At 69.2% G+C, this 54836-nt stretch carries 53 protein-coding genes and 1 pseudogene (2 of these 54 only partly in view); 28 read left to right on the top strand and 26 right to left on the bottom strand.

Annotation, left to right across the window (positions count from 1 at the left end; genetic code table 11):
• Positions 1 to 194, bottom strand: the 5' portion of a protein-coding gene (locus tag HLA95_RS11825; protein WP_191061866.1) for a GlsB/YeaQ/YmgE family stress response membrane protein. The gene continues 67 nt to the left of window position 1, outside the view; only the first 194 of its 261 coding nucleotides appear in the window; it begins with the start codon at positions 192 to 194; its stop codon lies beyond the left edge, outside the window.
• A gap of 296 nt (positions 195 to 490) precedes the next feature.
• Between HLA95_RS11825 and HLA95_RS11820 the strand changes: the two genes are divergently transcribed.
• From HLA95_RS11820 to HLA95_RS11805, 4 genes are all read left to right on the top strand, one after another.
• Positions 491 to 3757 (top strand): transglutaminase family protein, encoded by a 3267-nt coding sequence (locus tag HLA95_RS11820; protein ID WP_222183415.1) that lies wholly within the window; start codon positions 491 to 493, stop codon positions 3755 to 3757.
• 10 nt (positions 3758 to 3767) lie between these two features.
• Complete coding sequence (locus HLA95_RS11815) at positions 3768 to 4292, top strand: GNAT family N-acetyltransferase (protein WP_191057669.1); 525 nt, start codon at positions 3768 to 3770, stop codon at positions 4290 to 4292.
• A 93-nt stretch (positions 4293 to 4385) separates the two neighbouring features.
• The gene (locus tag HLA95_RS11810; protein WP_191057668.1) at positions 4386 to 6977 is read left to right on the top strand and encodes a circularly permuted type 2 ATP-grasp protein; all 2592 of its coding nucleotides are present in this window, start codon (positions 4386 to 4388) and stop codon (positions 6975 to 6977) included.
• Complete coding sequence (locus tag HLA95_RS11805) at positions 6974 to 7888, top strand: transglutaminase family protein (RefSeq protein ID WP_191057667.1); 915 nt, start codon at positions 6974 to 6976, stop codon at positions 7886 to 7888. Before HLA95_RS11810 ends, HLA95_RS11805 begins: the two co-directional genes overlap by 4 nt.
• Here the strand turns inward: HLA95_RS11805 and HLA95_RS11800 are convergent.
• A complete protein-coding gene (locus HLA95_RS11800) occupies positions 7849 to 9339 on the bottom strand; it encodes an aldo/keto reductase (protein ID WP_191057666.1) in 1491 nt (496 codons plus the stop codon). The two genes, HLA95_RS11805 and HLA95_RS11800, sit on opposite strands and share 40 nt — an antisense overlap.
• 117 nt (positions 9340 to 9456) lie before the next feature.
• Here HLA95_RS11800 and HLA95_RS11795 point away from each other — a divergent pair, with 117 nt between their 5' ends.
• A complete protein-coding gene (locus HLA95_RS11795; RefSeq protein ID WP_223861342.1) occupies positions 9457 to 10047 on the top strand; it encodes an NUDIX domain-containing protein in 591 nt (196 codons plus the stop codon).
• 48 nt (positions 10048 to 10095) lie between these two features.
• On the opposite strand, the gene HLA95_RS11790 is transcribed toward HLA95_RS11795, so the two are convergent.
• From HLA95_RS11790 to HLA95_RS11775, 4 genes are all read right to left on the bottom strand, one after another.
• Positions 10096 to 11370: an ABC transporter substrate-binding protein gene (locus HLA95_RS11790; protein WP_222183414.1), complete on the bottom strand. Its 1275-nt coding sequence runs from the start codon at positions 11368 to 11370 to the stop codon at positions 10096 to 10098.
• 111 nt (positions 11371 to 11481) lie between these two features.
• Positions 11482 to 12522, bottom strand: coding sequence for an aldo/keto reductase (locus tag HLA95_RS11785; RefSeq protein WP_191057664.1), 1041 nt, complete (start codon positions 12520 to 12522; stop codon positions 11482 to 11484).
• On the bottom strand, positions 12519 to 12866 hold the full coding sequence (locus tag HLA95_RS11780) for a TIGR04076 family protein (protein WP_191057663.1): 348 nt from the start codon (positions 12864 to 12866) through the stop codon (positions 12519 to 12521). Before HLA95_RS11780 ends, HLA95_RS11785 begins: the two co-directional genes overlap by 4 nt.
• A 21-nt stretch (positions 12867 to 12887) precedes the next feature.
• Positions 12888 to 13799, bottom strand: a complete 912-nt coding sequence (locus tag HLA95_RS11775; RefSeq protein ID WP_222183413.1) for a class I SAM-dependent methyltransferase — start codon at positions 13797 to 13799, stop codon at positions 12888 to 12890.
• 89 nt (positions 13800 to 13888) lie between these two features.
• Between HLA95_RS11775 and HLA95_RS11770 the strand changes: the two genes are divergently transcribed.
• From HLA95_RS11770 to HLA95_RS11745, 6 genes are all read left to right on the top strand, one after another.
• Positions 13889 to 14719, top strand: a complete 831-nt coding sequence (locus HLA95_RS11770; protein WP_191057662.1) for an SGNH/GDSL hydrolase family protein — start codon at positions 13889 to 13891, stop codon at positions 14717 to 14719.
• A complete protein-coding gene (locus HLA95_RS11765; protein WP_191057661.1) occupies positions 14716 to 15387 on the top strand; it encodes an acetoacetate decarboxylase family protein in 672 nt (223 codons plus the stop codon). Before HLA95_RS11770 ends, HLA95_RS11765 begins: the two co-directional genes overlap by 4 nt.
• A gap of 160 nt (positions 15388 to 15547) precedes the next feature.
• A complete protein-coding gene (locus HLA95_RS11760) occupies positions 15548 to 16516 on the top strand; it encodes a DctP family TRAP transporter solute-binding subunit (protein WP_191057660.1) in 969 nt (322 codons plus the stop codon).
• A gap of 90 nt (positions 16517 to 16606) precedes the next feature.
• Positions 16607 to 17104, top strand: coding sequence for a TRAP transporter small permease (locus HLA95_RS11755; RefSeq protein ID WP_191057659.1), 498 nt, complete (start codon positions 16607 to 16609; stop codon positions 17102 to 17104).
• Positions 17101 to 18372, top strand: a complete 1272-nt coding sequence (locus HLA95_RS11750; RefSeq protein ID WP_191057658.1) for a TRAP transporter large permease — start codon at positions 17101 to 17103, stop codon at positions 18370 to 18372. Before HLA95_RS11755 ends, HLA95_RS11750 begins: the two co-directional genes overlap by 4 nt.
• Before the next feature lie 81 nt (positions 18373 to 18453).
• Positions 18454 to 19050 carry a glutathione S-transferase family protein gene (locus HLA95_RS11745; RefSeq protein ID WP_191057657.1) on the top strand — a complete coding sequence of 199 codons (597 nt, stop codon included), beginning with the start codon at positions 18454 to 18456 and terminating at the stop codon, positions 19048 to 19050.
• 9 nt (positions 19051 to 19059) lie between these two features.
• On the opposite strand, the gene HLA95_RS11740 is transcribed toward HLA95_RS11745, so the two are convergent.
• Both HLA95_RS11740 and HLA95_RS11735 read right to left on the bottom strand, forming a co-directional pair.
• A complete protein-coding gene (locus tag HLA95_RS11740) occupies positions 19060 to 19389 on the bottom strand; it encodes an L-rhamnose mutarotase (protein WP_191057656.1) in 330 nt (109 codons plus the stop codon).
• Between the two features lie 11 nt (positions 19390 to 19400).
• On the bottom strand, positions 19401 to 20138 hold the full coding sequence (locus HLA95_RS11735; protein WP_191057655.1) for a GntR family transcriptional regulator: 738 nt from the start codon (positions 20136 to 20138) through the stop codon (positions 19401 to 19403).
• Between the two features lie 112 nt (positions 20139 to 20250).
• Here HLA95_RS11735 and HLA95_RS11730 point away from each other — a divergent pair, with 112 nt between their 5' ends.
• From HLA95_RS11730 to HLA95_RS11710, 5 genes are all read left to right on the top strand, one after another.
• Complete coding sequence (locus HLA95_RS11730) at positions 20251 to 21285, top strand: sugar ABC transporter substrate-binding protein (protein ID WP_222183412.1); 1035 nt, start codon at positions 20251 to 20253, stop codon at positions 21283 to 21285.
• Between the two features lie 95 nt (positions 21286 to 21380).
• Positions 21381 to 22391 (top strand): ABC transporter permease, encoded by a 1011-nt coding sequence (locus tag HLA95_RS11725; RefSeq protein ID WP_222183411.1) that lies wholly within the window; start codon positions 21381 to 21383, stop codon positions 22389 to 22391.
• A complete protein-coding gene (locus tag HLA95_RS11720) occupies positions 22391 to 23365 on the top strand; it encodes an ABC transporter permease (RefSeq protein ID WP_191057652.1) in 975 nt (324 codons plus the stop codon). The genes HLA95_RS11725 and HLA95_RS11720 overlap by 1 nt, the downstream gene beginning before the upstream one ends.
• Entirely contained in the window at positions 23362 to 24885 is a 1524-nt protein-coding gene (locus tag HLA95_RS11715; protein ID WP_222183410.1) for a sugar ABC transporter ATP-binding protein, read from the top strand. The genes HLA95_RS11720 and HLA95_RS11715 overlap by 4 nt, the downstream gene beginning before the upstream one ends.
• A 72-nt stretch (positions 24886 to 24957) precedes the next feature.
• A complete protein-coding gene (locus HLA95_RS11710) occupies positions 24958 to 25173 on the top strand; it encodes a dodecin (RefSeq protein ID WP_191059505.1) in 216 nt (71 codons plus the stop codon).
• A 311-nt stretch (positions 25174 to 25484) separates the two neighbouring features.
• Here the strand turns inward: HLA95_RS11710 and HLA95_RS11705 are convergent, their stop codons facing one another.
• The 4 genes from HLA95_RS11705 to HLA95_RS11690 form a co-directional block, all read right to left on the bottom strand.
• Positions 25485 to 26246: a DUF2243 domain-containing protein gene (locus HLA95_RS11705; protein ID WP_191059504.1), complete on the bottom strand. Its 762-nt coding sequence runs from the start codon at positions 26244 to 26246 to the stop codon at positions 25485 to 25487.
• Between the two features lie 124 nt (positions 26247 to 26370).
• Positions 26371 to 27471 (bottom strand): DNA topoisomerase IB, encoded by a 1101-nt coding sequence (locus HLA95_RS11700; RefSeq protein ID WP_191059503.1) that lies wholly within the window; start codon positions 27469 to 27471, stop codon positions 26371 to 26373.
• Positions 27472 to 27480: 9 nt separating this feature from the next.
• Positions 27481 to 29652 carry an amylo-alpha-1,6-glucosidase gene (locus HLA95_RS11695; RefSeq protein WP_191059502.1) on the bottom strand — a complete coding sequence of 724 codons (2172 nt, stop codon included), beginning with the start codon at positions 29650 to 29652 and terminating at the stop codon, positions 27481 to 27483.
• Positions 29653 to 29663: 11 nt separating this feature from the next.
• Entirely contained in the window at positions 29664 to 30779 is a 1116-nt protein-coding gene (locus tag HLA95_RS11690; protein ID WP_191059501.1) for a glycosyltransferase family 4 protein, read from the bottom strand.
• A gap of 262 nt (positions 30780 to 31041) precedes the next feature.
• On the opposite strand from HLA95_RS11690, the gene HLA95_RS11685 reads away from it, so the two are divergent.
• Positions 31042 to 31959 carry a PfkB family carbohydrate kinase gene (locus HLA95_RS11685; protein WP_191059500.1) on the top strand — a complete coding sequence of 306 codons (918 nt, stop codon included), beginning with the start codon at positions 31042 to 31044 and terminating at the stop codon, positions 31957 to 31959.
• 79 nt (positions 31960 to 32038) lie between these two features.
• Here the strand turns inward: HLA95_RS11685 and HLA95_RS11680 are convergent, their stop codons facing one another.
• The 5 genes from HLA95_RS11680 to HLA95_RS28215 all read right to left on the bottom strand — a co-directional run bounded on the left by HLA95_RS11680 (position 32039) and on the right by HLA95_RS28215 (position 36114).
• Positions 32039 to 33067, bottom strand: coding sequence for a hypothetical protein (locus HLA95_RS11680; protein WP_191058828.1), 1029 nt, complete (start codon positions 33065 to 33067; stop codon positions 32039 to 32041).
• Between the two features lie 238 nt (positions 33068 to 33305).
• A complete protein-coding gene (locus tag HLA95_RS11675; RefSeq protein WP_191058827.1) occupies positions 33306 to 34214 on the bottom strand; it encodes a DMT family transporter in 909 nt (302 codons plus the stop codon).
• A gap of 61 nt (positions 34215 to 34275) precedes the next feature.
• Positions 34276 to 34791, bottom strand: a complete 516-nt coding sequence (locus tag HLA95_RS11670; protein ID WP_191058826.1) for a hypothetical protein — start codon at positions 34789 to 34791, stop codon at positions 34276 to 34278.
• On the bottom strand, positions 34788 to 35402 hold the full coding sequence (locus HLA95_RS11665) for a DUF2135 domain-containing protein (protein ID WP_191058825.1): 615 nt from the start codon (positions 35400 to 35402) through the stop codon (positions 34788 to 34790). The genes HLA95_RS11670 and HLA95_RS11665 overlap by 4 nt, the downstream gene beginning before the upstream one ends.
• Complete coding sequence (locus tag HLA95_RS28215; RefSeq protein WP_255591843.1) at positions 35389 to 36114, bottom strand: MotA/TolQ/ExbB proton channel family protein; 726 nt, start codon at positions 36112 to 36114, stop codon at positions 35389 to 35391. Before HLA95_RS28215 ends, HLA95_RS11665 begins: the two co-directional genes overlap by 14 nt.
• A 325-nt stretch (positions 36115 to 36439) precedes the next feature.
• On the opposite strand from HLA95_RS28215, the gene HLA95_RS11655 reads away from it, so the two are divergent.
• From HLA95_RS11655 to HLA95_RS11645, 3 genes are read left to right on the top strand one after another with little or no spacing between them, the layout of a single operon-like run.
• Entirely contained in the window at positions 36440 to 39301 is a 2862-nt protein-coding gene (locus HLA95_RS11655; protein ID WP_191058824.1) for a molybdopterin-dependent oxidoreductase, read from the top strand.
• Entirely contained in the window at positions 39298 to 40029 is a 732-nt protein-coding gene (locus tag HLA95_RS11650) for a 4Fe-4S dicluster domain-containing protein (RefSeq protein ID WP_191058823.1), read from the top strand. The genes HLA95_RS11655 and HLA95_RS11650 overlap by 4 nt, the downstream gene beginning before the upstream one ends.
• A 38-nt stretch (positions 40030 to 40067) precedes the next feature.
• Positions 40068 to 41012: a dimethyl sulfoxide reductase anchor subunit family protein gene (locus HLA95_RS11645; RefSeq protein ID WP_191058822.1), complete on the top strand. Its 945-nt coding sequence runs from the start codon at positions 40068 to 40070 to the stop codon at positions 41010 to 41012.
• Between the two features lie 337 nt (positions 41013 to 41349).
• Here the strand turns inward: HLA95_RS11645 and HLA95_RS11640 are convergent, their stop codons facing one another.
• Positions 41350 to 41997: a MarC family protein gene (locus HLA95_RS11640; protein ID WP_222183408.1), complete on the bottom strand. Its 648-nt coding sequence runs from the start codon at positions 41995 to 41997 to the stop codon at positions 41350 to 41352.
• 18 nt (positions 41998 to 42015) lie between these two features.
• Positions 42016 to 42768, bottom strand: coding sequence for an SDR family NAD(P)-dependent oxidoreductase (locus HLA95_RS11635; protein ID WP_191058821.1), 753 nt, complete (start codon positions 42766 to 42768; stop codon positions 42016 to 42018).
• Between the two features lie 181 nt (positions 42769 to 42949).
• On the opposite strand from HLA95_RS11635, the gene HLA95_RS11630 reads away from it, so the two are divergent.
• On the top strand, positions 42950 to 43330 hold the full coding sequence (locus HLA95_RS11630) for a hypothetical protein (protein ID WP_222183406.1): 381 nt from the start codon (positions 42950 to 42952) through the stop codon (positions 43328 to 43330).
• Between the two features lie 10 nt (positions 43331 to 43340).
• Here the strand turns inward: HLA95_RS11630 and HLA95_RS11625 are convergent, their stop codons facing one another.
• A complete protein-coding gene (locus HLA95_RS11625; RefSeq protein WP_222183404.1) occupies positions 43341 to 43973 on the bottom strand; it encodes a thermonuclease family protein in 633 nt (210 codons plus the stop codon).
• 130 nt (positions 43974 to 44103) lie between these two features.
• Positions 44104 to 44718 carry a pyridoxamine 5'-phosphate oxidase family protein gene (locus tag HLA95_RS11620; RefSeq protein WP_191061395.1) on the bottom strand — a complete coding sequence of 205 codons (615 nt, stop codon included), beginning with the start codon at positions 44716 to 44718 and terminating at the stop codon, positions 44104 to 44106.
• 164 nt (positions 44719 to 44882) lie between these two features.
• On the opposite strand from HLA95_RS11620, the gene HLA95_RS11615 reads away from it, so the two are divergent.
• Positions 44883 to 45320 (top strand): CBS domain-containing protein, encoded by a 438-nt coding sequence (locus HLA95_RS11615; RefSeq protein WP_191061396.1) that lies wholly within the window; start codon positions 44883 to 44885, stop codon positions 45318 to 45320.
• A 46-nt stretch (positions 45321 to 45366) separates the two neighbouring features.
• On the opposite strand, the gene HLA95_RS11610 is transcribed toward HLA95_RS11615, so the two are convergent.
• Positions 45367 to 46035 (bottom strand): YiaD family glycine zipper/OmpA-like lipoprotein, encoded by a 669-nt coding sequence (locus tag HLA95_RS11610; protein WP_223861679.1) that lies wholly within the window; start codon positions 46033 to 46035, stop codon positions 45367 to 45369.
• 163 nt (positions 46036 to 46198) lie between these two features.
• Here HLA95_RS11610 and HLA95_RS11605 point away from each other — a divergent pair, with 163 nt between their 5' ends.
• Positions 46199 to 46711, top strand: a complete 513-nt coding sequence (locus HLA95_RS11605; RefSeq protein WP_191061398.1) for a cupin domain-containing protein — start codon at positions 46199 to 46201, stop codon at positions 46709 to 46711.
• Positions 46712 to 46720: 9 nt separating this feature from the next.
• On the opposite strand, the gene HLA95_RS11600 is transcribed toward HLA95_RS11605, so the two are convergent.
• A complete protein-coding gene (locus tag HLA95_RS11600; RefSeq protein ID WP_191061399.1) occupies positions 46721 to 46870 on the bottom strand; it encodes a hypothetical protein in 150 nt (49 codons plus the stop codon).
• 74 nt (positions 46871 to 46944) lie between these two features.
• Between HLA95_RS11600 and HLA95_RS11595 the strand changes: the two genes are divergently transcribed.
• Positions 46945 to 47802 (top strand): GNAT family N-acetyltransferase, encoded by an 858-nt coding sequence (locus HLA95_RS11595; protein ID WP_222183402.1) that lies wholly within the window; start codon positions 46945 to 46947, stop codon positions 47800 to 47802.
• Positions 47803 to 47919: 117 nt separating this feature from the next.
• Here the strand turns inward: HLA95_RS11595 and groL are convergent, their stop codons facing one another.
• Both groL and groES read right to left on the bottom strand, forming a co-directional pair.
• Entirely contained in the window at positions 47920 to 49557 is a 1638-nt protein-coding gene (gene groL / locus HLA95_RS11590; RefSeq protein ID WP_191060253.1) for a chaperonin GroEL, read from the bottom strand.
• A 45-nt stretch (positions 49558 to 49602) separates the two neighbouring features.
• On the bottom strand, positions 49603 to 49917 hold the full coding sequence (groES, locus tag HLA95_RS11585) for a co-chaperone GroES (RefSeq protein ID WP_191060254.1): 315 nt from the start codon (positions 49915 to 49917) through the stop codon (positions 49603 to 49605).
• A 259-nt stretch (positions 49918 to 50176) separates the two neighbouring features.
• Between groES and HLA95_RS11580 the strand changes: the two genes are divergently transcribed.
• The 4 genes from HLA95_RS11580 to HLA95_RS11565 all read left to right on the top strand — a co-directional run bounded on the left by HLA95_RS11580 (position 50177) and on the right by HLA95_RS11565 (position 54558).
• A complete protein-coding gene (locus HLA95_RS11580; RefSeq protein WP_159714781.1) occupies positions 50177 to 50452 on the top strand; it encodes an usg protein in 276 nt (91 codons plus the stop codon).
• A gap of 313 nt (positions 50453 to 50765) precedes the next feature.
• Positions 50766 to 51752 carry an endonuclease/exonuclease/phosphatase family protein gene (locus tag HLA95_RS11575; protein ID WP_222183400.1) on the top strand — a complete coding sequence of 329 codons (987 nt, stop codon included), beginning with the start codon at positions 50766 to 50768 and terminating at the stop codon, positions 51750 to 51752.
• A gap of 268 nt (positions 51753 to 52020) precedes the next feature.
• Positions 52021 to 53253 carry a calcium-binding protein gene (locus HLA95_RS11570; RefSeq protein ID WP_191060256.1) on the top strand — a complete coding sequence of 411 codons (1233 nt, stop codon included), beginning with the start codon at positions 52021 to 52023 and terminating at the stop codon, positions 53251 to 53253.
• A 438-nt stretch (positions 53254 to 53691) separates the two neighbouring features.
• A complete protein-coding gene (locus tag HLA95_RS11565; RefSeq protein ID WP_222183398.1) occupies positions 53692 to 54558 on the top strand; it encodes an HpcH/HpaI aldolase/citrate lyase family protein in 867 nt (288 codons plus the stop codon).
• Between the two features lie 44 nt (positions 54559 to 54602).
• On the opposite strand, the pseudogene HLA95_RS11560 reads toward HLA95_RS11565, so the two are convergent.
• Positions 54603 to 54836: pseudogene (locus tag HLA95_RS11560) on the bottom strand (homocysteine S-methyltransferase family protein); it runs 717 nt beyond the window's last position.

The raw sequence follows: 54836 nt of genomic DNA, 5'->3' as shown, positions 1-54836 counted from the left end.
GCACCGATGAAGCCCGCCCCTTCGCCGGCCCGGTACCAGCCGATCGCCTGGCCGAGATAGGTGGCGACGAAGGCACCGACGATGCCCAGGATCGTCGTGAGGATGAAGCCGCTCGGCTCCTTGTCGCCCGGCATGATCCACTTGGCGATGAGTCCGGCGACGAAGCCGATGATGATGGTCCAGATGATGCCCATGACAGCCCAATCCCGGTGCGTGGTTCTGGTGGTTCGACGTGCGCTAGGTGCGCAGTGCCTTCCATAAAACTACACAAGCCGCCGACGTTCCGGCCTTCCGTCGCGGCGGCGACTCTTTCTGGGGAAGCAGGGCTGTTCCTGCCGCGGCGGTGCTGTTGCACGTTCCGCCGGCAGCACGCCGTCCGGCTGCCCCGAACACAGGCAATGCGCCTCTTCCGGACGCTTCTGGCTGCCGCCATGGTGCGGCGGCACGCGGCTTGCTGTCGGGCAGGTCGATCCTTGGGAAAGGCTTCACCATGGCGATCCACGTCGCCCTGCACCATCGGACCAGCTACCGCTATGCTCGGCGCGTCGTACTGGGGCCGCAGATCGTGCGCCTGCGGCCGGCCCCGCACACGCGCGGCCGCATCCTGAGCTACTCACTGAAGGTCCAGCCCGAGGAACACTTCATCAACTGGCAGCAGGACCCGTTCGGCAACTGGCAGGCGCGCTTCGTCTTCCCCGAGAAGACCGACCACTTCGTCGTCGAGGTCGACCTCGTCGCCGAGATGGCCGTGTTCAACCCGTTCGAGTTCTTCGTCGAGGACACGGCCGCGCAGTGGCCGTTCGCTTATGCCAACGACCTGAAGAAGGAACTCCTGCCCTATCTCGAGGTGGAGGCGCCGGGGCCGCTGCTCTCCGCCTTCCTCGCCGGGATTTCGCGCGAGATGACCAACACGGTCGACTTCATCGTCGACCTGAACCGGCGGCTGCAGCAGGCGATCGGCTACGTGGTCCGCATGGAGCCCGGCATCCAGACCACCGAGGAAACACTGGGCAAGTGCAGCGGCTCCTGCCGCGACAGCGCCTGGCTGCTGGTCCAGATCATGCGGCAGCTCGGCATCGCCGCCCGCTTCGTGTCCGGCTACCTGATCCAGCTCACCCCCGACGTGAAGCCGCTGGAAGGACCGTCGGGCACGGAGGTGGACTTCACCGACCTCCATGCCTGGTGCGAGGTGTTCATCCCGGGTGCTGGCTGGATCGGCCTGGACCCGACCTCCGGCCTCTTGGCCGGCGAGGGCCACATCCCGCTGGCCGCCACCGCCGCGCCGCAGAGCGCAGCACCCATCAGCGGCGGCGTCGAGCCGGCCGAGGTCGATTTCGGCTTCGAGATGAAGGTGACCCGGATCCGCGAGACGCCGCGGGTCACCAGGCCCTACACGGACGAGCAGTGGCAGGCGATTTTGGCCGAGGGCCACGAGGTCGACCGGCGCCTCGCCAAGGGCGACGTCCGGCTCACCACCGGCGGAGAGCCGACCTTCGTGTCGATCGACGACATGGAAGGTGCGGAGTGGAACACGGCGGCCGTCGGCCCCATCAAGCGGCGCCTGGCCGAGAACCTGATCCGCCGGCTGCGCGACCGGTTCGCCCCGGGCGGGCTGCTCCATTTCGGCCAGGGCAAGTGGTACCCGGGCGAGCAGTTGCCGCGCTGGGCGCTCAGCCTCTACTGGCGCAAGGACGGCGAACTGCTCTGGCACGACCCGGAGCTGATCGCCGAGGCCGGGACGGAGGGCAGTGCCGGTGCTGCCGATGCCAAGCGGTTCATCCACCGCTTATGCGCGAAGCTGGGGCTGGAGGAGGACTATGCGCTTGCGGCCTACGAGGATCCGGCTGTCCATCTCCTGAAGGAGGCGCAGCTCCCGCCCAATGTCGACGTGCTCGACAGCAGGCTGAAGGATCCGGAGGAGCGGGCGCGGATGGCCCGGGTGTTCGACCGCGGGCTCGACACGCCGGTGGGCTACGTCCTGCCGCTCCAGCCCTGGAACAGCCGCCATTTCGGCCGCTGGGCCAGCGAGCGCTGGTCGCTGCGCCGGGACCGGATGTTCCTGATCCCGGGCGATTCGCCGCTGGGCCTGCGCCTGCCGCTCCAGTCGCTGCCCTGGCTCCCCGAGGCCGACTATCCCTACTACATCCCGGCCGACCCGTTCGCCGCCCATGCCGCGCTGCCAGCCGCCGACCCCCGGATGCAGGAGCGCCGGCCGGCCTCGGAGCGGCCGGTGGCTGCCACCCGTCAGCCGGTGCGCACCGCGCTCGCCGTCGAGCCGCGCGGAGGCACGCTGCACGTCTTCATGCCGCCCACCCCTTCCGCGGTGGAATATGTCGAACTGGTGGCGGCCCTGGAGGCGACTGCCCGGGAGATCGGCCAGCCGATCGTGATGGAAGGCTATACGCCGGCGGACGACCCCAGGATCGGCGTGCTCAAGGTGACGCCGGACCCGGGCGTGATCGAGGTGAACGTCCACCCGGCCGCATCCTGGCCGGAGGCGGTGGCGATCACCGAGGGCGTCTACGAGGAGGCCCACCAGAGCCGGCTCGGTACCGACAAGTTCATGATCGACGGCCGCCATACCGGGACGGGCGGCGGCAACCACATCGTGGTGGGCGGCGCCACGCCCTCCGACAGCCCATTCCTGCGCCGGCCGGACCTGCTCGCCAGCCTGATCGGCTGCTGGCAGAACCATCCTTCCCTGTCCTTCCTGTTCAGCGGCCTGTTCATCGGCCCGACCAGCCAGGCGCCGCGCATCGACGAGGCGCGCAACGACCAGCTCTACGAGATGGAGATCGCCCTCGCCCAGGTTCCCCTGCCCGGCCAGGGGGAGGTGCCGCCCTGGCTGGTGGACCGGATCTTCCGCAACCTGCTGATCGACGTCACCGGCAACACCCATCGGGCCGAGATCTGCATCGACAAGCTCTATTCGCCGGACGGGCCGACCGGCCGGCTGGGCCTGGTGGAGTTCCGGGCCTTCGAGATGCCGCCGCATCCCCACATGAGCCTGGCCCAGCAACTCCTCCTGCGCGCCCTGATCTGCCGGTTCTGGGAAAAGCCCTGGCAGGGCCGGCTGGTGCGCTTCGGCACCTCGCTGCACGACCGGTTCATGCTGCCGGCCTTCCTGTGGCAGGACTTTACCGACGTCCTGCGCGATTTGCGCCAGCACGGCTTCGACCTGAAGGACGAGTGGTTCGCGCCGCATCTGGAGTTCCGCTTCCCGGTCTGCGGCGAGGCCGAGTTCGAGGGCGTGCAGTTCGAGCTGCGTCAGGCGCTGGAGCCCTGGCACGTCATGGGCGAGGAAGGGGCGGTCGGCGGCACGGTGCGCTATGTCGACAGCTCGCTGGAGCGCCTGCAGGTCCGCGTCCAGGGCATCACGCCCGGCCGGCACCTGGTCACCTGCAACCGGATCGCCCTGCCGCTGGCACCCACCGGCACGCATGGCGAGCAGGTGGCCGGCGTGCGCTTCCGGGCCTGGCAGCCGGCCGCCAGCCTCCACCCCACGATCGGCGTGCACGCGCCGCTGGTGTTCGACCTCTACGACCAGTGGGCCGGCAGGTCGCTGGGCGGCTGCACCTATCATGTCGCCCATCCGGGCGGGCGCAACTACGAGACCTTCCCGATCAATTCCTACGAGGCCGAGGCGCGCCGGCTCGCCCGCTTCGAGCGGACCGGGCACAGCCAGGGCCCGTTCCGGCCGGGGCCGCCGTCGCCCGACCCGGAGTTCCCGCTCACCCTCGACCTGCGCCGCCACTGAGGAAGGGTTCATGGCCACCATCCGGCAAACCCGCGAGCAGGACCTGGCGGCCTGCCAGGCGATCTATGCCCATTGGGTCGAGACCGGCACCGGCAGCTTCGAGCTGGAGGCGCCCGGTCTCGACGAGATCCGCCGCCGCCACGCCGAGGTGACCGGCCGTGGCATGCCCTGGCTGGTGGCGGTCGACGCGGCGGGAACCGTGCTGGGCTATGCCTATGCCAACTGGTTCCGGCCGCGTCCGGCCTACCGCTATGCGGCCGAGACCTCGATCTATGTCGCGCCGGACTGCCAGGGCAGCGGGGTCGGCCGGGCGCTGCTGGCGGAGCTCCTCCGGCAATGCGAGACGGCCGGCCTGCGGCAGGCGCTGGCGGTGATCGGCGATTCCGCCAATGCCGGCTCGATCAGGGTCCATCGCGCCCTCGGGTTCGAGATGGTCGGCACCATGGCTGCGGTAGGCTGGAAGTTCGGCCGCTGGCTGGACGTGGTGATCATGCAGAAGCCGCTGGGCAGCGGGGCAGACACCGGGCCCGACTGACACTAGGCTGGGCCTTCCGGACTGCAGGTCCAGCGTTAGTAACGTCCAGGGGGCGACGGTGGTTCCCGCGTGAGCGCAGAGCAAGAGCCAGCAATGGAATTGATCGCCGCCACCCTGCCGCCTGCGGCCGAGGGTACCGGCCATGGTCGGCTGTTCGACGGCTATGCGCCCAGGCCCGGCACGTTCGACGAGTTCATGGATGCCGGGGGCCGGGTCAGGCCGGCTTGGCAGTGCCTGGCCAGCCAGCTCGGCGCCATGCGACCGGGCGAGCTCGAGGCGGCCAGGGCCAGTGCGGTGCGGCTGGTGCGCGAGGACGGTGCCGCCTTCAACGTCTATGCCGACCCGGACGACCGTGCCTTCGCCTGGCGGCTGCACACATTGCCCCTGCTGCTGGCCGAGAGCGAGTGGCACCGCATCGAGGCGGCGGTGTGCCAGCGCGCCCGGGTGGTGGCGCGGATCCTGTCCGATCTCTATGGCCCGCGGGACCTGATGCGCCAGGGCCGCATCCCGGCCGACCTGATCCTGGGCGGGGAGCGCTTCATCCATGCAGTGGCCGGCCACCCGGCCATGCCGGAGCGGCCGCTGACCAGCTATGCGGTGGATCTGGCCCGCGATGCCGATGGCAACTGGGTCGTGCTGGCCGACCAGACCGAGGCGCCCTCCGGCATGGGCTACGCCCTGGCCAACCGGCTGGCCATGACCCATGGCTTCACCGACCTGTTCCGCCGCTGCGAGACCCAGCGCCTGGTCGGCTACTTCCAGGGCCTGCGCGACGACCTGGTCGCGGCCGCCGGCCGGGAGGACGGGCGGATCGTGATGCTGGCGCCGGAGCCTGACCATCCCGCCTATTTCGGCCATGCCTATCTCGCCCGCTACCTGGGCTACACCCTGGCCCAGACCGCCGACCTGACGGTGCGCGACGAGCGGCTCTACCTCAAGACGCTGGACGGGCTGCAGCGGGTCGACCTGGTGCTGCGCCAGATCGACGGGTTCGCCTGCGACCCCCTGGAAGTGCCGGGCACCCAGGGCCTGGGCGTAGCCGGCCTCGTCCGGGTGATCCAGGCAGGCGGCGTGCAGTTGCGCAACCTGCCCGGCACCGGGGTGGTGCAGAACCGGGTGCTGGCCCCGTTCATGGCGGCACTCACCCGCCATCTCACGGGCGACGAGCCGCTGATCCCGGATGCGCCGGCACTCTGGCTGGGCGATCCTGCCGCCCGCGCCAAGCTGTTCGCCGAGCCGGAGCGCTGGCGGGTCGAGCTCGCCACGGCGCGCAACGATCCGGGCGAGGCGGCGACGACCATCGACCCTTCCCGGCTCCAGCCTCGGCAGGCGCAGGAGTTGCGCCACCGGCTGGAGCGTCACGGCTACCGCTACATGGCCCTGGCACCGGTGCCGCTCGCCACCTTCCCGGCCTTCGTCACGCAGGACGGCAAGACGCTGGTGCGGCCGGCCCATGGTGCCCTGCGCGTCTATGCCAGCCTCGGCGCCGACGGCGACTGGCGGGTGATGCCGGGCGCGCTGCTGCGCTATGCCGGGGCCAGCGAGACGGTCGGCCTGCCGAACGGTCATGGCGCCGGCGACCTGTGGGTGCTCACCGACCAGGCGGAGGTCGTCCAGGGCAGCATCCTGCAGCCCAGCCTGAGCGTCGTCCATCTGCGCCGGAGCGGCCGCGACCTCCTGAGCCGCACTGCCGACAATCTGTTCTGGCTCGGCCGCTATGCCGAGCGGTCGGAATCGCTGATCCGCGTGCTGCGCGCCGTTCTGGCCCACCGCATCGATGACACGAAGCGGGGCGTGAGCCCGGCCGTGCTGGGCCGGCTCCTCCACCTCCAGGACCAGCGCGGCCGCGTACCGCGCTTCGATGCCCCGGTGGTGCCGGGCGATGAGGGGATCGACGCGGCGCTGGCTGCCCTGATCTTCGACCAAGCACGCCTGCACGGGCTGCGGCAGACGCTGGGTGAGGTCCAACGCACCGCGACGCTGGTGCGCGACCAGATCAGCCACGACGCCTGGCGGCTCCTTGCAGCACTGCATGGCGACCCCGCCTGGCGCACCCGCCCCGCACGGCTGATCGGGTGGCAGACTGCGGAGCTGCTCGATGTCGGCCTGCGCCAGCTCACCGCGTTCGCCGGCACCGAGGCGGAGAACATGACCCGCAACTATGCCTGGCGGTTCATCGAGATGGGCCGGCGCATCGAGCGGGCGTCCAATCTGGTCGACCTGCTGCGCGGCCTGGTGGTGGGCAACGACGCGATCGGCGCCGACGGCATCCTGCCCCTCCTGCTCGAGCTGGGCGACAGCTCGATGACCTATCGCTCGCGCTACCTGACCCGCCCGCTGCTCCTGCCGGTGCTGGACCTCCTGCTGCTGGACGAGACCAACCCCCGCTCGGTCGCGTGGCAGCTCCACCGGGTCGCCGACCATGTCGAGCGCCTGCCCCATGCCGAGGAGGCGGCCCATCGCGGGCCGGACCGGCGCCTGGCCCTGCGCATGGCGAGCCTCGTGCAGATCACCGAGATCGAGGCGCTGGCGAAGGGCGAGCAGCCGCTGCCGGGGCTGGACCGGCTCCTGGAGGAGCTGGAGCACGGCCTGCCCGGCCTGTCCGACCTGATAGGGCGGGCCTACTTCGCCCATACTGAGCGGATCGTCACCACCTCCGCGCGCAGCCGGAGCCGGGTGCCATGATCCTCCAGGTCAGCCACCGCACGATCTACCGATACGGCCTGCCGGTCTCGATCGCCCACCATGTCCTGCACCTCTCGCCGCGCCTGACCTACCGCCAGGACGTGCGCCGCTTCCATCTGGAGATCCGGCCCGTTCCCACGGTGATGCGCGACACGCTCGACTTCTTCGGCAACGCCATGAGCGTGGTGACGCTGGAACAGGAGCACGACAGCTTCACCGTGCTGGCGCGCAGCGAGGTCGAGGTCTGGGCCAGGCAGGGGCTCGACCCGGAGCGCAGCCTGCCGGTGGGCTCGCTCGGCGGGCAAGAAGCCCTGCCCGACCTGGCCGATGCGCTGGACGTGCGGCAGTTCCGCTTCGAGTCGCCGGCGGTGCGCTGCCCGGACGAGCTGCATGCCTGGTCGGCCCCAATGCTGGCGCCGGAGCGGCCGGTGCTGGCCGCCGCGATCGAGCTCGGCCACCGGATCAACCGGGACTTCGCCTACGATTCCAGTGCCACCGCGGTCGGCACCTCGGTCGCGGAGTGCTTCGCGCTGCGGCGCGGGGTCTGCCAGGACTTCGCCCACCTGATGCTGGCGGCCCTGCGCGCCCATGGCGTGCCGGCCCGCTATGTCAGCGGCTACCTCCTGACCCGCCCACCGCCCGGCAAGCCGCGCCTGGTCGGCGCGGATGCGTCCCATGCCTGGGTCCAGGTCTGGGCGCCGCCGTTCGGCTGGGTCGACCTCGACCCCACCAACGACGTGATCCCGGGCGAGGAGCACGTGACGGTGGCGTTCGGCCGCGACTTCACCGATGTCAGCCCGGTGAACGGGGTCATCTTCGGCGGCGGCGCCCATACGGTGGAGGTCGAGGTCGACGTGGCCCCGCAGCCCGGTCAGCCGACCACGGCCTCCGCCTCGATCTCCACGTCGTAGTCGCCGACCAGCCGGCCGACCTCCAGCAGCGTGTTGGCCGGACGGATCTCGCCGAAATAGCGGCCATGCACCCGCGAGACCGCTTCCCACTGCTCGGCGTCGCGCAGGTAGACGCGGGTGCGGACCACGTCGGCCATGCTGCCGCCCAGCGAGCGGATCGAGGCCGCGATCTTGTCCAGGATGTAGACGGTCTGCGCCGCCGGATCGCCCTGACCGATCATCTCGCCGCTGCCATGGGTGGCGGTGGTGCCCGAAACCAGGATGCGGTCGCCGATCCGCACCGCGCGGGCATAGCCGCAGATCGGCTCCCAGACGCTGCCGCTGTCGATGCGCAGGCGGCCGGGCCGGCCATCCACCGGCACGGCTTGGTAGACCGGCGGCAGGCTGTCCAGGTGGTGCGACAGGTCGCCGGACGCGGTCAAAAAGGGCGGGCGGCGATATTCGTCGCCGCAGTCGCCCGGGATCGGCCGGCTGCCGGCCAGTGCGGCGTCGATCCGTTGGAGATCGGTCTCGTCCAGGCTGAAGCCGAACAGGCGGCGGTTGTCGTTGCGATGCTCGCTCTCGCCGAGCCTCGCACCGACGATCACCGCACCCACCGCCTCCTGCTGCATCACCCAGCGGGTCGCGACGTTGCTGATCGAGACCCCGTGCCGCTTCGCCACCTCGGCGCAGGCCTGCAGGATCGCCTGCAGCACGTCCCAGCCGCCGGCCGCGTCGATGAAGCGCCGGTACTTCATCTTGCTCCAGTCGCCGATCTCGGCCGGTTCCGGCCGGCCCAGCCAGCGCTCCGACAAAAAGCCGCCGGCGAGCGTGCCATAGGCGAGCAGCCGGATGCCGTGCGCTCGGCAGAACCCGGCCATGGGGCCAGTGGCCCGGCGGTCCAGCAGGGAGACACAGACCTGGTTGGTGACGACGGGGATGCCTTCGGCGGCCAGGACGCGCAGATGGTCGGTATCGGTATTGGTCAGGCCCAGATGGAGGATGCGACCCTCCTCCTTGAGCCTCGCCAGCTCGCGCATCGCATCCAGCCAGCCCGGATGCTCGAACAGCCACCAGTGGAACTGCAGGAGGTCGATCCGCTCGGTGGCGAGGCGGCGGCAGGCCAGGTCCACCGCCCGGCGTACCACCTCCGCCGTCATCGGGCCGGGCTCGGGGCACCATTTGGTGAAGGTGGCGAGCTTGGCACCGGGCGGTGCGGCCACGCTCCCCTCGGCCAGTGCGGTACGCAGGCGGCCGGCGATGACCTCGGCGCTGCCATAGTGATCGGCCATGTCGAAGCTGTCGAAGCCGTCGGCCAGATAGGTATGCAGCGCCCGGGCCCCCTCGTCCGGGTCGATCGTCCCGGAAACGCGCTCGATGTCGGCCACCTGCCACAGCCCGGTCACCACGCGGGCGACCTCCAGGCCGGGAGCTAGTTCGATCCTCTCGACGGCGGGAAGCGGCGCTGGCATGGCTGGCTGACCTCGGCAGGAATGGGCCGGCCCCGGTTAGCAGGTTGGCGCGCGGACGTTGAGGCCATCCTTCCTGCCAGGCCGGGCTGCGGCCGAACGATGGACGGGAGAAACCGCTTGGCCGACGTCGCTACCGACCGGGTCCGGATCCAGGAAGTCCAGATCCTGAGCCAGGACCACTATGTCCTGCGCAAGTACCGGTTCGACTATCGCGGCCGCGACGGTACCTGGCGGCCGGTCGTGCGCCAGGTCTATGACCGCGGCAACGGGGCGGTGATCCTCCTGTTCGACCGGCAGCGACGAACCGTGGTGCTGGTCCGCCAGTTCCGCCTGCCGGCCCTGGTCAACGGCCATCCGGACGGCTTCCTGCTGGAAGCACCCGCCGGCCTCCTGGACGAGCGCGAGCCGGCCGAGGCGATCCGGCGCGAGGCCATGGAGGAGACCGGCTTTCGGGTCGTGCGGGTCGAGCCCCTGTTCGCTCCCTATATGAGCCCGGGCTCGGTGTCCGAGCGCCTCCATTTCTTCATGGCCGAGATCGACACCGCCATGCGCGACGGTGCTGGCGGCGGGCTGGCGGAGGAGAACGAGGACATCGAGGTGGTGGAGCTGCCGTTCGACGAGGCGCTGGCGATGATCGGCCGGGGCGAGATCGCGGACGCCAAGACGATCATGCTCCTCTACCACGCCCGGATCGCCGGGCTGCTCTGAGGCTCATGCCGGGGCCGGGATCTTCCCCCGGCCCCTGGCGCGCGGCCCCTACTGGTCCGCCTCGGCCTTGAGCCGGCCGACCTCCTCGGCCCCCATCTCGCCGATCGTGGTCACCTCGCCGTTCTGGATCCGCCACAGGCGGAACGGCCCGGTGATGTCGCCGTACTGGTCGAACTGCACTGGCCCCGTCACGCCCTCGTAGCGGATGGGCTTGCCTTCCCCGATCAGCGCCAGCGCCTTCTTGAAGCCATCCGGCCCGGCATGGACCGTCTCGCCCGCGGGATCGACCGCCTTGGGGATCGCCGCCTTGATCAGCTCCTTGTCGGGCTTCCCGGCGATCGCCACCGCGAGGCCCACGATCGCCGCGGCGTCATAGGCCCGGTCGGCCGCGGGGGCCTGGCAGTCGAACTCCTTGGCGAAGCCGTTATAGGCCTTGCAGAAATACTCGGTGGACGGGGTGGCGGTGGTGCCGGACGAGGTGCCGAACGCGTCGTCCAGGTACTGGGGGCCGACGTCCTGGATGAAGTCGGCGGAGTTCATGCCGTCGTTCAGCAGGAACTTCGCCGGCCCGCCCTGGGCGATCCAGGTCCGGGCGATGGTGGTGCCGTCGCCCGGATAGGCCACCAGGTAGAGGGCCTCCGGATCGCCGTCGAGCGCTGCGGTGACTTCCGGCTGATAGGAGGCCTGGTTCTGGTTGTAGGGCGTGACCGAGGTGACCGTGCCGCCCAGCCCGGCGAACACCTTCTGGAACTCGGCCACCATGTTGACGCCGAAATCATTGTTCACATGGACGATGGCGAGCTTCTTCAGCCCCTGGTCGATGGCGTACTTGGCGGCAGCCGTGCCCTGCAGCGCGTCGGAGGTGATGGTGCGGAAGAAGATCCCGCCGGTCTTGCCTTCCTTGGCCAGCGTAGTGAGGGTCGGCGAGGTCGAGACCGGCGAGACCTGGACCACGCCGGCCGGGGCGGTCACCGCGGTCACGATCGGGATCGAGACCGAGGAGATGTCGCCGCCGATGATCACCGGGACCTTCTGCAGGTCGACCAGTTGCCGCGCGGCGTCGACCGCGACGGTGCCCTGGCTCTGCGCATCGCGCACGTCCGCCACGATCCTGCAGCCGGCCGCACCGCCTGCCTCGTTCAGGTCCTGGAAGGCCAGCTCGACCGACTTGGCCGCGGCCTGGCCGAACCGCCCGGCCGGCCCGGTGAGGGACAGGACGGAGCCGACCGTGATCGTGCAGTCCTGGGCAGCGGCCGGCGCCAGGGGCTGCAGGGCGGTGGCGGACAGGGCGGCGAGCGCCAGGACGGCTGGACGAAGCTTCACGGAATGATCCCCCCGGATACGGCCATGGGCGAGCTGGTCGCCCGTGGCGCGAGAGGCGGAATGGAGGCTGGCCAGGCACCGGCCGTCAAGCGTCGGCACAGGAACCGCCGGTCAGGCCGGCGCATCGCCCAGGTCGTATTTCATGATCCGGCCGTGCCGCCCGGTCCGGTCGCGCTCCAGGTCGAAGCAGTCGCCTTCCAGCGGGCGGCGCTGCGCCAGGACCGCGTCGATCGCACCCCGGTCCGCCTCGTCCAGCGCGAAGCCGAACGTGGCGAGGTTGGCGGGCAGGTGGTCGGCATAGCGCGCACCCACGATCACGCCGGCCACCTGCGGGCGGTCCAGCACCCAGCGGGTGGCGACATTGCCGATGCCCACGCCATGCTTGTCGGCGACCCGCTTCAGGCAGGCGAGCAGGGCCTGGAACAGGTCCCAGCCGCCGATGTCGTCGATGATCAGCTTGTACTTGACCAGCGAGCGGTTCTCCAGCCGGTCCGGCTCCGGCCGGCCCAGCCAGCGCTCCGCCAAAAAGCCGCCGGCCAGAGTCCCGTAGCAGAACAGCTTGGTGCCGTGCTCGGCGCAGAGCGGTACCAGGCCCTGCTCTGGCCGCGCGTCGAGCAGGGAATACTGGCTCTGCATCGAGACCAGCGGGTAGCCGGCCGAGATCAGTGCCCGGCTGTGCCTCGTATCGAAATTGGTGCCGCCCAGGAGATGGATCTTGCCAGCCTGCTGCAGGTCGACCAGATGGCCGGCCGCCTCCTGCCAGCCCGGCACGGCATAGTCCCACCAGTGGAACTGGACGAGGTCCAGCCGCTCGGTCCGAAGCCGGGCGAGCGAGCGGTCGATGACGCGCGTGACATAGGCGCGGTCGACCTGGTGGAGCTGGCCCAGGTCGGGCACGAACTTGGTGTGGACCTTGAGCCGGGCGCGCTGCTCACTGGAGGCGCTGGCACGGAACCGGCCGATCAGCTCCTCGGCACCGGTATAGATGTCGGCGCAGTCGAAGGTGGTGATGCCGGCATCGACGAAGGCCGCCATCTCCGCCACGGCACGGTCCTGGTCGACCGGCCCGTGACCGCCGGCGAGCTGCCACGCACCCCGCAGCATCCGGGACACGAGATAGCCCGGCACCAGCTCGAAGGTCTCGACACTCATCGCGGCACCTCCGCACGCAGCGGCACCCGGGTCGTCTCGCCATGGCGAAAGGCCGTGCGTCCGGTGCGACGGATCAGGAAGCGGCCGCCGCAATGCGGGTCCGGGCAGGCGATGACGGCGTCGCTGGTCATCCAGTCGTTCGCGTGGGTGTCGCGCTGCTTGGCCGGCAGGAGCGGCAGCAGGGCCGCCAGCGGGTAGATCGGGAAGCTCTGCCCCGGCGGCATCGACAGGTTCTCGCCGGACAGGAACAGCCGGTCGCCGACCTTGTGGTTGCAGACCATCGGCTGGTCCGAGCCGATCACCTCGATCTCGAGGTCGAAGAGTTCGAAGACGTCGTCGGGCAAATCGCGATTCCGCTGCTGGGCTTAAGACTGGGCCGACGCCTGGCCGGGTTTGGTGAAGTGCCAGACGATCACGCCCGGCAGCCCCACCCAGGCAGCCGCATTGGCGTCCGGCAACGGCTCGCGGGCGACGGTCATGGCAGATTCGGGCGTGAGCGGCGATTCGTAAAGGCCACCAAGCCGGAGGCCGGCGTCCAGCGCCGCCGCGGCATAGTCCGCCGCGAAGTGCCGGTTCAGGCGCATGAAGCCGGCCCCGCCCTCGGCCGTACGGAACTGGGCCTGCCAGCCGAGCTGGACCAGGACCGGGTGGACGTCGCTGATCACGATTTGCCCGCCAGGCTGCACCACCCGGGCGAGTTCCCGCAGTGCCGGCCGGAGGTCGGCCACATGCACGAGAGCCAGGGCGCACAAGGCCGCGTCGACCGACGCATCGGGCAACGGCAGGGCGGCGAGGTCGCCCTGCACGAAGCGACTGCCCGGCAGCTTCGCCGCCGCCCTGGCCAGCATCGCGGCCGAACCGTCCACGCCCACCACCTGATGGCCCTGCGCCGCCAGCCAAGCGGCATGGCGGCCGGTACCGCAGGCGGCATCCAGGACCCGCCCCACCGGCAGGGCCGCCAGCAGGCGGTGGACGATCGGCTCCTCGACCGGGAAGAGGCGCAGGGGCTGGTCGTAGGTCTGCGACCAGAGGCCATAGCCCTGGTCGAGGTCATATTCCGGCGCTGCCAGGGGTGCGGCCAGATCCGGCTCCCCGTGGCGCTCGACCAGGCTGCGGATCTCGGCGACCCGGGCCTCGCGCGCGGCGGCGTCGCCCGAGAACGCCAGCCGCAGGAGCGCCAGCCCCTCCGTACCCAGGAGGAGCTGGCCGAGCGTCGGCACCGTCACCGCTGGTCCCTCAAACGTGTCTCCGCTCATGTGCCGCAGCAACTTCAGCATGCAGCCCGCTCGCCGCCATCACCCCGACGAACCATATGAGCCGATGGCTTGTCGAGGCCCAGGCGGCCGCTCTCGGAGATAGTGTGCCCATGCGGATCCTGCGCGGCTTCCTGGCGGGAGGAATGATGGCGATCGTCATGTCGGCAACAGCGGCCATCGCCGCCTCGCCACCGGCCTTCGACCGAATGGTGGTGTTCGGCGACAGCCTGTCCGACACCGGCAATGCCGGGCGGTTCTCGAACGGGCCGGTCTGGGTCGAGATGCTGGCCGACCGGCTGGGCGTGAACCTGCGCGCGGCACAGGCAGGCGGCTCGAACTTCGCGGTGGGCGGCGCCCGGCTCGATCCGGCTGCCGGCCCCTATGGCCTGCGGGCCCAGGTCGACCGGTTCCTCGACCTGCGCGGATCCACCGGCCGGACCCTCCATGTCGTCTATGGCGGCGGCAACGACCTGCTCGCCGCGCTGAGCGGGGCCGGCCCGGCGCAGGTCGATGCCGCCATTGCCGCCTTGCGGACCATCCTCACCGATCTCGTGGCGGCCGGTGCGACCGACCTCCTGGTCCCGAACCTGCCGGATGTCGGCATCACCCCGGCGGTCAGGGGCTACGGGGCAGAAGCCGCCGGGCAGGCGCGGCGGCTGACGGCGGTGTTCAATGCGCAGGCTGATGCAGTGCTGCGCGAGCTCGCGGCCACAGCACCGGGCGAACTCCGGCTCTACCGCCTGGACGTCTTCGCCATGGCCGAGCGGGTGCGCGCCGACCCGGCCGCCTTCGGCTTCACCGACATCACGACACCCTGCGGCGGCTCGACCCGCTGCGAGGGGCACCTGTTCTGGGACCAGGTCCATCCCACCACCTACGCCCATGGCCGCCTGGCGGAAGCGGCGTTGCGCGAGCTGGCGGGGCAGGATCCGCCGCCGTGAACGCGGGCAGGCCGCACCACGGCGGGACGCTGGACGATGCGGAGGAGCGGCAGGCCCCCTGCTACCCGCCGGAGCCCTGGCATCTCGAGGGCGATGTCCATGCCTCGCTCTGGGCGGTGCCGGTGGATGCGGTGGCAAAGGACCTGCCGCAGGCCGTGCGCCCGGTCGCGTGCCGGGGCCGGACCCTTCTGGCCACCGCCTGGGCCGCCTATGGCCCTGGCGGCACCCTCTCCTACCACGAGTTCCTGGCGGCGGTTCCGGTGGTGGCCGGCCGCGCGCTCACCGTGAGCGTCATCCGGATCTGGGTGGACGACCCTGCCGCTGCTCTGGGCGGCAGGGAGATGTGGGGCGTGCCCAAGCAGATGGGCGACCTCCGGTTCGAGCGTGACCGGGTGTTCCAGGCCAGTCTGGCCGAAGGCGGCAGGGAGATCGCAACCTGCCGTTTCGTACCCCGCCTGCCGCTGCCCGGCCGCTGGCCGCTGGCCCTGCGCACGGCACAGATGCTCGAGGCCACCCTGAAGCTCACCCGGGCGCGGGTGGCCGGCCGGGCCGTACTGGGACGTGCCGACTGGCAGTTCGCCGCAGACGGGCCGCTCGGTTTCCTCAACGGATCCAGCTCGCTCGCCAGCTTCCGCCTGGAGCACACGGCGCTGCACTTTGGCACTTGAGCGGCTGACCGGGACGGGCCGGCTCCCAGCCTGCAGCCAAGTTGACCATGGCTGACATCATCCTTTAGACCTGTCATACCATCGCATCAGGCCGCAGCGTCCAGCCCGGCCGAGCCAAGAACAGCCGGGCCTCCGGCAGTCACGTCAGGGAGAAGAGCAGATGAAGCGGGCGCTTCTGACTGCCGCCGCCTTCGCGCTAACCTTGTCGCCGCTGGTGGCCAGCGCGCAGACCACCATCCGCGCCGCCTTCGGCTCGATGCCGGCCCATCCGAGCTATGTCGGCCTGCAGTGCTTCGAGAAGCTCGCCGAGGAGCGCAGCGGCGGGTCGCTCGCGATCGAGCTCTATCCCGACCGCCAGCTCGGCGAGGAGCGGGAGACCGTGGAGGGCCTGCAGCTCGGCACGGTGGACATGACGGTGGTCTCGACCGGGCCGCTCGGCGCGTTCGTGCCGGAGGTCGGCGTTCTCGACCTGCCGTTCATCTTCAAGGACAGCGCCCATGTCTACGAGGTGCTGGACGGCGAGGTCGGCAAGGAGATCCTGGCGAAGTTCGACGACCAGAGCATCGTCGGGCTGGCCTGGTGGGAGAATGGCTGGCGCCACCTGACCGCCAAGAAGGCGATCGAGGCCCCGGCCGACCTGCAGGGCGTCAAGCTGCGCACCATGCAGAACCCGGTGCACATCGCCGCCTTCCAGAAGCTGGGCGCGGCACCGATCCCGATGGTCTGGGGCGAGGTGTTCACCAGCCTGGGCCAGGGTATCATCGACGCCCAGGAGAACCCGATCACCATCGTCTACCTGAACTCGCTCTGGGAGGTGCAGAGCCACCTGATCCTCACCGGCCACGTCTACGGGCCGCATGCGGTGCTGTTCTCCAAGCCGATCTTCGAGACCCTGTCCGAGGACGAGCAGAAGATCATCCGCGAGGCCGTGACCGAATGCACGACGGTGGCGCGCGAGACCTCGGCCAAGCTGGATGAGGAGTATCGCGGGCTGATCACGGAGAAGGGCATGGTGATCGAGGAGGTCGACACCGCACCGTTCCGCGAGATGACCAAGGACATCGCCTCCACCGTGGAGGGTCTCGATCCCGCCATGATCGAGAAGATCCAGGCGGCCGGCGCGAACTGACCATTCCCTTGGGCCAGCCGGGGAGGAAGCCTCCCGGCCGGCCCATCGCCCGCGCCCGCCGCCTGTCCCTGCCGAAGGCAATTTCCGCCGATGATCACCCGCCTCTGGGGCGCGGTCGAGTGGATGACCGAGGTCCTGCTGATCCTCTGCATCGCCGCGATGACCGTCATGTGCTCGGCCCAGGTGGCATGGCGCTACCTGCTCAACGACCCGCTGGTCTGGTCGGAGGAAGCCGCGCGCTACCTGTTCGTGTGGGTCACCTATCTGTCGGCCTGGCTTGCCTGGAAGCACCGCGCCCATATCGCCGTGGACCTGGTGCACTATGTGGGCAACCCGCGCCTCGAGCGGCTGTCGGCCCGCGTGGTCGAGGCCATCGTGCTGGCCTTCTGCCTCTATACCTTCGTCACCAATTTCGGCCTCCTGCGGCTGACGATGCGCCAGTCCTCCGCCACGCTCGGCCTGCCGATGGTCTGGGTCTATGCCGGCTACAGCGTGATGGCGTTCATGATCGCCGGTGACATCCTGGTCCGCTGGATCACCGGCCGCCGCCCCCCGCCCGACCCGGTCGAAGAGGTCCAGCCGTCATGACCCTGGTGCTGCTGGCGGGCTTCGTCGTCCTCCTGCTGATCAATCTGCCCGTCTCGTTCGCGCTGGCGATCGCCTCGTTCCTGGCGGTGACCTATGGCGGCATCCCGCCGACGCTGGTGGCGCAGCGCATGACCGCGGCGATCGACTCCTTCATCCTCCTGGCGGTGCCCTTCTTCCTCCTGGCCGGGCACCTGATGGCGCGCAGCGGGATCGCGCGCGACATCATCGACTTCGCCAATGCCGCGATCGGCTGGGCGCGCGGCGGGCTGGCTCATGCCGGCATCGGCGCCGGCACGCTGATGGGCGGGATGACCGGCTCGGCGGTGGCCGAGGCCTCGTCCGCCGGCGGCATCATGATCCCGCCCATGAAGGAGAAGGGCTATGACGGCGCGTTCTGTGCCGCCGTCACCGCCGCCGCCTCGACCATCTCGGTGGTGATCCCGCCCTCCATCCCGATGATCATCTTCTGCGTGGTCACCGGCACCTCGGTCAGCAAGCTGTTCATTGCCGGCATCATCCCAGGCGTGCTGATCGCGATCCTCCTGATGACCACCGCCTGGGTCATCTCGGTCCGGCGCGGCTATCCCAAGGGCCCGCGCGGCTCGGTGCGGGGCTTTCTGCGAGCGACCCGTGCCAGCGTCTGGGGCCTGATGATGCCGCTCGTGATCATCGGCTCGATCCGCTACGGCATCGCCACGCCGACCGAGGCGTCGGTGGTGGCCGTGCTCTACGGCCTGATCGTCGGCATGTTCGTCTACCGCACCATCCGATTGGCCGACCTGCCCCGCATCGTGCTGGAAACCTGCGTCACCACCGGCGTGGTCATGCTGATGATCGCCGCGGCCTCGCTCTACGGCCTGATCATCACCCGCGAGCAGATCCCGCAGGGTGCTGCCCAGTTGATCCTGGGCCTGACCAGCGACCCGACCCTGGTGCTGCTCCTGTTCTTCTGCGTCTACCTGTTCGCCGGCATGATCCTGGATCTCGGCGCCAGCATCATCATCCTGGTACCGGTGCTCTGGCCGGTCACCCAGACACTCGGGATCGACCCGATCCAGTTCGGCGTCGTCACCGTGGTAGGGCTGGCGATCGGCCTGGTGACGCCGCCGGTCGGCGCCAGCCTGTTCGTCACCTGCGGCATCGCCCGCTGCAACCTCGTCCAGGGCAGCACGGCGGTCCTGCCGTTCGTGGTGGCCCTGATCCTGTTGGTGATCGCGATCATCTTCTTCCCGGGCATCGCGACCTGGCTGCCTTCACGCATGGACTGAGGCTGCCCCCTCGGGCCTTGCCGAACCGGCCGCATGGCGGCATCACCTTCGTCCAGGGAGAGGCTCCAGGACCATCGGACGATGCAGCTCTACTGGGCACCGAAGACGCGCTCCATCCGGATCCTCTGGCTGCTGGAGGAGATCGGCCGACCCTATGAGCGGGTCACGCTCGACATCCGCAACGGGCCGCAGACCGACCCGGACTTCCTGCGGCTCAACCCGATGGGCAAGGTGCCGGTGCTGGTCGACGGCGAGGCGGTGGTCTCGGAATCCGGCGCGATCGTAGCCTATCTGGCCGACCGGTTCCCCGAGGCCCGGCTGGCGCCGCCCCTGGGTGACCCGCGGCGCGGCCAGTACCTGAAATGGCTGTTCTTCTCCGGCAACTGCATCGAGGGTGCGTTTGCCGAGAAGTTCGGCAACCTGAAGCTGCCGGAATCGGCGGCCGGCTGGGGCAGCTTCGAGCGGGTGGTCGACGTGCTGGAGCGGGCCGTGGCGGACGGGTCCTGGTTGCAGGGCGAAACGTTCACCGCCGCGGACGTCATGATCGGCGCCGACCTGCATTTCGGCATGGTCGCCTTCCGGATCATCGAGCCCCGCCCGGCACTGACCGCCTATGTGGAGCGCTGCCAAGCGCGTCCCGCCTGGACCCGCGCCATGGCCATCGACGAGGCCGGATGAGGCCGCCGCTCAGTCGGTGTGGAACACCTCGTCCATCTGCGCCCACCACTCGCCCTCCTTGCGGGTCGGGAACGGCTCCTGCATCGGGTCGGTGATCTTCCACCAGCGCTGTGTCTCGGGATCGGCCGCCATCTTCGCCATGTCGGCGGCGAAGTCGCTGCCATGATACTCGAAATAGGCGAACAGGATATTCTCCGGCCGCTTCAGGAAGATCGAGTAGTTCTTGATGTTGCAGGTGGCGATGGTGGCCAGCACCGACGGCCATACCTCGGCGTGGATGCGCTCGTATTCCTCGATCGCTTCGGGGCGCAGGCGGATGCACGAGCCGTAGCGCTTCATGGATGGCCCTCCTAGTCGGCGAAGTAGCCGGGATGCTGGCGGCGCAGCTCGTCCAGCATCCCGATGATGACGTCCAGGTGCTCGATGAGCCGCCGGCGGGCCAGCGGGAGGTCGCCCGCCTCGAATGCCTGGAGGATCGCGCGATGCTCCGCGGCCACCGCCTTCCTCCGGTCGTTCTGCGGGAAGCCCAGGCGGTGCAGCCGGTCCAGATGCGCCTTGGCATGCTGGATCGGCCGCCAGACCCCCTCCATCCCGGCAGCGCGGGCAAAGCACTGGTGGAACGTCACGTCGAGACGGATGAAGTCCTGCACGTCGCCATGGGTGCCCAGCGCCTCATGCTCGGCCAGCACCGCATGGGCCTCGGCCGAGGCGGAAGCGGTCCAGGTACCGGCCGCCTTCTCCAGGATGGCGACCTCGAGCGCCTTGCGGATGAAGTGGCCGTCCTGGACCTTGCCGAGCTTGATCGGCGCCACGTAGGTGCCCTGCTGCGGGAAGACGTCGAGCAGTTCCTCCTCGACCAGCCGGACGATCGCGTTGCGCACCGGCGTGCGCGAGACGCCTGCCTCCCGGCAGACCATGTTCTCACTGACGAGCGTGCGTGGCGGCAGGCGCAGTTCCAGGATCGCGTCGCGCAGGGCCTGGCAGACCTGGTCGGCCACGTTGCGCCGCCGGTCGATGGCGAGGCCAAGCCAGGGCTCGCCGGCTGGGCCGGCCGGGCCCGGTCGGATCATCGTGATGCTCGTTGCCATCCCTGTTCCGTCTGCGTTCTTGCGCGCTGGACACTTGTATCCTAGCGTCCGACGCATGCGCCGCAACCCGCCTGGGGTGCGGCGCGATGATTTGGATCAGGGAAGCACCGCCGTGACGAAGACCGCTCACGCATTCCGCCTGCTCGCAGCCGGCCTCCTTCTGAGTGCGGCCACCACTGCCGCCCATGCCGCCGAGGATACGCTCGTGGCGTTGGTGCCGGCCGGGCCGCACCCCTATTTCTCCGCCTGGGAGCAGGCCGGCAAGGACGCCGCCAAGGACTTCGGGCTGGAGGGCGGCGACTACCGTGTTCCGCCCAAGTGGGAACTGTCCCAGCAGAACCAGCTGCTGGAGAGCCTGGTCACGCAGGGCTATAACGGCTTCCTGGTGTTCCCCGGCGACCCGGTCGGCGGCAATGGCGTGGTCAGCGAGCTGGTCGAGCAGGGCGCGCCCGTGATCGCTGGCGGCGGCTGCCTGAAGGAGCCGTCGGACGCCGCGTTCTGCCTCGGCACCGATACCGGCAACTCCGCCTATATCGGCACCCAGGAGCTGATCAAGCGGATGGGCGGCAAGGGCAAGATCGCCCACTTCGCCGGCTTCCTCGTCGACCCGAACACGCAGCTGCGCATCGACGCGGTAAACAAGGCGGCGGCCGAGACCAATGGTGCCGTGGAGGTGGTCCAGGTGATCGCCGACATCGACGCGCCGGAGCCGGCCGAGGAGAAGATCAACGCCTACCTGGCCGCACACGGCAACGAGGTCGACGGCATCGTCACCACCGCCTGGATCCCGGCGGTCGTGTCCGCCAATGCCCTGCGCAAGATGGGCGACAAGCGGATCAAGATGGTCGGCATCGACCATGACGAGGTCGTGCTGCAGGCCATCAAGGATGGATTCGTCGACGGCACCATGCTGCAGAACCCCTACGGCCAGGGCTATATCGGCACCTTCGCGCTCGACCGGCTGCGCAGCGGCTGCACGGTCAAGGAGGACGCGCCGTTTGCCTCGACGGCGCTGACCGACCGGTTCATCGACAGCGGCACCACCTTCGTGGATGCCTCGGGAGTCGACAACTATGTCGGCGCCATGCAGGCGATCACCAAGGAGATCATGGCCGACTTCGAGACCAACTATCTCACCTGCGAGTGATCCCCTCGCCCCGGCGGCCTCGTCCCGGCCGCCGGGGTGATTCCTTCTGACAACTTCCGGCCAGGACCTCGATGCAACCGGCAAGCTCGCTTCCCTTGGGCCAGCCCCGATCGGCCGGCAGCCCGTCCTTCGTGCGGGCGGGCTTTCTCGGCGGCAACGAGTTCGGCCTGATCGTGCTGATCGTGGTGTTCGCCACGCTGTTCACGCTGGCGACCAAGGGCTTCGCCTCGCCCTTCAACCTGTTCACGCTCGGCCGGACCATGGGGATCGACATCCTCATCGGCTTCTCGATGATGGTGGTGATCGTGTCCGGCGGGCTGAACCTGGCGGTCGGCGCCATCGGGGTCTGCGCCGTGATGGCGGCGGGCTGGGCCATGGAGACGTTCGGCCTGCCCTGGCCGCTGGGCCTGGCGGTCTGCCTGCTGGTGGGTGCCGCGCTCGGTGCGGTGAACGGCGAGGCGATCGTGCGTTCGGGCGTGCACAGCTTCATCATCACGCTGGCCACCATGAGCATCTTCTTTGGCGGGATGGTGTTCCTGAGCCGGGCCGAGGCGTTCCGCGAGCTGCCCCCGGCGATCGCCGCGTTCGGCAAGCTCCGCCTGATGGGCTTCCTGTCGCCCCTGCTCCTGGTCGCGGTCGCGACCGCGCTCGTACTGGGCTGGCTCTACCGCTTCACCTCGCTGGGCCGCCGGATGCTGGCGGCCGGCGCGAGCCCCAAGGCCGCGGAAGTGTCCGGCATCCGGGTCGACCGCACGATCGTCGGCTGCCACATCCTTTCGGGCGTCCTGGCCGCCCTCGCGGGCGCCATGCTCACCGCGCGCCACGGCGCCGCCATCCCGTCCATGGCGGGGCATCTGGGCCAGGACTGGCTGCTGCCGGCCTTCCTGGCACCAGTGCTGGGCGGCACGCTGCTCACCGGCGGCAAGGTCTCGGTGCTCGGCACGCTGTTGGGCGCCATGCTGGTCAGCATGCTGACCAACGGCCTGCTCCTCCTCCGGGTCGGCGAGTTCTGGGTCCAGGCATTCCTGGGCCTGCTGCTGCTCACCGCCGTGCTTCTCGACCTCGGGCGGCGCCGCCTGCTCGCCCGCCACCGGATCGCCGTCTGATGCAGAGCATGCTGGGCAAGGCCGCCAACACCGACTGGTTCGGGCCGCTCGTGGTCGTGATCGCCGCCGTCGTGGTGATCGGCGCGATCGAGCCGACCTTCCTGTCCGCCTTCAACATCCAGGTCCTCCTGTCCGCGATCGCGGTGAACCTGGTGATCGCGCTGGCGCAGATGATCATCATCGCGATCGGCCAGATGAACCTGTCCGTGGGTGCCATCGGCGGCCTGGTCGCCATCGCCTTTGCGGGCATGATGGAGGTCTGGGGAATTCCCGCTCCGCTGGCCCTGGTCCTGGCGCTCGCGATCGGCTTGGCCGGGGGTCTCGCCAACGGCTTCATCGTGGCAAAGACCGGCATCAGCGCCTTCATCATCACGCTGGCCAGCCTCAGCTTCTTCAAGGGCCTGAACCTCGGCATCACCGAGGCGCAGCCCTTCTACGGCGTGCCGGACGCGGTCAAGGCGTTCGGCAACACCAACATGATCGGCCCGATCCCCTGGCTGGTGCTGCCGGCCGCCATCGCCGGCCTCGGCATCTGGTACCTGCTGGCGAAGCTCAGGATCGGCCGGCAGATCCTGGCGGTCGGCGGCAATCCCCATGCCGCGGAACTGTCCGGCATCTCGATCTTCCAGACCACCGTCTGGGCGCATGGCCTGTCGGGCCTGCTGGCGGCACTGGGCGGTGTGATGGTCGTCGCACGGCTGCAGATCGGCCAGCCCTCCATCGGCGACGACTGGCTGATCCTGTCGTTTGCCGCCCCGGTGATCGGCGGTGCCGTGCTGGCGGGCGGCCATGTCTCGGTAGCCGGCACCGCGCTGGGCGTGGTGGTGGTCGCGATCATCACCCAGTCGCTGGTGCTGTTCCACATCGACCCGTTCGTGGTCCAGGTGGTGCTGGGTGCTTTGATCCTGTGGGCGGTCGGCATCAACCGCTGGCGCGAGGTCCGGGTCGAGCGCCGGCTGCGGGGTGCGTCATGAGCGAGGTGGTCCTCCAGGCCCGGGCGATCGGCAAGTCCTTCCCGGGTGTGCGCGCCCTGGACAAGGTCGACCTGACGCTCGCCAAGGGCTCGATCCATGCCCTGCTCGGCGAGAACGGGGCCGGCAAGTCGACGCTGATCAAGCTGCTCACCGGCGTGCACCGGCTGGAAGAGGGTGAGCTACTCCTGGACGGCAAGTCGGTGCAGTTCGACGACCCGCATGCCGCGATCGCCGCCGGCATCGGCGTGGTCCACCAGGAGCGCAACCTGATCCCGCGCTTCTCGGTAGCCGAGAACATCATGCTGGAGCGGCTGGGCCCCTCCGTGCTCTCGCGCGTCGACCAGGCGACGCTGCGGGCCGAGGCCAAGCGCTGGCTGGACCTCCTGGAGCTGGACGTCAACCCGGCGACACCGGTGATGCGCCTCTCGGCCGCCAAGATGCAGCTCGTCGAGATCGCCAAGGCCCTGTCCCTGCGCTCGCGCGTCCTGCTGATGGACGAGCCCACCGCCTCGCTCACCCCGCACGAGACCGAGCACCTGTTCACCCTGCTCCAGCGCCTCAAGCGTGACGGCGTGACGATCGTGTTCGTCAGCCACAAGCTGGAGGAGGTGCTGCAGATCTGCGATTCGGTCACTGTGCTCCGCGACGGGCGCAATGCTTGCCAGAGCCAGCCGATGACCGGCATGGGCCGCCAGGACCTGGTGCGCCTCATGATCGGCCGTGCCGAGCAGATCCCCGCCTGGGAAACGCGCGACCGGACGACTGCACCGGTGGCGCTGCAGCTCGACAAGGTGTCGACCTCGCTCGGCCACCAGGACATCGACCTCACCCTGCACCGGGGCGAGATCCTGGGCCTGTACGGGCTGGTGGGCGCCGGGCGCAGCGAGCTCGCGAAATGCCTGATCGGCCTGTTCCCGCTTACCGGCGGCAAGGTCACGATCGACGGCCAGCCCGCCGCCATCGGCAGCGTGGCCGAGGCCTTGAACCGCTTCGGCCTCGGCTATGTCAGCGAGGACCGCAAGCAGGAAGGCCTGGTGCTGGCCCATTCGGTGCTGGACAATGCCGGCATCGCGGTCTGGTCCAAGCTGGCGGGCTTCCTGGGCTTTCTGAAGAACGGGCAGATCCGCGAGCGGGTCCTGCCGGCCATTGAGCGGCTGGAGGTGAAGACTCCGTCGCTCGCCCAGCAGGTCGGGCTCCTCTCCGGCGGCAACCAGCAGAAGGTGTCGGTCGCGAAATGGCTGGCGGCCGGGGTGCGCATCCTGATTATCGACGAGCCCTCGGTCGGGATCGACATCAAGACCAAGGCCTATCTGCACGAGCTGATCCGGGCGCTGGCCGATGACGGCACCAGCGTCCTGCTGATCACCTCCGACATGCCGGAGATGATCACGCTCGCCGACCGGATCGCGGTGATGGACGGCTATCGGCTGACCGGCACGCTGGTGAACGATCGGGATTATCCGCGGATGTCGCAGGGGATCATGAACCTGATCCACGGCGAGGAGCAGGACGCCGCCTGAGCCGGCTCCAGGCGGAACCCTGCCTTCCGAATGTCCGTTCCATCCCTGTCCAATGGGCAGGAGGAAAAAGGCATGTCGGACCATACCTATCGCGTCATCGAGGTCGTCGGGTCCTCGGCCAGCAGCATCGAGGACGCGATCAAGGGTGCGGTCGCGGATGCGGCGAAGACGCTGCGGCACATCCGCTGGTTTGAGGTCGTCGAGACCCGCGGCCATGTCGAGAACGATCAGGTGCAGCATTTCCAGGTCACCCTGAAGCTGGGCTTCACGCTGGACGACCGCGGCTGAGCGGCCGGTGCCGCTCCGAATCTGCCGGCACGCATACGCGAACTGGCTAGGCTGCCGGATGAGGCGCTTGTGGCCGAGACGGCGCGGTGATGGAACTGGCCGAGCGCTCGATCGGCCTTCGCGGCTTCATGTGCCCTGTCACATGCCTGCGTCAGCCGGTCCCGGACCAAGCCTTGGCCGACGCGGCCAGCTTCGTGCTCGGCCGGCGGCTTCTTCGGGTTTTTGGGTGGTGCACTGACAGCTTCGGAGCACTCATAGCCGGCCGGCGGTAAGCCCGGAGCTTCGCCCTTCGCTGCCGGGGTGCCGCCGCCTCACACCGTGCTCCATGCAAAGCAGCCTGCGGGGACGCCTGAACCGCTGACCAGCAGGGCCCCGTGCTGGTAGAGCCTCCATCGCCGCTCGGGCTGCACATCCACGACAACCACGCTCATCATCGGATCGCTCCAGACGAGGCGAGCATCCAGGGATGAAAGGGCAGCGAAGATCTGGTCGGTGCCGTAGTCCGGCCGGAACACGACCGTGGTGAACGGCTGGTCAGGAGGAGGGCGCAGCGCCCAGGCTCCCGCTCCAGCGGTCGCAAAGGTCAGCAGCAGCATCACCAGGGCCGAGTGCTGCAACTTGGTCGGGCCTGCGCCACCGCCACGAGCAAGAGCCCATCCGGCCACCAGGGGCACCACACCGAAGGCAACCAACCAGATCAGGTCCCACAGCAGCGGGCTCTCGCTGTCGAGCTTGATCCGATGGATCCCCAGCAGCCAGTGCGACAGCACCGCATCCGCTACATGCCACAGGCCGAAGCCCACCAGCAGTGCGCTGAGGAGCGGACGGCCCCGCCCGCCCTCGACGCTCCGGTGCGCGCGCCACAAGCCCCACAGACCGACGATGGCGATGACATACATCAGGGCGTGGAAGTAGCCGTCCCACAGCACCTGCGCCCGCAGATCGGCCACACCAGGGACAAGGCTCAGGAGGTGATGCCATTGGAGGATCTGGTGCAGGAGGATGCCGTCGAAAAAGCCGCCGAGCGAGAAGCCCAGTATTGCGCCGTACCGGGTCCAGGGTAATGACCACATGGACGATGCTCCTTTCAACTGGAGCGAACGGCACAGGAAGCCGAATGTTCCGGTCCGATGACTTCTGTGCACGAATCAGGAATTGTTCACCAGAAGGACCAACCGTCACCGGGGATCGCCGACATCAGGAGGCGACCAATGTTCCCGCACAGGCTTGATCGGCGTTGTCCATTGCCCTGTTCAATCGCCGACTCAGGTAGTCGAGCACGGCCGTCTCGTAGGGCTCCAGGCTCACATATTCCTCGAGGTCGGCCATTGCCTGCTCGATCTTGAGCACCTGGAAGAGCTCGCCGGCCAGATAGTCCTCGACCAGTCCCGGGTGGATGTAGCTCTTGCGGCAGATCGTGGGCGTGTGGCCCAGGCGGCGTGCCACCCGCTCGATCGCCTGCTTGAGGTTGCGCTTGGCGGCAGCCTGGGTCTCGAACGCTTCCGTGGCGCTGAGCGCGAAGGCGCACAGCACGGTGGCCGCCCAGGTGCGGAAGTCCTTGGCGGTGAAGTTGCTGCCGGAGATCTCGCGCAGATAGGCGTTCACGTCGGCGGAATCGACCGGCTGCCGGGTGCCGTCCTCATCCAGGTACTGGAACAGATGCTGGCCGGGCAGATCCTGCAGCTTGCCGACCAGGCGCGCCAGCCGGCGGTCGCGCAGGGTGATCTGGTGCTCCTTGCCGCTCTTGCCCTTGAAGCGGAAGCGCAGCGTGGTGCCGTTGATCTTGAGGTGGCGGTCCTTCAGCGTGGTCAGGCCGTAGCTCTTGTTGGCCTTGGCATATTCCTCGTTGCCGACCCGGACATGGGTGACCTCGAGGAGCTGGACGACCACCGCAAGGACCCGCCGCTTGTGCAGGCCCGGCCTGGCGAGGTCGGCCTGCACGGCGCTGCGGATGGTCGGCAGGGTCCGGCCGAACTCCAGCATCCGCTCGAACTTGGTGGCATCCTGCGCCGCCCGCCATTCGGGATGGTAGCGGTACTGCATCCGTCCGCGGTCGTCGCGCCCCACCGCCAGCAGGTGCGCGTCGCGGAAAGGCGCGATCCACACCTCGGTCCAGGCCGGCGGGATCGCCAGCGAGCGGATCCAGGCGAGCGTGTCCTTGCCCCTGATCGTCCGCCCCTCGGGATCGCGGTAGGCGAACCCCTTGCCGGAGCGACGGCGGCTGATGCCGGGCATGTCGTGGTTGACGTAGCGCAGGAACGTTCCTGGCGGCATCGTCACAGGGGCAGCATTCGCCATGAGGCTCCGTTACAGCACAAGGATGGCGTGGCCAGCGCCGGTGCGGCCGGTCACGGCGACGGATATGTCACGTCCCCTGCCCCGGATTTCCACGTCGAGCTTGGCTCCACCCAGGTCCAGGCCACGGATCGTGATGCTCTGGAAATGGGACGGCAGGTAGGGTTCGACAAAACGTACCCGCTGCGCGTCGGGGTCAAACGACATGCCGAGGCAGGCGCGCAGGAAAGCCAGCGGAGCTGCTGCCGCCCAGGCCTGTGGGGCGCAGGCGACCGGATAGAGAGTGGGACCGCGCCGTTCCCGGCGCCGAAAACCGCAGAACAGCTCCGGGAGGCGGTTCAGCTCCATCCAGCAGGCTGCTCCGAACATCGCGTCGACGATCCGCACCACCTCTGACTTCAGGCCGTAATGGGCGAAGCCCAGGGCGATGATCGCGTTATCGTGCGGCCAGACCGATCCATTATGGTAGGACATCGGATTGAAGCGCGCCTCGCCCTGCGCAATCGTCCGCACGCCCCAGCCCGAGAACGAGGCGTTGTCGAGCAGCACCCGCGCCACCGAACGCGCACGATCGACCGAGGCGATGCCACCGAACAGGACATGACCGGCATTGGAGCTGATCACCTCGCAACGCCGCTTGTCGCCATCCAGCGCCAGCGCATAGGTGCCGAGCCTCTCGCACCAGAACGCTTCCTCGAAGCGGACGCGCAGCCTTTCCGCCTCGTTGCGCAGGCGCTGCGCGATGTCCGGCTCGTCCAGTGCGGCCGCGACCTTGGCCATCGCCAGCTTGGCGGCGAAGACATAGGCCTGGACCTCGACCAGCGCGATCGGACCCTTTGCGAGCCGGCCATCGGCATGGAAGATCGAATCGTGCGAGTCCTTCCAGCCCTGATTGTCCAGGCCGGCCTCGGTGGCACGCTGGTACTCGACGAACCCGTCGCCATCGGGATCGCCCGGGCCATCGATCCAGGCCAGCGCCGCCTGGAAGTTCGGCCATAGCCGGCGCATCGTGTCGATGTCGCCGGTCCGCTCGAAATAGAGCCCGGCCAGCATCAGGAAGAGCGGGGTCGAGTCGACGCTGCCGTAGTAGAGGCGGAACGGTACCTCGCCCAGCGCCGCCATCTCGCCGCCGCGCATCTCGTGGAGGATCTTGCCTGCCTCGGCGTCGGCCTTCGGGTCATGGCTGGTCGCCTGCAACGCAGCGAGGCAGCAGAGCACGCCCTTGCCGATCATCGGATCCGCCCAGAGCGCCTCGATGGCGGTGAGGATGCCGTCGCGCCCGAAGGTGGTCGAGTACCAGGGAATGCCGGCATAGGGATAGGGTCCCTGCGGCGTGTCGGTGGAAAGCATGCACAGGTCGGCCAGCGAGCGGTCGAACACCTGGTTGATCCGCTCGTTGGCGATTTGGATCTTGGATGCGCGCTGCCGCGTCCGCTGGGCGACGCGCCGCGCCCGCTTGATGTTGCCGAGGAAGGCGAGTTCGTCGGCCGCCGGCTGCTGATTGCAGCCGATGGTGATGAAGCGCGAGCAGCGCCCCCGGGGCTCCAGGGTGATGTCGAACCGGATCATCCGCCGGTCGAGCGCGGACGGAGCCGGACGGAACTGCAGACGGGTGTGGCGCTCGACCTTATCCAGCCCGAGATAGGCCAGCGTGACCCCGTTCGGTTCGACCGAAGGATCTCGCCGTATGCCCCGGACGGGGCGATGCAGGCCCCGCACCTCGAACAGGTCGGCGAAGTCCGCATCGAACCGGTAGGTCAAGGTGAAGCGGACCGGCTCCAGCCCATGGTTGTGGATCGAGCAGCGCTCGTGCAGCGCACCCTCCCACAGGAAGAAGAAGCGGCTGAAATAGACCGTGTCCTTGGCCAGGTAGAGCCTGCCGTCCCGGATCATGTCCGGGTTGGTCAGCTCGATCACCAGCCCGGCATTGTCCTCGGTGATCTCCGAGCCCAGCACCAGCGGTGCTGCCCCGTCGATCTCGAAGGACAGGCGGGAAAGGTGCCGGGTGCCGTCGTGGAACACCCCGTCCGGGCCACCTGCGGAGATGCCGATCTCGCCGTGCGAATCGATCACCGCGAAGGTGTCGCCCTGCTTGAGGGTGTGGCGGGGCCGGGAGCTGGGGCCGATGGCCGCGATGTAGAAGGGCGTCTGACCTGCGGCTGACGTTGGATCGACGGGCAGCATGGCTGCGTCCCTCAGCTCAGGGCCTGCATCCTGGTCTTGGCAGGCCTAGCCATCGCGATGAGGCTGTCGTCAGGCCGCTCCTGCACCTTGCAGACCAGCGGCCTCTCGGTCGCGGCGCGGAACAGGTCCAGGTACTGGGATGCCATCCGCTCCGCGGAGAACCGCCGGACGAAGGTGTGGCGCACCTCTCTGCGGTCCAGCTGCAGCACCCGCGGAAGCTGGGCCACCGCCTCGTCCATGGAATCGACGATCACCCCGTTCACCCCGGTCCGGATGATCTCCGGAACGGAGCCGCACCTGAACGCCAGCACCGGCGTGCCGCACGCCATGGCTTCCGTCAGAACGAGCCCGAACGGCTCCGGCCAGTCGACGGGGAACAGGAGTGCCCGGGCGTCGCCGAGGAAGTGGGTCTTCTGGCGCTCGTCGATCTCGCCGATGAAGGTAACGTTCGGCCGGTCGAGCATGGGCTGGACCACCTCGCGGAAGTAGCGCTCGTCGGCGGCATCGACCTTTGCCGCGATCTTGAGCGGCATGTTCACCCGCGTCGCGATCTCGATCGCGCGGTCCAGGCCCTTTTCCGGCGAGACCCGCCCGAGGAAGGCCAGGTAGTCGCCTCCAGGCTCGAGGGTCGGCTGGTGCAGGTCCAGCGGCAGGCCATGATGGATGGTGGCGACGAAGTTCGCATCCGGCACCGGCAGGCGCTGATGGTCGGAAATGGAGATCAGCGGATACTCGGGGAACCGGCGATAGAAGCTGCGCAGGGCCGGCAAGTCCTGGCGGCCATGCAGCGTGGTGAAGACACGCGATGCATGCTTGCGGAACAGAGGGAAGTGGAAGCCGTCGATGTGGAAGTGCAGGACATCGAACTCGTCCACACGCCTGGCGACCTCGTCCATCATCACGAGGTAGGACAGGACCTGGTCATCATGGGTACCACCCAGGCGCAGGGCGCGCTCAACGCACGGCACCAGTTCCGCCTTGGTGAGCGAATCACCAGAAGCGAAGAGGGTCACCTCGTGGCCCATGTCGACGAGCTGGTCGGTCAGCCAGGACACGACCCGCTCGGTGCCGCCGTACAGACGAGGTGGAACGCTTTCAATCAGGGGGGCAATCTGCGCGATCTTCATGCTTCAGCCTTGCGACAGCAGCCTGCGTCAGAACCTCTGGTCAGAGATGAAGTTCCTACAGCCTGCCCGGAGGCGTCGGCGCGGGCCCGTGAGCCAGCAAGGCTTCGGCCGGAGCGTCCCCTGCCTCTGCGCCAGTGGCGTTCCGGCGAGGCGGCGGGCATGCTGCGGAAAAGCGAGCATGATCTAGGGAGCGTATTCACATGCATCAAGTGCGCCAAAATGGCGCCGGTCGCGACGGCTTGCGCAGCGTGGCGGGCGCCTGATGGCGGCGGCACGCGGCCCGGTCATCTGCCTTGGGGCAGCCGTCGTGGATCTCGTCTTCCAGCTCGACGTCATCCCGCGGGAGCCCAACAAGATCCTCGCGAAGAGCCGGACGCGCCGCAATGGCGGCCCGGCCGGGACCGGCGCGGTCGCCTGCAGCCGGCTCGGGATCCGAGCGGCCTTCTGGGGCAATGTCGGCAATGACGCGGATGGGATTCAGACCCGCGAGGCACTGGCCCGGCATGGGGTCGATGTCAGCGGCCTCGCCATGGTGGAGGACGCGCAGACCGTTCTCGCGGTCGTGATGGTCGACCGCCTGGGCGAGCGCCTGATCGTGGCCCATGGCGCCGACCTGTTCGAGCGCCCGGCCGGCAAGCTGCCGCTCGACCGGCTCCAGGGCGCTGGCGCCGTGCTGGCCGATTCCGCCTGGATCGAGGGCTCCCTCGCGATCCTGGAGGCGGCCCGGGGCCTGGGCGTGCCGAGCGTGTTCGACGGCGAGGACAGCCGCGGCGGCGACCGGCTGCTGCAGCTCTCCCAACTCGCCACCTACCCGATCCTGTCCGAGGGTGCGTTCGCCAAGCTGGCCGGTGGCGCAGCGCCGGACCGGACCAGTCTGGAGGGCCTGAGCACCCGGATCGGGCGCGACCTCGGCGTGACCCTGGGCGAGAAGGGCTCGGTCTGGTGGATCGGCGGGGAGTTCCTCTACGTGCCGGCCATCCAGGTGACCTGCCGCGACACTACCGGAGCCGGCGATGTCTTCCATGGCGCGTTCGCCGGCGGCTTGACGGAAGGCATGCCGATCGAGCGGACGATCCGCTTCGCCACGGCGGCAGCCGGGCTCAAGTGTCAGGCCGGCAACGGCTGGGACGGGATGCCGGACCGCCAGGCGGTCGAGCAGGCCATGCGCCTGATCGGCTGACCGGTCCCTGGAACGGCGAAGGGCCGCCCGGTTGCCGGGCGGCCCTCCTGGTTCCGCTGGATGCAGTCCCTTGGCGGGATCACATCTTCAGGACGGCCTCGGTGATCTCCATGTCGGCGGACAGGTCGCGGATCGGGCGGATGCCGGCCGTCTCCAGCTCGCCGTGATAGGCCTTCACCGCCTCGGCCGGGGTGGTCTCGCCATCCACAACCGCCTTCATCAGCTTCACGATCGCCAGCGGGTGCTCGGCCAGGTTGATCTTGCGGCCGAACAGGACCAGGCGGGCGCCGTATTTCTGCGAGGCGGCCAGGAGCTCGAATGTGTCGCGGGTGGTGCCGGCACCGCCGCCCAGGATGCCCACGATCAGGCGCGGGTCATACTCGGCCAGCTCGGTCAGCGCCTTCGGGCCGTTGAACGGCATCTTCAGGAACTGCGGCTGCGAGATCCGCGGCACGCCGGCGATGGTGTGGAGGATGCTGTCGTTGACGAAGTCGCCGATCTCTTCGATCGAGTTGTTCTCGAACCCGACGTTCGGGTTGAACACCTCGAGGAAGTGCTTGAAGCCCCACTCCTCGGCCTCGGCGCGGAAGTCGCGGTAGTGGTTCAGCGCCTCGCGGTCCTGCTCGGCGTCGCCCACGAAGGTGACGGAGTAGAGGCCGAGGTCGGTGAGCGTCGGCGGCGTGCCGGGCTCCGCGTCGAGCCGGCCATACATGGCATGCGGGATCTCGGCGGTGCGGAACGGCAGCGACGCGGTCTTGCGGTACTGGCTGTTGCGCGGGCCCTTGATCTCGGTGGTGTCGTTGGCGCGGATCGCGGTGCCGACCCGGCTGCCCTCGAACAGACCCTCTTCCTTCAGGATCTCGAGCGTGGAGACCGAGACCAGCATCAGGTCGACGATGTCCTGGCGGACGATGTCGCGGATCTGCTGGAGATGCGCCTCGCGGGTCTTCCACTTGCCGGTGGGCTTGCCGTCCGCGCCGCGCACCGGGCCCGGCATCGGGATGCCGCCGCCCATGTCGCCGTCCTTCGCGTCGCAGATCGCGAAGTCCTTCACGGTCGAATCCTTGCGGATCCGCTCCAGCTTCTCCTCTAGCCTGTTGCTAGCCACGATGATCTCCAAGCTGTGTTGAACGTGCGGTGGGGTCGTGCGGTGGCGCGGGCATGCTGCCCGGCCTGCGTCCCTGTTGTCCGGTGAGCACCGAAGGCATTCGCGCACGCCGACCCCGGACGCGCATCCGCCTGCCTGCTCCGCGGGCACTCCTGCCACAGGTTCGATGACAGCGCGAGTACAGCTTCGGGGTTTTGCCGCAACTTCCGGCAAAAAGCCGCATGCAGGGGTTGCGCGCCTAGCTCGCCAGCGCTTCCTTCGGCGCGGTCGTCGCCAGGCGGATCGCGGTGAAGATCATCGCTGCGGCCACCAGGTGCTGCGGCCCGATCGCCTCGCCCAGGAACAGCCAGGCCAGCAGTGCCGCCAGGATCGGGGTGAGGTTGGCCAGCACCACCGCGACCTGCGCACCGGCGGCCGCCACGCCCCGGTCCCAGCACAGATAGGCCAGGATCGAGGGGAAGATCGCGACATAGAGGAGGCTCGCCGCCACTTGGCCGTCCAGCCGCATCACCGGCTGGAACACCAGCCATTCCACCAGAAAGGCCGGCACGAGCAGGGCGGCACCAACACCGATCTGCACGAGCAGCAAGGGTGCCATGGGCATCGGCGGGCGGGCGCGCTTGAGCACCAGCGTGTAGGCGGCCCAGACCAGGGTGGCCACGATCATCACCAGGTCACCTTCGGCGAACTGGAGGTGGGCCAGGTTGGCGAGGCTGCCGCCCGTGCCGACCGCGAGCACGCCGCCGATCGACAGGAGTGTCGCCAGCACGGCGCGCCAGTCGGGCAGGCGCCTGGCCAGCGCCGCTTCCGCCAGCAGCACGAAGCTGGGTGCGGTCGCCCCGATCAGCAGGACGTTGACCGGCTGCGAGGTGATCAGTGCGGTGTAGAGCAGGGAATTGTAGAGCCCCACCCCCAGGAGGGACAGAGCGAGCATGGCCCGCCAGTGTTGGCGCAGCACGCTGCCTTGGCCCCGCATGGCCCCGAGCGCGAAGGGCAGCAGGAACAGGAACGCCAGCGACCAGCGGCCGAGCGACAGGGCGATCGGCGGGAAATGCCCGGCCAGCGCCCGGCCGACCACCGTGTTGATCGCCCAGAACAAAGGCGGGAACAGGAGCAGCCAGCCGTCGCGAGGAAAGGCGCCATTCATGGCGGCTGCCGGTAGCGCGGCGGCGCGCCATCGGCAATGGGCCAGGGCCCGGCGGCAGCGGTCAGGCGTCCTCGCCGGGCGGCTCGACCCGCAGCGCCTGCTCGCTCTGGTGGTCCTTCGACGGGAGCTGGGGCTGCGGCAGCGCGTAGAACTTGGGCTCGCGCGCGTCCAGGGTCGCCTCGAACGGCAGCTTCATGCGCACCCCGGTGCCGTTCTTCTGCGCCTCCTCCCAGGCCGTCTGGAGCTGCTCGGCGAGCTTGCCGTCCCAGGGCAGGACATAGGCGCGGGGCTCGGGATCGGCAGAGAACTGCAGCCAGAGGAACAGGCCCTCGCCCTCGCGCAGCTGCTGGCCGATCACCGTGGCCTCCTCGGCATTGCGGTGCCACCACTCCAGCCCCACCGGCTTTGGCCGGCTGAGCAGGTCCGCATAGGCGGCATAGCCGATCGGCAGGAAGCAGAGCAGGCCCGCGAGCGCGCCGAGCTTCACCGTGGTCCGGTGGCGCGACCACAGCACCGCCGATGCCAGCCCGGCAGCCAGCAGCACCGAAACGACGAACAGGAGGGTGAGGGTGGTCATGTCTTGGTCCCTGAGCGCAGCGACCGGAACAGCGTCGTCACGCTGTCCTGGACGAGTCCCCCCTCGTCATCGAGCCGGAAGCGGAACACGGTCTTCTCCTGGCCCTCGCGGTCCAGCTGGGTGTCGCTCACCAGGATCTGCCTGGAGACCTCGTTGGCGTCCTTCTTGACGCTGGCGACGACCTTGACCGGGACCGACTGCAGGGTGGAGCGGTTGCGGTAGAGATGGAGGTTGACCGTGTACTCGCCCGGCAGGAGGCCGCGCGTATAGCTGACCTCGTAGTTCTGGCCGGACAGGTCCATCTGCTTGCCGAGGTCGTCGCGTAGCAGGTTGAACAGGCCGCCGCCCTTGTTGGAGTAGCCTACCGGCACGTCGCCCGGCCCCTGTACCCACAGGTCGACATCGGTATCGAGGTCGCCCGCCCAGTGCGCCTCGATCATGACGTTGCCCGGCATGGTCGCCGCTTCGGCCGTGGCGGAAGCCTGAGCCTCGGGCCGGATGTGCGCGAGCATGATGATCACCACCGTGACGAAACCCGCCAGCGCCAGCATGATCGTGTCACGGAAGACGGTGTCGGCCGCGTCGTCCTCGGAATCGTCAAGCGCGTGCATGGGCTTCTCCCTGCTCCACCAGCCGCGCCAGCAGGTGGACGCTGCCCGCTTCCAGGAGGCGGTAGTTGAGCATCAGCCAGATGTTCAGGGCGGAGCCGACCAGGGTCGTGAAGAGTGCGGTGGCCATGCCCTCGAGCAGCCTGGAGACCATGCCGGGGATCGCCGCGACGTCGCCCACCGTGTCCGGCTGAACGCCGGACAGCGCCTGGATGAAGCCGACCACCGTGCCGATCAGGCCCAGCAGCACGAGCGTGCCGGCCAGATGGCGGACCGAGGCGATCCGATGCGCGATCTTGAGCCTGAAGGCGGCGGCGAGGTTGGCCCGCATGGCGGCGTCGCTGCCCCGGATGGCTCGCAGCCATTGTCCCACCCGGCTGTCCCCGGCCGGGTTCGCCTGGTCCAGGGCATTGAGCTCGCGGGCGAGCATCAGGGCGCGTTGCGCCGACCAGACCAGCCCCACCACGAACACCGCGACGATCAGCTTCACCAGATGGGTGCTGTCCGTGGCGAGGACCGGGTCGAGGATGCCCGCGATCCAGGCGGCACCGACCAGGGCCAGGCCCACCATGTTGATGAGCAGGAAGCGGAACGCGATCATCCAGCGCCAGGTGGCCCTGGACGCAGCGTCGGACGGTGAGGGTCGGTCCTGGAAGGCGGCGGCAGAGATCATGGCGATCCGTCTCCAGCCGGCAGCGGCGGAACGACCGCGCATGCGATCTTTCCGTTGCCGGCCTGCGGGTCAGGGGCGACGTCGAGCCATGGTCATGATGTCGGCAACCCAACCAGACTCGGGCGATTGCTGAAATGCATAAAACCGCGCAGGTCATACGCATGTGACCCAGGCAACTTTCCTGTGCTGCCTTGGTTCCATGCGCAGCGGTGATCCTCCTGGCCCCGGCCAGTGCTGCTTCCGGGCCCCGCACCTCCCGGATAGCGTGCTCGCCAAGGGCGGCTTCGCCGCCTAACCTTCCGTCGATGGTGGCCGAGGGGCGTTCAGGACGCGCCTCCAGAGGGGTGATGGAGTGGCGGCTGGACGCATGGCGGACGTGACGCGGGACGGGCAACGGGTCGCCGCGGACGAGATCAGGACCACGACCTGCTACATGTGCGCCTGCCGCTGCGGCATCCGGGTGCATCTGCAGGACGGCGAGCTGCGCTTCATCGACGGCAATCCAGATCATCCGGTCAATCGCGGCGTGCTGTGCGCCAAGGGCTCGGCCGGCATCATGCAGCAGCACTCGCCGGCCAAGCTCCGGCAGCCGCTCCTGCGCAACGGCCCGCGCGGCAGCGGCCAGTTCCGGCCGATCGGCTGGGACGAGGCGCTGGAGATCGCGACCGGCTGGCTGTCGCGCGTGCGCTACGACGATCCCAGGAAGCTCGCTTTCTTCACCGGCCGCGACCAGTCCCAGGCACTCACCGGCTTCTTCGCCAAGGAGTTCGGCACGCCCAATTTCGCGGCGCATGGCGGGTTTTGCTCGGTGAACATGGCAACCGCCGGCATGTACACCCATGGCGGCTCGTTCTGGGAGTTCGGCGAGCCCGACTATGAGCGCGCCCACTACTTTTTGATGTTCGGCGTGGCCGAGGACCATGACAGCAACCCGATCAAGCTGGGCCTGGCCCGGCTGAAGGATCGGGGTGCGAAGTTCGTCTCGGTCAACCCGGTCCGCACCGGCTATTCGGCGATCGCCGATGAATGGCTGCCGATCACGCCGGGCACGGACGGCCTGTTCGTGATCGCCCTGATCCACGAGCTGCTCCGCGCCGGCAAGGTCGACATCCCCTATCTGCAGCGCTTCACCAATTCCGGCTGGCTGGTGGTGGAGGCCGCAGGCACCGACGGCGACGGCCTGTTCGCCCGCGACGAGCAGGGCCGCCCGCTCTGCATGGACCTCGCGACCCGCACGCTGCAGCCGGCGGAAGGGGCGGACGTCGACCCGATGCTGGCAGGCCTGGTGGAGCTGCCGGACGGCCGCCAGGCGCGGCCGGTGTTCGAGCTGATGGCACGCCGCTACGGCCAGCCGGACTTCGCGCCCGACCAGGTGGCGGAGCGCTGCGGAATTCCGGCCGCCACCATCCGGCGGATCGCCGCGGAACTGGCCGACGCCGCGTTCGGACAGCCGGTGGTGGTCGAGACGCCCTGGACCGACGTGTGGGGCAAGCGCCACGAGCGGTTCGTCGGCCGGCCGGTGGCGATGCATGCGATGCGCGGGATCAGCGCGCACAGCAACGGCTTCCATACCTGCCGCTCGCTCCATCTGCTCCAGGCCCTGCTGGGTGCGCTCGACACGCCGGGTAGTCATCGCTTCGAGACGCCCTACCCGAAGACCATCCCGCCCGGCCCCAAGCCCGCGGGCAAGCCGGAGCACATCCATCCCGGCCGCCCGCTGCCGGGCATGCCGCTGGGCTATCCGCTGGGCCCGGAGGACCTGCTGGTCGACGATGCCGGCGAGCCGGTGCGGATCGACAAGGCCTATTCCTGGGAGGCGCCGCTCTCCGCCCACGGGCTGATGCAGCTCGTGATCGGCAATGCCAAGCGGGGCGACCCGTACCGGATCGACACGCTGTTCATGTACATGGCGAACATGGCCTGGAACTCGGCCATGAACACCAAGGAGACGATCGACTGGCTGACCGAGATCGATCCGGCGACCGGCGAATATGTCATCCCGCGGATCATCTACTCGGATGCCTTCTATTCCGAGACGGTCGCCTATGCCGACCTGATCCTGCCCGACACGACCTATCTGGAGCGGCACGACTGCATCTCGCTCCTGGACCGGCCGATCGGCTCCGCCGATGCCATCCAGGACTCGATCCGCCAGCCAGTGCTCGCCCCCGACCGCGACGTGCGCCCGTTCCAGGACGTGCTGATCGAGCTCGGCTGGCGCCTGGGCCTGGGCGCCTTCACCGATGGCGACGGCAACCCGCGCTACCGGTCCTATGCGGACTACATGGTCCGCCACGAGCGCACCCCCGGCATCGGGCCGCTCGCCGGCTGGCGCGGCGAGGACGGGTCGCTCACCGGCAAGGGGCCACCCAACCCGGACCAGCTCCAGCGCTATGTCGAAAATGGCTGCTTCTTCCAGGAGGAGCTGCCGCCCTCCGCCCGGTTCATGAAGCATTTCAACAAGGACTATCAGGACCTCGCGGTCCGCACCGGCATGATGCCGGCCGTGGGCCCGCTCACCGTGCAACTCTACAGCGAGCCCTTGCAGAAGTTCCGGCTGGCCGGCCAGGGTCACGGCAAGGTGCTGCCGCCCGAGCGGCACCGTACCAGGGTCGCCACCTATTTCGACCCGCTGCCATTCTGGTACCCGCCGTTCGACGCGGCGGCCAACCGCGACCGCTTTCCCCTCCATGCGATCACCCAGCGGCCGATGGCCATGTACCATGCCTGGCATTCGCAGAATGTCTGGCTCCGCCAGATCCTGGCCGAGAACCGGCTCTACATCCCGGCAGCGGAGGCGGCACGGCATGGGCTGGCGGACGATGACTGGGTGCTGCTGGAAAGCCGGCACGGGGCCATCCAGGTCCAGGTTCGGGTGATGGAAGGGGTGAACGGGCAGACAGTGTGGACCTGGAACGCGATCGGCAAGCGCGCCGGCACCTGGGGACTCGACAAGGATACCAATGAAGCCCGGCGCGGCTTCCTGTTGAACCACCTGATCGACGATCTCCTGCCGGCAAGGGAGGACGGCCAGCGTTATCCGAACGCCGATCCGGTCACCGGCCAGGCCGCCTGGTATGACCTGACCGTGCGGATCGAGAAGGTCGTCCGCCCGGACGAGCGGGTCCATCCGGTCTTCCCGCCGATCGCCCGCCCGCCCGGCCAGCCGCCGGCACCCGATCAGGTCGCCTATGGCAGCCAGTTCCGCCCCTGGAGGCCCAGCCGATGACGATGCTGCCGGCAGCACCCTCGCCCCGGCGCCTGGGCCTGGTGATCGACCTCGACACCTGCGTGGGCTGCCAGGCCTGCGTGGTCGCGTGCAAGGAATGGAACACGGGCGGCTATGGGGCCCCGCTCGCGGACGAGCAGGCCTATGGCGCTGGGCCGTCCGGCACCTGGCTCAACCGCGTGCACGGCTTCGAGGCCGGCTCGGGCGCGGACGGCCGGATGGTCCACTTCCCCAAGTCCTGCCTGCATTGCGAGAACGCCCATTGCGTGACGGTTTGCCCGACCGGCGCCTCGTTCAAGCGGGCGTCCGACGGCATCGTCCTGGTGGACGAGGACAAGTGCATCGGCTGCGGCCTGTGCGCCTGGGCCTGCCCCTATGGCGCCCGCGAGCTGGATGGGCAGGCGGGGGTGATGAAGAAGTGCACGCTCTGCGTGGACCGGATCGGGGCTGCCGACCTGCCCGAGTCGGAGCGCGAGCCCGCCTGCGTGCGCACCTGCCCCACCACGGCGCGCCATTTCGGCGACCTCGCCGATCCGGACAGCAAGGTGAGCCGGCTGGTGGCCGAGCGTGGCGGCTTCGACCTGATGGCCGAGCTCGGCTACCGGCCGACCAACAAGTACCTGCCGCCGCGGCCGGGCCGGCGCAGCGAGGGCCGGGCGGACTCGGAGCTGGAGGATGCCTCGCCGAACGGCGGATTCCTCGGCTGGCTGGACAAGGTCCTTTCCTGATGGTGCCGGCAGCCCCTCCGGCCGGAATGCGCTGAAAGATGCAGCCGGCTCCGTCCCTCCTGCTGTTCTCCACCCTGTCCGGGGCGGGCTACGGGCTTCTGTTCGTCCTGGCGCTGACCGTGCTGCTGGGGATCGTGCCGCCGGCGCCGCTCGCGGGCCTGCTGGGCCTGGGCACGGCACTCGTCATGATCACGGCGGGCCTCCTGACCTCGCTCGGCCATCTGCGCCGCAAGGAGCGGGCCTGGCGGGCGATCAGCCAGTGGCGCTCGTCCTGGCTGTCCCGCGAAGGTGTCGCCGCGCTGCTGACCTTCCTGCCGGCGGGCCTGCTCGCCCTGTTCTGGGTGCTCGATGGCCGGGCGCCGTGGCCGCTGGCGCTGCTGACGGCAGCGGGCGCGGCCGCGACCGTGTTCTGCACCGGGATGATCTACCAGTCGCTGCCGCCGATCCCGCGCTGGCACCAGCCGACCACCACGCCCGTCTATCTCTGCCTGGCACTGGCGACCGGGTCGGTGCTGGCGGCACTGCTGGCCGGACCATGGGTGGAGCCGGCGCTCCCGGCCTTCCATCTCCTGGCCCTGCTCACCCTGCCGCTCGCCTGGGCGGTCAAGTGGTGGGGGTGGCGCTCGGGTGACGCCGCCGCACCGGTCGCCACGATCGGCAGCGCCACCGGGCTCGCCGGGTTCGGCAAGGTCCGGCTCCTGGAGCCGCCGCATACCAGCTCCAACTACCTGATGAAGGAGATGGGCTTCCGCGTCGCGCGCAAGCACGCCGCCAAGCTGCGGCATATAGCACTGGTGCTGGGGCTGGCAGTGCCGTGGCTGCTGATCCTGGTGGCGACCTGGGCGCCCAGCCCGTGGTTCGCCGTGCTGCTCACCGCCCTTGCCGCCGCGGCGACCCTGACCGGCACGCTCGTCGAGCGCTGGCTGTTCTTCGCCGAGGCGAAGCACACGATGAGCCTGTATTACGGCGAGCAGGCCGCCTGAAGACGCAAAGGCGGCAGCTCGACCGTGCCTGGGGGAAGAGAAACGTACGGGTGGCCTCCAATCAGGCTCGACTGAAAATGCGGGCGATGCGTCTCGCCACCCGTACGTCCGATCAACCTATGCCGAGCTATCACCTGAACATGCCTGCGCCCCTTCGGGCGTACGACCATCTGCCGGGGCCACTTGGCGCCCCTCGGAACATGCTCTGCGAGAATGACGCATCGCCATTGTCCATGGACGGATAGTCGCAGCAGCATTAACGAAAAGCAATATTGAATCATGAATCAGGCATGCCGGCGTCCATACAGTGATGCAGCACTGCAACGCTTGCCCTGGGTCACATGCCGAAGGCGCGCTTGATCCCGTCGATGATGAACTGCACCGCCAGCGCCGAGAGCAGCAGCCCGAGCAGGCGGGAGAATACGCTGATCAGGGTCGGGCCGAGGAACCGGCCGAGCCGGCTGGCCAGGAACAACGAGATCGCCACGACCAGGAGCGTGACGAGCAAAGCCGCCATTACTGCCGTCTGGTGCGGCCAGGAGCCCGCCCGGCTGCCCATGTGCAGGATCACCGTGGTGATGGCGCCGGGCCCGGCCAGCAACGGCACCGCCATCGGGAACACGGAGATGTCGGCGACCGGCTGCCCCTCGGTGCGCTCGTCCGCGAGATGGTCGGCGGTGTTCTCGCGGCGCTGGGTACGTCGCTCGAACACCATCTCGAGTGCCACGAGCAGCAGCAGGATGCCGCCGGCGATGCGGAAGGCGGGGATGCCGATCCCGATCGAGCGCAGGAGGTTCTCGCCGACCAGCGCGAAGGCGACCAGCACGCAGGCGGCGACCACGACCGCCTTGAGCGCCATCCGCTGGCGCTGCTCCCGGTCGGCGTTGCGGGTCAGGGCGATGAAGATCGGCACCAGCCCGAGCGGGTCGATGATCACCAGAAAGGCGACCAGCGCCGTGGCGAAGGTCGCGAGCAGCTCGGGCATGGCGGCCGTGCGGCCGGGTCAGTAGGTGGTGCGGCCGCCGGACAGGTCGAACGTGGCGCCCGTGGTGAAGCTGTTCTCCGCCGAGACCAGCCAGGCGATCATCGCCGCGGCCTCGGCCGTCTCGACGAACCGGCCACGCGGCACCTTGGCCAGCATGTACTTCACCTGCTCCTCGGTGATCTGGTCGAGGATCCGGGTCTTGGCCGGCGAGGGGGTGAGCGCGTTGACGGCGATGTCGTAGCCGGCCAGCTCCTTGCCCAGCGACTTGGTGAGCGCGATCACCCCGGCCTTGGCGGCGCTGTACGGTGCCGCGTTCGGATTGCCCTCCTTGCCGGCCACCGAGGCGACGTTCACGATCCGACCGTAGTTCTGCCCGATCATCAGCGGCACCACGCAGCGGCAGCACCAGAACACGCCGGTCAGGTCGACATCGATCACCTGGCGCAGCGCGTCGACCGGATACTCCCAGAGCGGTGCCGCCGGCCCGGCGATCCCGGCATTGTTGACCAGGATGTCGATCCCGCCCAGCGCCTCGACGCTGGCCTTGGTCGCGGCCTCGACCGATTCCAGCGAAGTCTGGTCGATGCAGGCGCCATGCACCTTGCCGCGCCCGTGGAGGTCATGGATGGTGAGCTGCAAGGCATTGTCGTCGCGGTCCCAGATCGAGACGGCAGCACCACTGTCCAGCAGGCGCTCGACCACCGCGCGGCCGATGCCCTGGGCACCGCCGGTGACGACGGCACGGCGGCCAGCGAGGTCGATCCGGTTCATCGAGCGCTACTCCTTGCAAATGAGCTTCGGCCATCTTTTAGGGAGTGGCCGCATTGCCGCAAGCGTCGCCATCGCCTCCCGCCCTCCCGACGGCGGCCCGCCGGTCGAGGAGGCAGCCATCTTGTCGCGGCATGCCCGCCTCCTCTAACTGGGCCGGATGCAGCGGTCCGGGCAGGTGGGCATGGTCAGCGCGGTTCCTCTCCTGATCCTGGTGGTCGGGGCCTACAACTTCATGGCGCTCACCGGCGCCGGGGTCGAGTGGGACCTGTTCCGGCTCTACCTGCCGTCCGGCGCGCTCCTGGCGCTGCGGTTCGGTGACCTGCTGGTCATGGTCGGCATCGTCCTGCTCTATCTGGAGATCTGGAAGAGCCTGCGGATCGACCGCCCGTTCTTCGACCGCGCCTTGTCGATGGGCCTGCTCGCCATCGTCCTGGTCGAGTTCCTCCTGTTCGACCGGTTCGGCACCGGCACCTATGCGCTGATCCTGATCCTGTGCGTGGTCGACGTGATCGCCGGGTTCACGGTCCCCGCTGCCGCGCGCCGCGACGCCCGCCTGCACTAGCCGCCCCGGCTCAGCCCGTCGGGCGGCACATCGCCTCGCAGGGCACGCCGTCGCCGTCCCCATCCAGGCGGCCGGGGCCGCAGCGGCCGACCCAGGCCATGGCTTCCGCGCAGGACACGAAGGCGGCACAGCGCGGGGCGGGTCTGCACGCGTCGCGGCTGGCGGGGCTGGCGGTCACCGGCTGGTCCTTGGCGCGCCAGCGCCAGGGCGGCAGCGGATCCGGATCCGCCCACACGCCCAGGCGCTCCCGGCGGGCCTGCTGCTGGGCCTCGCGCAGCACCGGACCGTCATCGTAGCGGGTGAACTGCCAGGCGTGGCCGGCGCGGACCAGGATGGTGCCGACGTCGCGGCCGGCCAGTTCCACCCGCGCCACGACCCGGCCGTAGCGATCCCGCCCCTCGGGCACCACCTCGACGCTCCGCCCCGCCACCAGCTCCGCCAGCGCCTGGCCGGCCTGGATACCGCCCGGCTGGCCGCGCTCCGGCGCGTCGATGCCGGACAGGCGCACGGTGAGGGTGCGGCGATCCGCGCGGACCTGGATGGTGTCGCCGTCGACGACGCGCTCCACCAGGGCAGGCCACGCCCATGCCGGCATGGCGACCAGGCACAGGAGCAGCGCCGGCAGGATGGTGCGCAGCTGCATGTTCGGCTCGAGGCGTTGTTCGTTTCCGCTCGAACCTTACCGCAGGCTCATGGCAGCGCCAGCCGGCCCAGCCCTACGGGATTATGACTTTCTTTACTTTCGGCTTCGATTCCCGGCGACCGGTGCCGGCTCAGTAGAGTTCGGTACGGTAGTTCTCGTCGATCGCGACATCGGCTGCGGCCGCATCCACCCCGGCCACCTGATCGGCGATGATCCGGCCGAGCGAGGGGAACTCGCGGCGGTTCTGCTGCGCGTCGGGCTTCCACAGCCGGGAGCGGATGAACGCCTTGGCGCAGTGCATGAACACTTCCTCGACCTCGACCACCAGGGCGGACAAGGCCGGCTTGCCGTCCACCGCCAGGCTGGCCAGCAGCGCCGGGTCCCGGCTGATCCGGGCATGGCCATTGACCCGCAGCGTGTCGTCGAAGCCCGGGACGATGAACAAGAGGGCCACGTTGGGCTGGCTCGCCACGTTGGCCAGCGAATCGATGCGGCGGTTGCCGGGCCGGTCCGGCAGTGCCAGCGTCCGCTCGTCCAGCACCCGCACGAAGCCCGGCGGGTCGCCGCGCGGACTGACGTCCTGGCGGCCTTGCACATCCGCCGTGCCGAGCACGACGAAGGGCGACCGGGCGATGAACGCCCGCGCATGCCCGTCCAGCCGCGTCATGACCTTGTCGCGCGCCAGAACCGACGGCTTGCCATAGCAGTCCCGGACATCCTCCGGGGTCAGTGCGTCCTCGCTCATGATAACCCCCCAGCCACTCAAAAATATCTCGCCATGGAGCCGGCCGGCTGCGCAAGCAGGAACGCTGCGGTCCGGCCGGATGACCGGCAAATCACTTGTCGCCGGACGGCAGCCAAGATCAAACTGCTCCGCAGCCAGATCAGAAGCCGAGAAAGGACCGCCCTATGAACGTCGACTCGATCCTGGCAGGCAAGGGACGCGAGGTCCGCACGATCCGTCCGGCCGCCACGGTGGCCGATGCCATCCAGCGCATGCACAAGGAGCGGGTCGGCGCGCTGGTGGTCTCGGAGGATGGGCGCCGCATCGACGGGATCATCTCCGATCGCGGCATCATGGACGCGATCGCCGTCCGCGGCCTCAGCGTCGTGGAGGTGGCGATCACCGAGGTGATGGCCAAGGAGGTGTTCACCTGCGTGCCCCAGGACGAGGTCAGCTCGATCATGGCGGTGATGACCAACCGGCGGATCCGTCACCTGCCGGTGGTCGACGAGCAGGGCCGGCTGGCCGGCATCATCAGCATCGGCGACGTGGTCAAGCACCGGATCGACGAGATCCAGTTCGAGGCCGAGGCGATGCGCGAATATATCGTGGGCGGGCGCTGAGCCTCCGGGCGGCAGCCTCCTCGCCCTTGCCCTGGAGGGGCGGCGGCTAGCTGCCGCCCTGCACCAGGATCTCGACGCGGCGGTTCATCTGCCGGCCGGCGGCGGTCGCGTTGTCGCCGATCGGGTCGGCCTTGCCGCGCCCCTCCGCGACGAGCCGGCCCGCCGCCACGCCGTCATTGATCAGCGCGGTGCGCACCGCTTCCGCCCGCCGCTTGGACAGGTCGAGATTGTAGCTCTCCGACCCGGTGCTGTCGGTGTAGCCGGTGATGGTCGCCGTGGATTCGGGGTAGCCGTTCAGCACGTCGGCGATCTTGCGCAGCGTCGCCTGGTAGCCCGGCTGGAGCACGGCGCTGTCGAACGGGAACATCACCTCGGACGGCATCACCAGCTTCAGCGCGTCCTGGCGGACCCGCTGGATCTCGATCTGGCGGGACTGGGTTTCCCGGGCGAGCTCCTTGCGGAACTCCTGCTCCTGGCTGTCGAACATGTAGCCGATGCCGCCGCCGACCACGGCACCGATGGCGGCACCGATCGCCGTGCCCTCGCCCCTGACGCCCTTGTGGCCCAGGATGTTGCCGAGCACGCCGCCCACCACCGCGCCGGCCACGGCACCGGTCGCGGTCTTGCCCCCCGGCTGTGCCGGCCCGTCCGGCCCGCTCGCACATCCGGTCAGCGCGATCGTCGTTGCGATTGCTCCGAGCGCCAGGATCCGCACCCTCAAGCCTCCGTATCTCGCCGGCTGTCAGCGCCGTCGCACCCGGGTTTCGTCCCGCCGACGCATCTGCGCGCTACTAGCCGTTCTGGCGGAAAACAGCCAGAGGAACCGGAACCGCCCCCAGCGGCTTTGCCTCGATGTCCTGATCGAAGGAGCTGCGAACATGGTCCAGCACCACAGCCAGGCCCTCAGGTTCGAGGATGCCGGCAGCGTGCCGAACAATCCGCACCTGCCGCTGATCTGGTGGCAGGGCGCGCTCGAGCCCGACGCTGGTCCGGAAGCGTTCGAGGCACGGTTCGCGCAGAACGGCTGGGGCCGGTCCTGGCGCAACGGGATCTTCGACTACCCGCACTTCCACACCAACAATCACGAGGTGCTGGGCATCGCGCGCGGCCGGGTCCGGGTACGCCTGGGCGGCGACACCGGCACGGAGGTCGAGCTCGCCGCCGGCGACGTCGTGCTCATCCCCGCCGGCGTGGGCCATCAGAACCTGGGCGCATCCGATGACCTGCTGGTGGTGGGCGCCTATCCGCCGGGCGAGGAGGTGGACCTGGTGCGGGATGCCAGCGGCGACGAGGCGGCGCGGGCGCGGATCGCGGCGGTGCCGCTGCCGGCGACCGATCCCCTGGACGGCCCGGATGGCGAGCTCATGCGCGAATGGCGGGCCCGGCCCTGAGCAGGCTGCTCAACGCCATGCCAGCCAGACCAGGAGATCCAGGCAGAGGCCGATCAGGACGACCGGCAGCCCGGCATAGAGCATGATCGTCACCACCCCGAACCAAGTCAGGCGCGGGGCGGGGTGGCGGCGGTCGAGGGCAGGCTTGCGCTGGGGCATGGCGCGGCCTTATCAACCTTTGCGTGAACATTCTATCAGCATCATCGCGTTCAAGTGAAGAAGGCGCCTGGGACGTGCTGGTGCGCCCGTGCGGCCGCGTGCCGCTGCCGCAGTCATTCGCCTATGGCGAGGCACTGGCCGGGCTCGGCCGTCGGGTGGCACGCCTCGTGGGGCTGGATGGCGCCGTGGTCGCCCAGGCCGCTTCCCGCCGGATCGGCGCTGTTCCGCTGGTCCTGGTCAGCCGCGGCCCGCTCTCGATTCCCGGGCAGGATGCCGCCGCGGCGGCGTGGGACTTGGCCCGTGCGGTGCGGGAGCAGTTCGGGCGCGGCCTGCTGCTGTGGAGCCCGCCCCGGCCGCCCCGGCCCTGCCGCCTGCCCGTGGTGACGGGCCACGCGACCTGCTGGGTCGATCTGGCGCGACCGCCTGCCGTCCTGCGCGCGGCCCTGGACGGCAAGTGGCGCAACCAGCTCCTGCGGGCCGAGGCGCAGCGCCTGGTCGTCCGGGAGCGGCATCACGGGCCCGAACCGGCCTGGCTGGCCGCCCGGCACCGGCAGCATCGGCGCGAGGTCGGCTTCCGGGCGCTCCCCTTGTCCTTCCTCGAACGCATTGCCGCGCACAGCCCGGGCTGCCGGGACCGGCTGGTGCTGGTGGCGGTGGCGGGCGGGCAGCCGGTGGCGGGGATCTGGCTGCAGATCCACCACGGCTCCGCCACCTATTTGATCGGCTATGCCGACCGGCAAGGCCGCCGGCTGGATGCCATGCGCCTCCTGCTCTGGCGGGGCATGCTGGCGCTGCAGGAGCGCGGGGTCGGTTGGTTGGACCTGGGCGGGATCGCCACCGACCGGGCTCCCGGCCTGACCCGGTTCAAGCTCGGCATGGGCGGCAGCGTGTCGGTGGAGGCCGGGACCTATTTCCGCCCGCTGCTCCGCTGAGGGAGCACGAAGACGCGGCCTGCAAAGCGAAAGGGCCCGCGGCATGGCCGCGGGCCCTTTCTTTTCGGCACCACCGGACAGGCCGGTGGTGCCGCGAACTCGACCGGCGGAGACCGATCAGAAGTCCATGTCGCCCATGCCGCCCGGGCCGCCCGCCGGCATCGGGGCGTCCTTCTTGGGCTTCTCGGCGATCATCGCCTCGGTGGTGATGAGCAGGCCGGCGACCGAGGCCGCATCCTGCAGTGCATGACGCACCACCTTCACCGGGTCGATGATGCCCTTCGACACGAGATTGCCGTACTCGTGGCTCTGGGCGTCGAAGCCGAAGTTGGCGTCGCTGCTCTCGGCGATCTTGCCGATCACGATCGAGCCGTCGACACCGGCGTTCTCGGCGATCTGGCGGGCCGGGGCCTGCAGCGCCTTGCGCACGATCTCCACGCCGACCTTCTGGTCGCTGTTGGAGGGGTTCAGCGAGTCCAGCGCCTTGATGGCGTAGAGCAGTGCGGTGCCGCCACCGGCGACCACGCCCTCCTCGACCGCAGCGCGGGTCGCATTCATCGCATCATCGACGCGATCCTTGCGCTCCTTAACCTCGACCTCGGTGGCACCACCGACGCGGATCACGGCCACGCCGCCCGCCAGCTTCGCCAGACGCTCCTGGAGCTTCTCGCGGTCGTAGTCCGAGCTGGTCTCTTCGATCTGCGCCTTGATCTGGCTGATGCGGCCCTGGATCTCGTCCTTGTTGCCCGCACCGTCGACGATCGTGGTGTCTTCCTTGTTGATCACCACGCGCTTGGCCTTGCCGAGCATCTCGAGGGTGACGTTCTCGAGCTTGATGCCCAGATCCTCGGACACGACCTGACCGGCAGTCAGGATCGCGATGTCCTCGAGCATGGCCTTGCGGCGATCACCGAAGCCCGGCGCCTTGACGGCGGCGATCTTCAGGCCACCACGCAGCTTGTTCACGACCAGGGTCGCGAGCGCCTCGCCCTCGACGTCCTCGGCGATGATCAGCAGCGGACGACCAGACTGCACGACGGCCTCGAGGACCGGGAGCAGCGGCTGCAGGGTCGACAGCTTCTTCTCGTGGATGAGGATGTAGGGCTCCTCGAGGGTGGCCCGCATCTTCTCGCTGTCGGTGATGAAGTACGGCGAGAGGTAGCCGCGGTCGAACTGCATGCCCTCGACGACGTCGAGCTCGGTGTCGAGGCTCTTGGCCTCCTCGACCGTGATCACGCCCTCGTTGCCGACCTTCTGCATGGCCTCGGCCAGCATCTTGCCGATCTCGGTGTCGCCGTTGGCCGAGATGGTGCCGACCTGCGCGATCTCCTCGCTGGTGGTCACCTTCTTCGCGCGGGTCTTCAGGTCCGCAACGACCGCCTCGACTGCGAGGTCGATGCCGCGCTTCAGGTCCATCGGGTTCATGCCGGCGGCAACCGACTTCGCACCCTCGCGGACGATGGCAGCAGCCAGGACCGTGGCGGTCGTGGTGCCGTCACCGGCCATGTCGTTGGTCTTCGAGGCCACTTCGCGCACCATCTGCGCGCCCATGTTCTCGAACTTGTCGGAGAGCTCGATCTCCTTCGCGACCGTCACACCGTCCTTAGTGATGCGGGGCGCGCCGAAGCTCTTCTCGATGACGACGTTGCGGCCCTTGGGGCCGAGGGTGACCTTCACCGCGTTGGCGAGGATCTCGACGCCGCGCAGCATCTTGTTGCGCGCGTCAGTCGAGAACTTGACGTCTTTGGCTGCCATGTTTGTCTTACCAGTAATAGGTGAATGGGATCAGGAAGAAGCGGCTCAGGCGGCCTGCTTCAGCGAGCCGGCATCGTCGAGAATGCCCAGAATGTCGCTTTCCTTCATGATCAGCAGATCGTCGCCGTCGATCTTGACCTCGGTGCCCGACCACTTGCCGAACAGCACCTTGTCGCCGACCTTGACGTCGAGGGCGTTCACCTTGCCGCTCTCGTCACGAGCACCTGGGCCAACCGCCACGATCTCGCCCTGCTGGGGCTTCTCCTTGGCGGTGTCCGGGATGATGATCCCGCCCTTGCTCTTCTCTTCACCCTCAAGACGACGAACGACCACCCGGTCGTGCAGCGGACGAAAGCCCATGCCATCGATCTCCATGCTGGAGGAATGTTCTTGTTAGCACTCTCCCTCGGTGAGTGCCAACGTCGCCCCGTCACTTAGAGAAACGCTCGGCGGCTTTCAAGAGGGTTGCTCGCGCTTTGGCAGCACTTTCGGGTGTCTGCTGCTAAGTTTCTGAAAAACCACGGGAAAATTCGGGAAAGCTTGACGGCGGTCAAGGGTTTGTCACACTTCGGCCGACCCCTCCGCGGCGGTCGCGGAGGAGCAAGCGGACGGACCGACCATGGCCGGGCAAGCACTCTCGCCCCTCGAGCTGCAGCTCAGGGGCTACCGCATCGCCACCGCCGAGATCCTCTACCGGATGCCGGATCACCCGAGCCTGATCCAGACCTTCATCTGGCAGCACTACGACATCGCACCCCGCTACCCAGAACTGACGAAGTTTCTCGACTTCTGGGAAAAGAACATCGAGGGCCCGCTGGTCGAGGTCAGGGTCGGCCGCAGCGAGCTGATCCGCCCGCAGGGCTGGCGACAGGGCCCGGAGTTCCACCTCCACTGATCCAGGTCACCGCTGGTCCGGGCTCGGCACCGGTTCGGAGCCTGCCCGGGCGGCATGTGAGGAGGCCGGCCGGCGTTTCAACGACGCCCCATGGGATTCTCCGGAGATTCACGCGGCTTTAACCGTTCGGCGGCTATCATCGCGGCATCTGGTCACGGGGCGGAGGATCCAGGATGCCGGTTGAACTAGTCGGGTGGCTCGGCAGCATTGCCGGACCTGCACGCTGCAAGGCCCCCTGCTGCAAGGCCCGATGACGAACTCCCCGACCAGATCGCGCGCGCCGAGATCCTCCGCCACGCCCGGCTCCGCTGCCATGCGCAGCCTGTCCGTCGGCGCGGAGCGGCTCATGCGCTACCTGCTCGCTGCCCTGCTGGTGACCGCGGGGCTGCCGGTGCTGGGCGCGCTGGTGCCGAACGGATCCGCCGAGCTCGACCTCCTGGCCCAGTTCCTCGTGCAGGGCCTGGCGCTGGCCACCCTCGTCCTGCTCCTGAGCCTCCTCACCCGGCGCCGGCGCGGGGTGCTGGCGGCACTGGCGCTGCTCGTGGCGGGCGGGCTCGTGCTGGCACCGCATCTGGGCCTGGGCCGCTTGGTGCTCGATGCCCGTGCCCATCGGACGGGTGCCGACCGCCCGGTGCCGCCGGTCCGCCTCTATTTCCACAATATCTGGGCGTCCAACAGCGACCTGGACGCTACCTTCGCCCAGGCCAGGGCCAGCGATGCGGACCTCATCCTGTTCGCCGAGAGCAGTGCTGCCCGCTGGCGCCGCCTCGTGCCGCTGTTCGACGGCCACCCCCACCACATCGCGTGCGCCGGGCGGAGCGAGTGCGACCTGACCCTCCTTTCGCGTCTGCCCATCGATGATCAGGTGACGTTCCACGACCGGCGGAGCGGGGCACGCGGGATCGCGGCCACGGTCGATGGCGGTGCGGCCGGCCGGCTGCGGGTGGTGGGCATCCACCTTGCCCGGCCGATCAGCCCTGAGAGCCTGGACGTGCAGTTGCGCCAGGTCGAGGCGCTGCTCCGCTCCGACCTGTTCCGTGCGGACCTGCCGACCGTGCTGATCGGCGACTTCAACGCCGTGCCCTGGGCCACCGTAGTCGGCAGGTTCGCGAGCGGCCTCCAGCTCCGCCCGGCCGGCGGCATCGAAGGAAGCTGGCCGGCCTTCCTGCCCGGACCGCTGCGGATCCGGATCGACCAGGCTCTGGTCTCGCCCGAGATCGCGGTGCGGGCGCAGCGGCTGGAGCAGGGCGGCGGCTCCGACCATCGCGCCCTGTCACTGCATCTGGACGGACGTGGCTGAGCCGGACGGCGGGGGAGGAATGCGGCCAGATCGCCAGTTCGCCGGAAAAAATGTGCCAGGCGTACCGGCGTGTTCCTCCGGCTCTTTGCACTTCCGGTGCTTCCTGGTAGCTGGCTGAACCTCGGGAAGCGCGCAGCCTGTCGCCCTCGGCGCTAGCAGGAGGGCCGTGGCAGGGATCCTGCGTGCCCCCGAAGAGGTGGCGGGCAGCAAGGGGCCGGATCGGGCCCGGCGCATCCGCCGGAACGAGCCTGCGATCGGAAGTTTGTCGATGTCGAACAGTCCCAGCGGACCTCAGGACGTGGTGCCGCCCGGCAAGGTCGTGAACGGCACCAACGGCAACGACCTCCTGCAGGGCGGCCGGGGCAACGATTACCTGCGCGGCTTCGGCGGTGCCGACCGGATGCTCGGCGGCGACGGCGACGACCGGCTGATCGGCGACGACGGCAACGACAACATGATCGGCGGCGCCGGGGACGACGTGATCCTGGGCGGCGCCGGTGACGACCGGATCGCCGGGTCGGCCGGCAACGACATCCTGGATGGCGGGCCGGGCCTGGATTACCTGGACTATGAGCGGGAGAACGGCCGGGTCCAGGTCAACGCCGCTACCGGTGTCGCCGTGGACGGCGCCGGCGGCATCGACACGATCAGCAATTTCGAAGTGATCGTCGGTTCGCGCTTCGACGATGTGATCGTGGGCTCGGCCCGGGACGAGGTGATCGTGATCCGGCGCGGCGGCAACGACTCGGCCGACGGTGGCGGCGGCCACGATACCCTCAACCTGTTCGTGCCCGACGCCACCGTGGTCGACCTCGCCGCCGGGACCTGGAGCTATGGCAGCACTTCCGGCACGGCACGCAACTTCGAGCATCTGATCACCGGCAGCAACGCCGACGACATCCAGGGTTCGTCGGTGGGTGAGTTCATCAACAGCGCTGGGGGCGATGACTTCGTGCGGGCCGGGGCCGGCAATGACCGGGTCGACGGTGCGGCGGGTGACGACTTCATCTTCGGCGAGGCCGGCAACGACACGCTGGTGGGTGGGCCGGGCAACGACGGACTCTATGGTGACGAGGGCGACGACACGCTGATCGGCCAGCTCGGCGAGGACTGGCTCTCCGGCGGGGCCGGTGCGGATCGCCTGTTCGGCGGCGAGGGCGCGGACAGCCTGTTCGGCGACGACGGCAACGACCGGCTGGTCGGCGAGGCCGGCAACGACTCGCTCTATGGCGGCGATGGCGACGACGTGCTGACCGGCGGGGCGGGCGACGACGAGTTCATCCGCTACGAGAATGGCGGCCGTGACATCATCACCGACTTCGGCACCGGCGACGACCGGCTGTTCGTGCTGGGCGAGGGGGTGAGCAACTTCGCCCAGTTCCAGTCCAAGGCCAGCCAGAGCGGCAGCGACGTGCTGGTCACCTTTGCGCCCGGCCAGACCATCCTGCTCCAGGGCATCGTCCTGGCCGACCTGACCGCCAGCAACGTGGTGGTCGGCTGAGCCAGGGCCTCACAGGGATGCGGGCCGGCGGCGTGGCGAGCCCGGCAACGGGCATCAGGCCGGCCCTGCGCGTCCTTAGCGCTCGGCACTTCATCAGGCACGGCTCGGACGCCCGCGGCGAATGGCCCCTGCACGGGGTTCTGCCGGCGCACGAAGCGGCCGATCCGCAGCCGGTTGGCCGGAAGCAGCCCGAGACGGCATAGGCGGGCGACAGGGTTCGGGGCACCCTGAGCTCGCACTGCTCTTGCCCGGGCTGGCAGGCACCTCCACCTGCGTCGCCTGCGAACCCAGCCAACTCGGGGCGACGTGCCGCAGCCGGCCGGCGTCCACCCATGTCGACGTCCCGACGGAGATGGCGGAACCGCGCCTAGGCTCTTGAACCCGCTGGCATCCACGGCCATTCACCAGGGGCCAAGCCAAGCCCAGGGAGACAGCGCCATGGCCACCGTCCGCCCACGCCGTTCGGTGCTCTACATGCCCGGCAGCAACGCCCGGGCGCTGGAAAAGGCCAAGACGCTCGCTGCGGACGCGCTGATCCTGGACCTCGAGGACAGCGTGGCGCCCGACGCCAAGGAGGCCGCGCGGGCGCTGGTGGCCCAGACGGTCGCGGCCGGCGGCTATGGCCATCGCGAGCTGATCGTCAGGGTCAACGGTCTCGACACGCCCTGGGGCCATGCCGACCTGGTGGATGCCGCCACCATGGGGGTGGACGGCGTCCTCCTGCCCAAGGTGTCGGACGTCGAGCTGGTGCGCCGCGCCGTCGAGATCCTGGACGGTGCCGGCGGGGCGCCCGACCTGCCGGTCTGGTGCATGATGGAAACCGCGCGCGGCATGTTCCAGGTCGACCGGATCGCCGATCACCCGCGGGTCACCTGCCTGGTCATGGGCACGTCCGACCTGGCCAAGGAGCTCCACGCGGCCCACACCCCGCTCCGGCTGCCGATGATCACCTCGCTGGGCCTGTGCATGCTGGCCGCACGGGCAGCGGGCATTTCGATCGTGGACGGGGTCAGCCTCGACCTGCAGGACGAGGAAGGCTTCCGCCAGGCCTGCCGGCAGGGGGCGGAACTCGGCTTCGACGGCAAGACCCTGATCCATCCCAAGCAGCTCGACGCCGCCAACCAGGCCTTCGCTCCCTCGCCCGAGGCGGTCGAGCGGGCCCATCGCATGATCTCGGCCTTCGAGGAGGCCCGTGCCGCGGGCAAGGGCGTGGTGGTGGTCGACGGCAAGCTGGTCGAGAACCTCCATGTCGCCGAGGCCAAGCGGATGGTGGCGCTGGCCGACGCGATCGCCGCGCAGGGCTGAGAGCCAGGCCCGGGGAACGGGGCCGGAGGCGCTGCCGCGGCCGCTCAGGCGGCGACCGGTGCCAGCGCCTCGCAGATCGCCCGGACATGCTGGTGGTCGGTGCCGCAGCAGCCGCCGACCACCCGCAGCCGACGCAGAACCGGCCGGAGCAGGCGGTAGTCCGCCGCGAGGCCAGCCGGGTCGCCGCGGTCCAGTTCGGTCGCCGCATCGAGCTCCGCATGGCTGCGCCGCGAGGCATTGGCGCGGATCCCGCCGATCCGGTCCAGCCAGTCGCCGCC

Source organism: Geminicoccus harenae (assembly GCF_019800005.1).
Classification (GTDB): domain Bacteria; phylum Pseudomonadota; class Alphaproteobacteria; order Geminicoccales; family Geminicoccaceae; genus Geminicoccus; species Geminicoccus harenae.
Note: the sequence above shows the minus strand (reverse complement) of the source record. Positions and strands in the feature narration are given on the sequence as shown.

Bases quoted from the DNA above. Each gene is read 5' to 3' on its own strand.
- HLA95_RS11820 (WP_222183415.1), top strand. From the start codon at position 491: ATGGCGATCCACGTCGCCCTGCACCATCGGACCAGCTACCGCTATGCT.
- HLA95_RS11815 (WP_191057669.1), top strand. From the start codon at position 3,768: ATGGCCACCATCCGGCAAACCCGCGAGCAGGACCTGGCGGCCTGCCAG.
- HLA95_RS11810 (WP_191057668.1), top strand. From the start codon at position 4,386: ATGGAATTGATCGCCGCCACCCTGCCGCCTGCGGCCGAGGGTACCGGC.
- HLA95_RS11805 (WP_191057667.1), top strand. From the start codon at position 6,974: ATGATCCTCCAGGTCAGCCACCGCACGATCTACCGATACGGCCTGCCG.
- HLA95_RS11800 (WP_191057666.1), bottom strand. From the start codon at position 9,339: ATGCCAGCGCCGCTTCCCGCCGTCGAGAGGATCGAACTAGCTCCCGGC.
- HLA95_RS11785 (WP_191057664.1), bottom strand. From the start codon at position 12,522: ATGAGTGTCGAGACCTTCGAGCTGGTGCCGGGCTATCTCGTGTCCCGG.
- HLA95_RS11775 (WP_222183413.1), bottom strand. From the start codon at position 13,799: ATGCTGAAGTTGCTGCGGCACATGAGCGGAGACACGTTTGAGGGACCA.
- HLA95_RS11770 (WP_191057662.1), top strand. From the start codon at position 13,889: ATGCGGATCCTGCGCGGCTTCCTGGCGGGAGGAATGATGGCGATCGTC.
- HLA95_RS11760 (WP_191057660.1), top strand. From the start codon at position 15,548: ATGAAGCGGGCGCTTCTGACTGCCGCCGCCTTCGCGCTAACCTTGTCG.
- HLA95_RS11755 (WP_191057659.1), top strand. From the start codon at position 16,607: ATGATCACCCGCCTCTGGGGCGCGGTCGAGTGGATGACCGAGGTCCTG.
- HLA95_RS11750 (WP_191057658.1), top strand. From the start codon at position 17,101: ATGACCCTGGTGCTGCTGGCGGGCTTCGTCGTCCTCCTGCTGATCAAT.
- HLA95_RS11745 (WP_191057657.1), top strand. From the start codon at position 18,454: ATGCAGCTCTACTGGGCACCGAAGACGCGCTCCATCCGGATCCTCTGG.
- HLA95_RS11740 (WP_191057656.1), bottom strand. From the start codon at position 19,389: ATGAAGCGCTACGGCTCGTGCATCCGCCTGCGCCCCGAAGCGATCGAG.
- HLA95_RS11735 (WP_191057655.1), bottom strand. From the start codon at position 20,138: ATGGCAACGAGCATCACGATGATCCGACCGGGCCCGGCCGGCCCAGCC.
- HLA95_RS11720 (WP_191057652.1), top strand. From the start codon at position 22,391: ATGCAGAGCATGCTGGGCAAGGCCGCCAACACCGACTGGTTCGGGCCG.
- HLA95_RS11715 (WP_222183410.1), top strand. From the start codon at position 23,362: ATGAGCGAGGTGGTCCTCCAGGCCCGGGCGATCGGCAAGTCCTTCCCG.
- HLA95_RS11710 (WP_191059505.1), top strand. From the start codon at position 24,958: ATGTCGGACCATACCTATCGCGTCATCGAGGTCGTCGGGTCCTCGGCC.
- HLA95_RS11705 (WP_191059504.1), bottom strand. From the start codon at position 26,246: ATGTGGTCATTACCCTGGACCCGGTACGGCGCAATACTGGGCTTCTCG.
- HLA95_RS11700 (WP_191059503.1), bottom strand. From the start codon at position 27,471: ATGGCGAATGCTGCCCCTGTGACGATGCCGCCAGGAACGTTCCTGCGC.
- HLA95_RS11695 (WP_191059502.1), bottom strand. From the start codon at position 29,652: ATGCTGCCCGTCGATCCAACGTCAGCCGCAGGTCAGACGCCCTTCTAC.
- HLA95_RS11690 (WP_191059501.1), bottom strand. From the start codon at position 30,779: ATGAAGATCGCGCAGATTGCCCCCCTGATTGAAAGCGTTCCACCTCGT.
- HLA95_RS11685 (WP_191059500.1), top strand. From the start codon at position 31,042: ATGGCGGCGGCACGCGGCCCGGTCATCTGCCTTGGGGCAGCCGTCGTG.
- HLA95_RS11675 (WP_191058827.1), bottom strand. From the start codon at position 34,214: ATGAATGGCGCCTTTCCTCGCGACGGCTGGCTGCTCCTGTTCCCGCCT.
- HLA95_RS11670 (WP_191058826.1), bottom strand. From the start codon at position 34,791: ATGACCACCCTCACCCTCCTGTTCGTCGTTTCGGTGCTGCTGGCTGCC.
- HLA95_RS11665 (WP_191058825.1), bottom strand. From the start codon at position 35,402: ATGCACGCGCTTGACGATTCCGAGGACGACGCGGCCGACACCGTCTTC.
- HLA95_RS28215 (WP_255591843.1), bottom strand. From the start codon at position 36,114: ATGCGCGGTCGTTCCGCCGCTGCCGGCTGGAGACGGATCGCCATGATC.
- HLA95_RS11655 (WP_191058824.1), top strand. From the start codon at position 36,440: ATGGCGGACGTGACGCGGGACGGGCAACGGGTCGCCGCGGACGAGATC.
- HLA95_RS11650 (WP_191058823.1), top strand. From the start codon at position 39,298: ATGACGATGCTGCCGGCAGCACCCTCGCCCCGGCGCCTGGGCCTGGTG.
- HLA95_RS11645 (WP_191058822.1), top strand. From the start codon at position 40,068: ATGCAGCCGGCTCCGTCCCTCCTGCTGTTCTCCACCCTGTCCGGGGCG.
- HLA95_RS11640 (WP_222183408.1), bottom strand. From the start codon at position 41,997: ATGCCCGAGCTGCTCGCGACCTTCGCCACGGCGCTGGTCGCCTTTCTG.
- HLA95_RS11635 (WP_191058821.1), bottom strand. From the start codon at position 42,768: ATGAACCGGATCGACCTCGCTGGCCGCCGTGCCGTCGTCACCGGCGGT.
- HLA95_RS11630 (WP_222183406.1), top strand. From the start codon at position 42,950: ATGGTCAGCGCGGTTCCTCTCCTGATCCTGGTGGTCGGGGCCTACAAC.
- HLA95_RS11625 (WP_222183404.1), bottom strand. From the start codon at position 43,973: ATGCAGCTGCGCACCATCCTGCCGGCGCTGCTCCTGTGCCTGGTCGCC.
- HLA95_RS11620 (WP_191061395.1), bottom strand. From the start codon at position 44,718: ATGAGCGAGGACGCACTGACCCCGGAGGATGTCCGGGACTGCTATGGC.
- HLA95_RS11615 (WP_191061396.1), top strand. From the start codon at position 44,883: ATGAACGTCGACTCGATCCTGGCAGGCAAGGGACGCGAGGTCCGCACG.
- HLA95_RS11605 (WP_191061398.1), top strand. From the start codon at position 46,199: ATGGTCCAGCACCACAGCCAGGCCCTCAGGTTCGAGGATGCCGGCAGC.
- HLA95_RS11600 (WP_191061399.1), bottom strand. From the start codon at position 46,870: ATGCCCCAGCGCAAGCCTGCCCTCGACCGCCGCCACCCCGCCCCGCGC.
- groL (WP_191060253.1), bottom strand. From the start codon at position 49,557: ATGGCAGCCAAAGACGTCAAGTTCTCGACTGACGCGCGCAACAAGATG.
- groES (WP_191060254.1), bottom strand. From the start codon at position 49,917: ATGGGCTTTCGTCCGCTGCACGACCGGGTGGTCGTTCGTCGTCTTGAG.
- HLA95_RS11580 (WP_159714781.1), top strand. From the start codon at position 50,177: ATGGCCGGGCAAGCACTCTCGCCCCTCGAGCTGCAGCTCAGGGGCTAC.
- HLA95_RS11575 (WP_222183400.1), top strand. From the start codon at position 50,766: ATGCGCAGCCTGTCCGTCGGCGCGGAGCGGCTCATGCGCTACCTGCTC.
- HLA95_RS11570 (WP_191060256.1), top strand. From the start codon at position 52,021: ATGTCGAACAGTCCCAGCGGACCTCAGGACGTGGTGCCGCCCGGCAAG.
- HLA95_RS11565 (WP_222183398.1), top strand. From the start codon at position 53,692: ATGGCCACCGTCCGCCCACGCCGTTCGGTGCTCTACATGCCCGGCAGC.